50 protein-coding genes and 10 pseudogenes (1 of these 60 cut by a window edge) are annotated in these 56,209 nt (G+C 70.1%); 32 read left to right on the top strand and 28 right to left on the bottom strand.

Annotated features, from left to right (window positions below; genetic code table 11):
• Positions 1-636 precede the first annotated feature (636 nt).
• The 3 genes from R2S09_RS33030 (at position 637) to R2S09_RS33040 (ending at position 3,547) form a co-directional block, all read left to right on the top strand.
• Positions 637-1,413, top strand: coding sequence for a hypothetical protein (locus R2S09_RS33030; protein ID WP_316744991.1), 777 nt, complete (start codon positions 637-639; stop codon positions 1,411-1,413).
• Positions 1,414-1,616: 203 nt separating this feature from the next.
• Positions 1,617-2,597: a peroxidase gene (locus R2S09_RS33035; RefSeq protein WP_316744993.1), complete on the top strand. Its 981-nt coding sequence runs from the start codon at positions 1,617-1,619 to the stop codon at positions 2,595-2,597.
• Positions 2,598-2,659: 62 nt separating this feature from the next.
• Positions 2,660-3,547 carry a hypothetical protein gene (locus R2S09_RS33040; protein ID WP_316744995.1) on the top strand — a complete coding sequence of 296 codons (888 nt, stop codon included), beginning with the start codon at positions 2,660-2,662 and terminating at the stop codon, positions 3,545-3,547.
• Between the two features lie 834 nt (positions 3,548-4,381).
• Here the strand turns inward: R2S09_RS33040 and R2S09_RS33045 are convergent.
• From R2S09_RS33045 to R2S09_RS33055, 3 genes are read right to left on the bottom strand one after another with little or no spacing between them, the layout of a single operon-like run.
• Positions 4,382-4,798, bottom strand: a complete 417-nt coding sequence (locus R2S09_RS33045; protein WP_316744997.1) for an arsenate reductase ArsC — start codon at positions 4,796-4,798, stop codon at positions 4,382-4,384.
• 31 nt (positions 4,799-4,829) lie between these two features.
• Complete coding sequence (locus R2S09_RS33050) at positions 4,830-5,564, bottom strand: MIP/aquaporin family protein (RefSeq protein ID WP_316744999.1); 735 nt, start codon at positions 5,562-5,564, stop codon at positions 4,830-4,832.
• Entirely contained in the window at positions 5,561-5,935 is a 375-nt protein-coding gene (locus tag R2S09_RS33055) for a metalloregulator ArsR/SmtB family transcription factor (protein WP_316745000.1), read from the bottom strand. Before R2S09_RS33055 ends, R2S09_RS33050 begins: the two co-directional genes overlap by 4 nt.
• A gap of 104 nt (positions 5,936-6,039) precedes the next feature.
• Here R2S09_RS33055 and arsM point away from each other — a divergent pair.
• Positions 6,040-6,795: pseudogene (gene arsM / locus R2S09_RS33060) on the top strand (arsenite methyltransferase); the annotation flags it as partial.
• Between the two features lie 480 nt (positions 6,796-7,275).
• Here arsM and R2S09_RS33065 read toward each other — a convergent pair.
• From R2S09_RS33065 to R2S09_RS33110, 9 genes and pseudogenes are all read right to left on the bottom strand, one after another.
• Positions 7,276-7,599: pseudogene (locus R2S09_RS33065) on the bottom strand (class I SAM-dependent methyltransferase); the annotation flags it as partial.
• A gap of 128 nt (positions 7,600-7,727) precedes the next feature.
• Positions 7,728-7,880: an EthD family reductase gene (locus R2S09_RS33070; protein ID WP_316745001.1), complete on the bottom strand. Its 153-nt coding sequence runs from the start codon at positions 7,878-7,880 to the stop codon at positions 7,728-7,730.
• Positions 7,877-8,434, bottom strand: coding sequence for a dihydrofolate reductase family protein (locus R2S09_RS33075; protein ID WP_316745002.1), 558 nt, complete (start codon positions 8,432-8,434; stop codon positions 7,877-7,879). Before R2S09_RS33075 ends, R2S09_RS33070 begins: the two co-directional genes overlap by 4 nt.
• Before the next feature lie 62 nt (positions 8,435-8,496).
• Positions 8,497-9,435: a sigma-70 family RNA polymerase sigma factor gene (locus R2S09_RS33080; RefSeq protein WP_316745003.1), complete on the bottom strand. Its 939-nt coding sequence runs from the start codon at positions 9,433-9,435 to the stop codon at positions 8,497-8,499.
• A gap of 279 nt (positions 9,436-9,714) precedes the next feature.
• Positions 9,715-10,140 (bottom strand): annotated as a pseudogene (locus tag R2S09_RS33090) (VOC family protein); the annotation flags it as partial.
• Positions 10,137-11,219 (bottom strand): 4-oxalomesaconate tautomerase, encoded by a 1,083-nt coding sequence (locus R2S09_RS33095; RefSeq protein WP_316745005.1) that lies wholly within the window; start codon positions 11,217-11,219, stop codon positions 10,137-10,139. The pseudogene R2S09_RS33090 and the gene R2S09_RS33095, both read right to left, overlap by 4 nt.
• Positions 11,216-11,911, bottom strand: coding sequence for a 4-carboxy-4-hydroxy-2-oxoadipate aldolase/oxaloacetate decarboxylase (locus tag R2S09_RS33100; RefSeq protein WP_316745006.1), 696 nt, complete (start codon positions 11,909-11,911; stop codon positions 11,216-11,218). The genes R2S09_RS33095 and R2S09_RS33100 overlap by 4 nt, the downstream gene beginning before the upstream one ends.
• Positions 11,911-12,669, bottom strand: a complete 759-nt coding sequence (locus tag R2S09_RS33105) for a PIG-L deacetylase family protein (protein ID WP_316745007.1) — start codon at positions 12,667-12,669, stop codon at positions 11,911-11,913. The genes R2S09_RS33100 and R2S09_RS33105 overlap by 1 nt, the downstream gene beginning before the upstream one ends.
• 46 nt (positions 12,670-12,715) lie before the next feature.
• Positions 12,716-13,369, bottom strand: a complete 654-nt coding sequence (locus tag R2S09_RS33110) for a GntR family transcriptional regulator (protein WP_316745008.1) — start codon at positions 13,367-13,369, stop codon at positions 12,716-12,718.
• 149 nt (positions 13,370-13,518) lie between these two features.
• Here R2S09_RS33110 and R2S09_RS40740 point away from each other — a divergent pair.
• Positions 13,519-13,605, top strand: a pseudogene (locus R2S09_RS40740) (FAD-dependent monooxygenase); the annotation flags it as partial.
• A gap of 297 nt (positions 13,606-13,902) precedes the next feature.
• Entirely contained in the window at positions 13,903-14,427 is a 525-nt protein-coding gene (locus R2S09_RS33115; RefSeq protein ID WP_306184068.1) for a GNAT family N-acetyltransferase, read from the top strand.
• An 11-nt stretch (positions 14,428-14,438) separates the two neighbouring features.
• Here R2S09_RS33115 and R2S09_RS40745 read toward each other — a convergent pair.
• Positions 14,439-14,645, bottom strand: a pseudogene (locus tag R2S09_RS40745) (hypothetical protein); the annotation flags it as partial.
• An 855-nt stretch (positions 14,646-15,500) separates the two neighbouring features.
• Here R2S09_RS40745 and R2S09_RS33120 point away from each other — a divergent pair.
• Positions 15,501-15,845: a MerR family transcriptional regulator gene (locus R2S09_RS33120; RefSeq protein ID WP_306184067.1), complete on the top strand. Its 345-nt coding sequence runs from the start codon at positions 15,501-15,503 to the stop codon at positions 15,843-15,845.
• A gap of 237 nt (positions 15,846-16,082) precedes the next feature.
• Here the strand turns inward: R2S09_RS33120 and R2S09_RS33125 are convergent, their stop codons facing one another.
• The gene (locus tag R2S09_RS33125; RefSeq protein WP_200418088.1) at positions 16,083-17,768 is read right to left on the bottom strand and encodes a ribonuclease J; all 1,686 of its coding nucleotides are present in this window, start codon (positions 17,766-17,768) and stop codon (positions 16,083-16,085) included.
• A gap of 476 nt (positions 17,769-18,244) precedes the next feature.
• Positions 18,245-18,520 (bottom strand): hypothetical protein, encoded by a 276-nt coding sequence (locus R2S09_RS33130; RefSeq protein ID WP_316745013.1) that lies wholly within the window; start codon positions 18,518-18,520, stop codon positions 18,245-18,247.
• A 235-nt stretch (positions 18,521-18,755) separates the two neighbouring features.
• On the opposite strand from R2S09_RS33130, the gene R2S09_RS33135 reads away from it, so the two are divergent.
• From R2S09_RS33135 to R2S09_RS33155, 5 genes are all read left to right on the top strand, one after another.
• Positions 18,756-18,959 carry a cold-shock protein gene (locus tag R2S09_RS33135; RefSeq protein ID WP_014670069.1) on the top strand — a complete coding sequence of 68 codons (204 nt, stop codon included), beginning with the start codon at positions 18,756-18,758 and terminating at the stop codon, positions 18,957-18,959.
• Positions 18,960-19,743: 784 nt separating this feature from the next.
• Positions 19,744-21,195 carry an effector-associated domain 2-containing protein gene (locus R2S09_RS33140; RefSeq protein ID WP_316745018.1) on the top strand — a complete coding sequence of 484 codons (1,452 nt, stop codon included), beginning with the start codon at positions 19,744-19,746 and terminating at the stop codon, positions 21,193-21,195.
• Positions 21,196-21,240: 45 nt separating this feature from the next.
• Positions 21,241-22,239 (top strand): MoxR family ATPase, encoded by a 999-nt coding sequence (locus R2S09_RS33145; RefSeq protein ID WP_316745019.1) that lies wholly within the window; start codon positions 21,241-21,243, stop codon positions 22,237-22,239.
• Positions 22,236-25,193: an SAV_2336 N-terminal domain-related protein gene (locus tag R2S09_RS33150; RefSeq protein WP_316745021.1), complete on the top strand. Its 2,958-nt coding sequence runs from the start codon at positions 22,236-22,238 to the stop codon at positions 25,191-25,193. The genes R2S09_RS33145 and R2S09_RS33150 overlap by 4 nt, the downstream gene beginning before the upstream one ends.
• On the top strand, positions 25,190-29,725 hold the full coding sequence (locus R2S09_RS33155; protein ID WP_316745023.1) for an AAA family ATPase: 4,536 nt from the start codon (positions 25,190-25,192) through the stop codon (positions 29,723-29,725). The genes R2S09_RS33150 and R2S09_RS33155 overlap by 4 nt, the downstream gene beginning before the upstream one ends.
• A gap of 23 nt (positions 29,726-29,748) precedes the next feature.
• Here R2S09_RS33155 and R2S09_RS33160 read toward each other — a convergent pair whose 3' ends face one another.
• Positions 29,749-30,579 (bottom strand): hypothetical protein, encoded by an 831-nt coding sequence (locus R2S09_RS33160; protein WP_306184051.1) that lies wholly within the window; start codon positions 30,577-30,579, stop codon positions 29,749-29,751.
• A 571-nt stretch (positions 30,580-31,150) separates the two neighbouring features.
• A pseudogene (locus tag R2S09_RS33165) lies at positions 31,151-31,728 on the bottom strand (AAA family ATPase).
• Positions 31,729-32,734: 1,006 nt separating this feature from the next.
• On the opposite strand from R2S09_RS33165, the gene R2S09_RS33170 reads away from it, so the two are divergent.
• From R2S09_RS33170 to R2S09_RS33210, 9 genes and pseudogenes are all read left to right on the top strand, one after another.
• Entirely contained in the window at positions 32,735-33,211 is a 477-nt protein-coding gene (locus tag R2S09_RS33170) for an Asp23/Gls24 family envelope stress response protein (RefSeq protein ID WP_372337609.1), read from the top strand.
• The gene (locus R2S09_RS33175; protein ID WP_306184030.1) at positions 33,208-33,573 is read left to right on the top strand and encodes a hypothetical protein; all 366 of its coding nucleotides are present in this window, start codon (positions 33,208-33,210) and stop codon (positions 33,571-33,573) included. Before R2S09_RS33170 ends, R2S09_RS33175 begins: the two co-directional genes overlap by 4 nt.
• Positions 33,574-33,602: 29 nt before the next feature.
• A complete protein-coding gene (locus R2S09_RS33180) occupies positions 33,603-33,809 on the top strand; it encodes a hypothetical protein (protein WP_316745026.1) in 207 nt (68 codons plus the stop codon).
• Positions 33,809-34,222, top strand: coding sequence for an Asp23/Gls24 family envelope stress response protein (locus tag R2S09_RS33185; RefSeq protein ID WP_306184026.1), 414 nt, complete (start codon positions 33,809-33,811; stop codon positions 34,220-34,222). The genes R2S09_RS33180 and R2S09_RS33185 overlap by 1 nt, the downstream gene beginning before the upstream one ends.
• On the top strand, positions 34,219-34,755 hold the full coding sequence (locus R2S09_RS33190) for a DUF6286 domain-containing protein (RefSeq protein WP_316745030.1): 537 nt from the start codon (positions 34,219-34,221) through the stop codon (positions 34,753-34,755). Before R2S09_RS33185 ends, R2S09_RS33190 begins: the two co-directional genes overlap by 4 nt.
• On the top strand, positions 34,752-35,315 hold the full coding sequence (amaP, locus tag R2S09_RS33195; protein WP_316745032.1) for an alkaline shock response membrane anchor protein AmaP: 564 nt from the start codon (positions 34,752-34,754) through the stop codon (positions 35,313-35,315). Before R2S09_RS33190 ends, amaP begins: the two co-directional genes overlap by 4 nt.
• A gap of 131 nt (positions 35,316-35,446) precedes the next feature.
• Positions 35,447-36,169 carry a DUF2254 family protein gene (locus tag R2S09_RS33200; RefSeq protein ID WP_316745049.1) on the top strand — a complete coding sequence of 241 codons (723 nt, stop codon included), beginning with the start codon at positions 35,447-35,449 and terminating at the stop codon, positions 36,167-36,169.
• Positions 36,058-37,120: pseudogene (locus R2S09_RS33205) on the top strand (transposase); the annotation flags it as partial. The gene R2S09_RS33200 and the pseudogene R2S09_RS33205, both read left to right, overlap by 112 nt.
• An 11-nt stretch (positions 37,121-37,131) precedes the next feature.
• Positions 37,132-37,257 (top strand): hypothetical protein, encoded by a 126-nt coding sequence (locus R2S09_RS33210; RefSeq protein WP_316745034.1) that lies wholly within the window; start codon positions 37,132-37,134, stop codon positions 37,255-37,257.
• 627 nt (positions 37,258-37,884) lie between these two features.
• Here the strand turns inward: R2S09_RS33210 and R2S09_RS40750 are convergent.
• A complete protein-coding gene (locus R2S09_RS40750) occupies positions 37,885-38,052 on the bottom strand; it encodes a hypothetical protein (RefSeq protein WP_399145224.1) in 168 nt (55 codons plus the stop codon).
• Here R2S09_RS40750 and R2S09_RS33215 point away from each other — a divergent pair.
• Positions 38,045-38,266, top strand: coding sequence for a transposase (locus tag R2S09_RS33215; protein ID WP_316745050.1), 222 nt, complete (start codon positions 38,045-38,047; stop codon positions 38,264-38,266). The two genes, R2S09_RS40750 and R2S09_RS33215, sit on opposite strands and share 8 nt — an antisense overlap.
• Positions 38,267-38,291: 25 nt before the next feature.
• Here R2S09_RS33215 and R2S09_RS33220 read toward each other — a convergent pair whose 3' ends face one another.
• The 3 genes from R2S09_RS33220 to R2S09_RS33230 are packed head-to-tail and all read right to left on the bottom strand — an operon-like array spanning position 38,292 to position 42,440.
• Positions 38,292-40,277 (bottom strand): PfkB family carbohydrate kinase, encoded by a 1,986-nt coding sequence (locus R2S09_RS33220; RefSeq protein ID WP_316745036.1) that lies wholly within the window; start codon positions 40,275-40,277, stop codon positions 38,292-38,294.
• Positions 40,278-40,294: 17 nt separating this feature from the next.
• Positions 40,295-41,089, bottom strand: coding sequence for a fumarylacetoacetate hydrolase family protein (locus tag R2S09_RS33225; RefSeq protein WP_306184014.1), 795 nt, complete (start codon positions 41,087-41,089; stop codon positions 40,295-40,297).
• 10 nt (positions 41,090-41,099) lie between these two features.
• Positions 41,100-42,440: an MFS transporter gene (locus tag R2S09_RS33230; protein ID WP_306184012.1), complete on the bottom strand. Its 1,341-nt coding sequence runs from the start codon at positions 42,438-42,440 to the stop codon at positions 41,100-41,102.
• A gap of 298 nt (positions 42,441-42,738) precedes the next feature.
• On the opposite strand from R2S09_RS33230, the gene R2S09_RS33235 reads away from it, so the two are divergent.
• Positions 42,739-43,479 carry an IclR family transcriptional regulator gene (locus R2S09_RS33235; protein WP_306184010.1) on the top strand — a complete coding sequence of 247 codons (741 nt, stop codon included), beginning with the start codon at positions 42,739-42,741 and terminating at the stop codon, positions 43,477-43,479.
• Between the two features lie 53 nt (positions 43,480-43,532).
• Here the strand turns inward: R2S09_RS33235 and R2S09_RS40755 are convergent, their stop codons facing one another.
• The gene (locus R2S09_RS40755) at positions 43,533-43,781 is read right to left on the bottom strand and encodes a hypothetical protein (protein ID WP_372337607.1); all 249 of its coding nucleotides are present in this window, start codon (positions 43,779-43,781) and stop codon (positions 43,533-43,535) included.
• A gap of 15 nt (positions 43,782-43,796) precedes the next feature.
• On the opposite strand from R2S09_RS40755, the gene R2S09_RS33240 reads away from it, so the two are divergent.
• The 5 genes and pseudogenes from R2S09_RS33240 (at position 43,797) to R2S09_RS33260 (ending at position 46,669) form a co-directional block, all read left to right on the top strand.
• Positions 43,797-44,219, top strand: coding sequence for an IS110 family transposase (locus R2S09_RS33240; protein ID WP_316745038.1), 423 nt, complete (start codon positions 43,797-43,799; stop codon positions 44,217-44,219).
• A gap of 231 nt (positions 44,220-44,450) precedes the next feature.
• Entirely contained in the window at positions 44,451-44,729 is a 279-nt protein-coding gene (locus R2S09_RS33245) for a transposase (RefSeq protein WP_316745052.1), read from the top strand.
• Positions 44,726-45,538 carry a transposase gene (locus R2S09_RS33250; RefSeq protein ID WP_316745053.1) on the top strand — a complete coding sequence of 271 codons (813 nt, stop codon included), beginning with the start codon at positions 44,726-44,728 and terminating at the stop codon, positions 45,536-45,538. The genes R2S09_RS33245 and R2S09_RS33250 overlap by 4 nt, the downstream gene beginning before the upstream one ends.
• A gap of 304 nt (positions 45,539-45,842) precedes the next feature.
• Positions 45,843-46,214 (top strand): annotated as a pseudogene (locus R2S09_RS33255) (RNA helicase); the annotation flags it as partial.
• A gap of 212 nt (positions 46,215-46,426) precedes the next feature.
• Positions 46,427-46,669 (top strand): DUF5302 domain-containing protein, encoded by a 243-nt coding sequence (locus R2S09_RS33260; protein ID WP_306184004.1) that lies wholly within the window; start codon positions 46,427-46,429, stop codon positions 46,667-46,669.
• A gap of 673 nt (positions 46,670-47,342) precedes the next feature.
• Here the strand turns inward: R2S09_RS33260 and R2S09_RS33265 are convergent.
• The 3 genes and pseudogenes from R2S09_RS33265 to R2S09_RS33275 all read right to left on the bottom strand — a co-directional run bounded on the left by R2S09_RS33265 (position 47,343) and on the right by R2S09_RS33275 (position 49,279).
• Positions 47,343-47,831 (bottom strand): transposase, encoded by a 489-nt coding sequence (locus R2S09_RS33265; protein WP_306184003.1) that lies wholly within the window; start codon positions 47,829-47,831, stop codon positions 47,343-47,345.
• 249 nt (positions 47,832-48,080) lie between these two features.
• Positions 48,081-48,602 (bottom strand): annotated as a pseudogene (locus tag R2S09_RS33270) (IS30 family transposase); the annotation flags it as partial.
• A 317-nt stretch (positions 48,603-48,919) separates the two neighbouring features.
• On the bottom strand, positions 48,920-49,279 hold the full coding sequence (locus R2S09_RS33275; RefSeq protein WP_306184000.1) for a hypothetical protein: 360 nt from the start codon (positions 49,277-49,279) through the stop codon (positions 48,920-48,922).
• Positions 49,280-49,795: 516 nt separating this feature from the next.
• Between R2S09_RS33275 and R2S09_RS33280 the strand changes: the two genes are divergently transcribed.
• On the top strand, positions 49,796-50,134 hold the full coding sequence (locus R2S09_RS33280; protein WP_316745042.1) for a MerR family transcriptional regulator: 339 nt from the start codon (positions 49,796-49,798) through the stop codon (positions 50,132-50,134).
• A gap of 96 nt (positions 50,135-50,230) precedes the next feature.
• Here the strand turns inward: R2S09_RS33280 and R2S09_RS33285 are convergent, their stop codons facing one another.
• Positions 50,231-50,968: a hemolysin III family protein gene (locus tag R2S09_RS33285; RefSeq protein WP_399145230.1), complete on the bottom strand. Its 738-nt coding sequence runs from the start codon at positions 50,966-50,968 to the stop codon at positions 50,231-50,233.
• Between the two features lie 956 nt (positions 50,969-51,924).
• Between R2S09_RS33285 and R2S09_RS33290 the strand changes: the two genes are divergently transcribed.
• Positions 51,925-52,269, top strand: a complete 345-nt coding sequence (locus R2S09_RS33290) for a MerR family transcriptional regulator (protein ID WP_306183997.1) — start codon at positions 51,925-51,927, stop codon at positions 52,267-52,269.
• Between the two features lie 499 nt (positions 52,270-52,768).
• Positions 52,769-53,089 (top strand): annotated as a pseudogene (locus R2S09_RS33295) (RNase J family beta-CASP ribonuclease); the annotation flags it as partial.
• A gap of 457 nt (positions 53,090-53,546) precedes the next feature.
• Here the strand turns inward: R2S09_RS33295 and R2S09_RS33300 are convergent.
• Together R2S09_RS33300 and R2S09_RS33305 are read right to left on the bottom strand one after the other, a co-directional pair.
• Positions 53,547-54,665: an acyl-CoA desaturase gene (locus R2S09_RS33300; protein WP_306183996.1), complete on the bottom strand. Its 1,119-nt coding sequence runs from the start codon at positions 54,663-54,665 to the stop codon at positions 53,547-53,549.
• Between the two features lie 7 nt (positions 54,666-54,672).
• Positions 54,673-55,737 (bottom strand): ferredoxin reductase, encoded by a 1,065-nt coding sequence (locus R2S09_RS33305; protein ID WP_306183994.1) that lies wholly within the window; start codon positions 55,735-55,737, stop codon positions 54,673-54,675.
• Positions 55,738-55,824: 87 nt separating this feature from the next.
• Here R2S09_RS33305 and R2S09_RS33310 point away from each other — a divergent pair, with 87 nt between their 5' ends.
• Positions 55,825-56,209 carry the 5' end (the start) of a CdaR family transcriptional regulator gene (locus R2S09_RS33310; RefSeq protein WP_306183992.1) on the top strand. The gene runs 755 nt beyond the window's last position, so 385 of the gene's 1,140 nt are visible here — the first part of the coding sequence; the start codon lies at positions 55,825-55,827; the stop codon falls past the right edge of the window.

A 56,209-nucleotide genomic window follows, 5' to 3' on the forward strand; every position in this document is an offset into this window, starting at 1 on the left:
CGCTGGAACCGGGCCGGCCGGCCCACCGGCATCGAGGACGTCGAGACCCAGGCCGAGGCAGCCTGAAGCATCGACGAACCTCCCTGGAACCGAACGGCCGATGACCCTGTGGCGCGTCGGACTCCCGGACGGTGCCGACTTCACCGCGGCATGCGCCACCTCGCTCGGCGTGCACGCTATGACGCGGTGCGGCGTCCGGCACGGGCACCGACGTACCCCGGCTCCCCGCTCCGGAGCACCGGCGGCAAGGGCGTGGGGCATTACGAGGTCCGGCCGACCTCACGGCCCGTCGTTCGCTCCGGCTCCCGGAATTGCTTTGCCTCAGCGAACGGGACTCGCCCCTCGACAGGCCGTTGGGCCTTCGGAGCGCTGTCAGGAGGCGGCCCCCAAACCGTCGAAGGAAGCTCGCGCGCACGATTTGACGTTGCGGCAGTGGTGCCCCTGTTCGGGTTGGGGGACGCAGGTGCCGCGGTACGAGGGCGTGCGGGAGGTGGCTGATCATCGGCCCGGCCGTCGGGATGTGCCCGTCAGGCCCTTGACCGGGTGCCGCTTCGACGGAGGATGGGGGAAGAGAGCGGGTCTGCGTGGTGAAGTGTGGGCCTCTGACAACTCCGAAAGCAGGGAGTGTTTCTTCCGATGACCACACAGCCCGCACGCCCCGAGCGCAGCGGTCCCGAGACCGCCTCGGTCATGGATGTCTCGCCGTTCAAGCCTTCTCTCGTCAAAGCGGTGTTCAGGGACGTGACCTCGATGCAGGTCTCTCGGTCGGCCGCGTGGGCCGCCGCGTCGGTGACGCGGACAGTGCTGACGGAGATCATCGACGGCGCGAGGAGAGCGGCGGCGGAGGAGGCCCGGAAGAAGCTGATTCCCGGTGACCTTCTTACGGCGATAGACCGTAACGTCGAGCTCGAGGTGGGGAACAACTGGTACGACCACAGCCCGACGTTTCAAGGCCTGACCGGTGTCCTGTACGACGCCGAGGGCGTCATCGTGCCTTCTCGTAAGCGCAGCAGGTCGCGCAAACCGAGCGCTGTGGTCGGCGCCCACAGGTTCGAGGCTGGGGTGAAGAAGCTGCTGCGGAGCCAGGGGGCGACGGCCGTCCCAGCGATGGTCCGCGACCTGGACGGAATCGCGAGCGTGTTCCTGACGGACCTCGCCCGGGACGCGGCCATGGTCGTCCGCGAGGGCGGGGTCGAACGTTTCGGTACGGTCACCCTGGTGATGCCGGGCGAACCGTCCTCACCGTTCCACAAGGATTCCCTTCGGAGCCTGTCCACCCGCAGGGTGGACAGGCGGACCATCGGCAGGGACGACATCCTCGCCGCCACCACGATTCAGTTGTTCGGCGGCAACCTCAGGCAGCGAGCCCTCACCGAAGCACGCGAGGCGACACAGAACACTTCGGCCGGCTGAGCGGGTGCGACCAACGTCGCCTCCCGCACCCGCATCTGCTACCGCAGACTCGCCAACACTGTTTGAGCCCTCGCCGACCGACCCCCTGGCACGGGGCATGCCCTTGTGTCGGGGGCCGCATCCCTCGGGTCGAGTCGGGCGCGCCGTTCGCTCCCCCCGGTCGTGAACGACCGCTCGTGGAGGCCGGGTGCTGTTTCACGATCGTGGCGAACGTCAAGCCCGGCCGCGCCGACGCCATGCGGGAATACGGCCTTTCCCTGGCCAAGGCTCTGGAGGAAGACCCCCACCTTCTCGCGCCCTTGAAGTTGCACCTGACCGCCGTCCGGCGGCAGGACTGCTACGCGCTGCCCACCGAGACCGAGCACTTCGGCTATCGCGACGGCGTCAGCCATCCGGCCGTCGAGGGAAGCGGGATCGCCGGGTCGAACAAACTGGAGGCGCCGCTGAAGGCCGCGGAGTTCGTGCTCGGCTACCGGGACGAGATCGGCGGTGTGCAGACCCCGCAGCCGGAGGTGCTGGGACGCAACGGCAGCTACGCGGTCTGCCGCAAACTCCACCAGGACGTCGCCGCGTTCCGGCGTTACCTGCGGGACAGCGCCACCGGCCCCGAGGACGAGGAACTGCTCGCGGCCAAGATCATGGGGCGCTGGCGCAACGGAGCCCCCCTGGCGCTCAGCCCGCAGCACGACGACCCCGCTCTCGGCGCCGACCCGGACCGCCGCAACACCTTCCTGTACGAGCAGGACGACCCGGCGGGGTTCATCACGCCCGGCGGCTGCCACATCCGCCGGGCCAACCCCCGGGACGCCTCGGTGGCGGGAGAGGTTCGGCTCCACCGCATGATCAGACGCGGCGCGGTCTACGGCCCGCCGCTGCCCGAGGGGGTCATGGAGGACGACGGGGCCGACCGCCGGCTGATGTTCGCGTTCATCGGAGCTCACCTCGGGCGGCAGTTCGAGTTCGTCCAGTCGCAATGGATGAACGACGGCGTCTTCTCCGGCGCGAACGACGCCAAAGACCCCATCACCGGATGCCACGACGGCGGCGAACGCTTCACCATTCCCCGGCGGCCGTTGCGACGGCGCCTTGCCCCGCTGCCGCGGTTCGTCGTCACCCGCGGCGGCGAGTACTGCTCCCTGCCGGGTTTGAGCGCCCTACGCTGGCTCGGGGATCTCCAGAACTGACAGGCGGCGCGGCGCGCCGTGGCACAGCCCTCAGCGTCGGGCCGGCTGAAGGAGACTGCCTCATGGACACGCTGCACATGCTGCTCAACGCCGTCACCGTGATCTTCATCGCGGCGACCATGTTCGCCGCCGGCCTCGGGGCCACCGTCGCGGCACTGCGGTCCCTCTTCATCCGCGTCCCGCTGCTGTCGCTCGCACTGCTCGCCAACTTGGTGGTCATCCCGCTGCTCGGCTGGGGCATCGGCGCGCTGTTCGGCCTCCCCTCGGCAGCCTTCGTCGCACTCGTCCTGGTCGCCTCGTCCCCGGGTGGGCCCTTCGGGGCGAAGCTGGCCATGGTGCAGAAGGGCGATGTCGTCGCGGGCGCGGCGATGCAGGTGCTGCTCGCCGCCGTCGGAAGCCTCACCTTCGCCCCGACCGTCAACGGCATCCTCGCCGCGGCCGACATCGGCAAGGGGGTCTCACTCGACGTCGGGGTGCTGGTGCGGACCGTGGCGCTCCTGCAGCTCGTGCCGTTCGCCGTCGGCCTCTTGCTGCGTCGTTACGCCACGCCCACCGCGCGGGCATGGCACCCCACGGCGGTCGCGGTGTCGAACGTGACGTTCCTGATCGTGCTGGCGGGCATGCTGGTCGGGAACTGGCGTGATGTCGTCGCACTCCTCGGCTCGCTCACCCTCCTCGCGGGCTTTGTGCTCGCGGCCGTCGCCTTCGCCGTCGGGACACTCCTGGCCACAGGCCCGCCCGAGCGCCGCACCACCATGGGCGGCGTCGCCGCGGTACGCAATGCGGGTCCGGCCCTGGCAGCGATCGGCATCGCCTTCGGCGACCAGCCCGCCATCCTCGGCGCCCTCGCCGCACTTCTCCTCAGCGGTCTGGCCGCGTCCATCCCGATCGCCACGGTGCTCAGCGGCCGGCGAAGCGGCACCGCAGCGGCACCCGACACCATGCGCTGACCGGGCCGCTCGCAGTTCCGGGCATCCCGGTCACACCGGCGTGAGTGCCTGCTCGGTCCAGATGGTCTTGCCATCGGCCGAGTAGCGTGTCCCCCAGGCGTGAGCGAGTTGCGGACCGGAGCTTCCAGCCGACCGGGTTGACACTGGCGGACACCTGGAACCGCAAGGCGCCCCTCGGCTGGAGCGCACGAGGCTGACACTCCCCACATGGCACAGGTTGTAGAGACCGTCCGTGGGCGTCCAGGCCAGTCCAAGATGAGCGCGTAATGGCGGGTCAGGGCATTCTGGTCCGGGGCAGTCGACGCAGTTGGTGGTAGGCGTGTGAGAGCGGTGTGCGACGAGAGGCCCCGCAGGTGCGGCCCGGCGGGGCTTTTGAGTAGGTGGGATTCAGTTTCTGTCGTGGGTACCGTTGTACTCGGGTTCCTCTCTCGAGCACCCGAAGCAAGGACGCGGTGACGGCTGCGTCTTACGGCCGACGCGCGGCATCCGATGCGGGAACTCTTCGCGACCAACCAGGTCGTAGCTTTCGCCCTTGCAAAGGCCAACGCCTTTGGGGGCTTCTGCGGGATTGTCTGTTCCCTCCGACGTTGCGCGGAGCGCGTGGAGTGACCACCAGGGCATTGCGGGAGGCGACGGTCGCCGGCCTGCCTCGCGTCACCGCAGAGGACTGTGCGCCCGCTTCATCGCGCGTCCGCATCGCTCCGCCGGCCCGGTAGCGCAGCAGACAGTCGATCTGAAGGTGTCCCTGGAGGAGCGCGAAGCCGAACCGGAGGCTGCCCGGGCAGCCGGTCGGCAGCTGACCAGAGCCTTGAACCAGTGCGAGTGATCGGGCCGTCAGCCGGGCGTCACTTCCGAGATCAGCACCCGGACGCGGGCCTCGATGGCGTCGCGGATGGGGCGTACGGCCTCAACACCCTGGCCGGCCGGGTCGTCGAGCTGCCAGTCGAGGTACCGCTTGCCGGGGAAGACGGGGCAGGTGTCGCCGCACCCCATGGTGATGACGACGTCGGATGCCTGGACGGCCTCCACTGTGAGGATCTTCGGGGTCTCGGTGGAGATGTCGATGCCGACCTCGCTCATCGCTTCGACCACGGCCGCGTTGACGCTGTCCGCGGGAGCCGAGCCGGCGGAGCGGACCTCGATGCGGTCCCCCGCGAGGTGGGTGAGGAAGGCGGCGGCCATCTGGGAGCGGCCGGCGTTGTGGACGCAGACGAAGAGCACCGACGGGCGCGGCGTGGCGGAAGAGCTCATGAACGGGGGCTTTCTCGGGAGAACGGCTCGGTCAGGAGGCGGCGGGTTCCGGCTCGCCGTGCGGGACGACGACCTCATCCGGGACGGGAGCAGGGCGGCCGTAGACCACAGCGACGGCCCCCAGCCCGAGCACGGCTCCAAGCAACTGGGCCGCGACGAACGGGGCGACGGAGGCAGGGGCGATGCCGGCGAAGGTGTCGGTGAACGTCCGGCCGATGGTCACCGCCGGGTTCGCAAAGGACGTGGAGGAGGTGAACCAGTACGCGGCCCCGATGTAGGAGGCCACCGCTGCGGGGGCGAGCGCGGCGCGGCCGATCCGGCTGAGGCCGAAGACCACCAGGATCAGCCCGGCCGTCGCGACGACCTCGCCCAGCAGCAGGTGACCGGCCAACCGGTCGTTGGTGGAGAGCTTGACCAGCGGCTTGGCGAACATCGCGTCGGCCAGGGCCGCCCCGCCGATCGCGCCCGTGATCTGGGCGGGTACGTACGACGCGACGTCCCGCAGGGCCAGGCCGGCCGGATCACGACGGCCGGTGAACCAGGCGGCGAGTGTGACGACCGGGTTGAAGTGCGCGCCGGAGACCGGCCCGAGCAGCTGGATGAGCACGCCCAGGCCGAAGACCGTGGCGAGGGAGTTGGCGAGCAGCTGCACACCGACGTCGTGCGACAGCTCGGTGGCCTGGATGCCGGAGCCGACCACCACCGCCACCAGCAGCCCGGTCCCGACAGCCTCGGCGGCGACCCGGCGGGCGAGAGAGGCGCTCACGCACCGGCTCCGGCGGGCTGCGCGGTGGTCAGGAACGCGGCGAGCCGGTCCAGGACGCCGGGCAGCACCCAGTAGTAGACCCAGGTGCCGCGGCGCTCGCAGTCGATGAGTCCGGCCTGGCGCAGCAGCTTGAGGTGGTGGGAGATCGTCGGCTGGGACAGATCGAAGGCCGGGGTCAGCTCGCACACGCACACCTCGCCGCCCTCCCCGCGCGAGGCGATCATCGACATCAGGCGCAGCCGGACCGGGTCGCCCAGGGCCTTGAAGACCTTCGCCAGGTCGGCCGCCTGGCCCTCGTCCAGGGGCGCGGCGGACAGGCCCGGGCAGCAGGCGGCGTTCCGCCCGATCACCTCAAGTTCTTGTTTCGGCATGCCTCTATGTTGACGTTTTTCGATTCAAGGCGCAAGGTTGCATCAATGAACGTCAATACAGGTCGTTCCGGGCCGTGCTGCGGCCCGTCATCCGGGAGTGAGTCATGAGCGAGCAGATCACCACCGACCTGCGGGAAGCCGTCCGGCAGCGGTACGCGGCGGCGGCCGTGAGAGTCGCCGAGGGCGACGCCGCCTGTTGCGGGCCCGAGCCGGTCGAGGTCGACGAGAACTTCGGTTCCACCCTGTACGCCGCTGACGATCGCGACGCGCTGCCGGCGGCAGCCGTCGCTGTCTCCCTCGGCTGCGGCAACCCCACCGCCGTCGCCGAACTGCGCGCGAGCGAGCATGTTCTGGACCTCGGTTCCGGGGGAGGTATCGACGTCCTGTTGTCCGCCCGTCGCGTCGGCCCCACCGGCAAGGCGTACGGACTGGACATGACCGACGAGATGCTCGAACTCGCCCTGTCCAACGCCGAGAAGGCCGGCGCGACGAACGTCGAGTTCCTCAAGGGCACCATCGAGGCCATCCCGCTGCCCGCGAACACCATCGACGTCGTGATCTCCAACTGCGTGATCAACCTGTCCACGGACAAGCCCGCCGTGTTCGCCGAGACGTTCCGGGTGCTGAAGCCAGGCGGCCGTATCGGCGTCTCCGACGTCGTCGCCGACGACACCCTCACGCCCACCCAGCGGGGCGAGCGCGGTGACCATGTGGGCTGCATCGCGGGCGCGCTGTCCTTCGCCGAGTACCGGGAGGGCCTCCAGGCCGCGGGGTTCGTCGACGTCGAGATCACCCCGACGCACGCCGTCGCCGACGGTATGCACTCCGCCATCGTCCGCGCTGTCAAACCGGTGGCCGCTGACACCCTTTCCGGGGTGACGGATTCCGCCGATACCTGCTGCGGTGTGAACGCCTGCTGCACCCCGGCCGAGACGTCCGCCGACCCCGCCCTGACCGTCACCGGGGCCAAGAGCGCCTCCGGGTGCGGCTGCCGGACGGCCCACATCGGAGTCCGGCAGTCGGCCGGCTGGAGGGTATCTGGGGCAGGCTGCGGGTGACGCGCCACAGTCGGCGCGGGAGGTCGCACTCCTCGAGGGCGTGGACCTCGTCGAGCGTCCGGCCGCCGGCGAGGGCGTCGACCAGGGTGTGGTCGAAGAAGTGCACGGCGAAGCCGCCGTGTTCGAAGATGTCGTCCCTGCGGGCGGTGTCGGCGCCGGCGGGGTTCCTCCAGGTTCGAGCGAAGTCGAGAACCGGGGGAGGGCGTCGCCATGGTGCCGGACGGTGTGGACGAAGACGCCGCCGGGCTGCGGCACGCGGTGTACCTCGCCGACCAGTGCGTGGATCTCTTTCGTGGACAGAGCCATGCACAGCACCATGTGCGCGAAGGCCGCGTCCACGGACGCGTCCGGCAGTCGCAGCGGGTCCCGCACGTCGTTCACGACGGCGGTCCTCCGTTCCGCCACCCCCGGCCGCCGGGCAGCGTCACGCAGTCGCTCCAGGACCGTGGCGGAGAAGTCGGTGGCCTGGGCGGTGAAGCCCTCGCGGGCGAGGTGCAGCGCGTCCCGGCCGTGGCCGGCGCCGAATTCGAGCGCGCCCCGGGCGTCGGCGGCATGGAAGACCGCCGCCGCATGGACTGCCCGGGCAGACGCCTCGACTCCGTAGATGCCGGGACGGGCGGTGCAGGCGTCCTGTCAGTGCTCCGCTGGGTATCGGCCAGGTCCTGCCCGTCGTCCGTCACGGACGTCGTCCTCTCGTGCTGGTGAAGCGAGGTGCAGGCCGAAAGCCCGACCCGTCAATAGTCCACGGCCTCGATGTCACGGCCGACCGTGTACCGGCGCAGCCCGGGCAGCCGCCGGCCGAGTGGAATGTGGACCTCGCGGTAGTGCCGGTCGAACGCCTCGGGGTCGGTCGGCGTCCCGTAGAGGGCGAGGAAGCGAACCGTCATCGTGCCGCCCTCCGGTACTGCACGAGGACGGCGGCTCCGGACCGCTCGGCCGACAGGCACTCCAGGTCGGTGCGCGGCCCGTCGTCGGGGAAGAGCCGTCGGCCGGTGCCGAGGATCGTGGGGAAGGTCAACAGGCGGTATTCATCGATCAGGTCCTCGGCCATCAGCGTGTGTACGACGCTCAAGCTGCCGGTGATGATCACATCGCGCTCCTCGCGCTTGACGGCGTCGATGAGGCTGCCGTCGATGACCTGCGAGTTCGCCCATGCCGAAGTGTCGGTCAGCGTCCGGGAGGCGATCAGCTTCGGTGCGGCGTTCATCCGTGTGGCGAACGGGTTGTCCCGTCCGGGCCAGATGTGCGAGAACAACTGCCACGTCGTACGCCCCAGCAGCATCACCCCGTCCTCGAGCGTGCTGCCGAGCCGGAACTTGTCCCCGGCGACCGTCTCGGGGCCGTGCCGGAAGGCCCAGCCGCCGGTCGGCGTTCTACTGGAGCCGTCCGGGTCGGACACGATCCCGTCCAGGGTGATGAACTCAATGACGATGACGCTCACGACGAGTTTCCTTTCGGCTTCGGTCGATGCTCGCCGGTACCTACCGGCGACATCGGCTCCACTCATCGCGCCGGGCGAAACTCGTCGGAAGAAATCTGCCGGGGCAGGCCGAACGCCTGGAACACCTGCGGGTCGGCGAACACGACGTTGCGCCGGATCCGGCCGCCGGTGACCGTGAAGACCTGCAGTGTGTGCAGCCGATGCCTGGCGCCGGGCTCCGGCGCGTACGCGGCGAGCGCGGGCTGCCCGTTGGCGGTCAGGGACGTCATACGCCAGCCCGTCCCGCGCATCGCGAACACGCGGTCCATGAACAGGCCGTAGTCGCGGCTGCCCCGGTACCACAGCGGCACCGGCGGCATCTCCAGGACCGCGTCGTCCGTGAGCAGTTGCACGAGCGCCGGGACGTCGGCAGCTTCGAACGCCCGCACATACCGCTGAATCACCGCGCGTGCCTCGGCATCGTCCGGCTCCGTGACCTCCTCCACGCCGCCCACCTCCACGAGGGCGGCACGGGCCCGCTGCAGCGCGCTGTTGACGGCCGCGGCGGTGGTCCCCAGCTGCTCGGCGACCTCGGCGGCGCTGAACTCCAGTACCTCGCGAAGCATCAGCACGGCCCGCTGCCGCGGCGGCAGGACCTGCATCGCCGCCACCAGCGCGAGCCGCATGTCGGTCCGTACCTCTGCATCGAACCTGGCGTCGGGGAACGGCTGCAGCCAGGGAATGTCGAAGGCCGGAGTGAGCGGCGCCCCGGGATCCTCACTCGGCGCGCCCAGCCCGGACGGCAGTGGCCGACGCGACCGCCCCTCCAGCGCGGTCAGGCATGCGTTGGTCGCGATCCGGTACAGCCAGGTCCGCACGGACGCGCGCGTGCGGTCGTAGCGGTCGCGAGCCTTCCAGGCGCGCAGCATCGTCTCCTGCACCAGGTCCTCGGCCTCGTGGAACGAGCCCAGCATCCGGTAGCAGTACGCCACCAACTCACCCCGGTACGGCTCGAAGTCCACGGGCCCATCATGGCCCACCCAGGCACCTCACACTGGAGGACGCCGTGAAGTCGACGTCCTGCGACATCACATCGGGCTTCGCCCGTCCAAGCCCTCTGGCCCGGCCGCGTAGGGGTTGCCACCGAGCCGGGTCGTGCCGTCGATCAGTTCGCGCGCCGCGTCCAAGCGGCCGCTGGGGCAGGCAACTTCGCAGAGCACGTGGATCAGGACGTGTCGCACGTCAGGCAGCCCGCCAGCCCGGCCGGATCTCCACCGGCCAGGCAGCGGGCTTCTGTTCGGGCGTGGCGGCGACGAGTACGGCGTCCGCGTGCGCGATGGCCGCGCGTCGGGGGCCTGGTAGTGCTCGCTCACTCAGTACAGGGCGTGTTCGTGGCCGTCCGGGTCGGTGGTGACGTACAGCTCGCCGAGGCCGGGCTCGTCCTCGACCCACTTTCCCGCGCCGCCCGCCGCCTCGATGGTCTGCACCCGGCGCCGGAGCGCCTCCTCGTTGGAGGTGCGCAGGGCGAGGCGGCCGAGGCCCGGCTGACCGCGGGCGGTGAGGACGAGGCTGTGGTGCTCGTAGTCGTCGAAGGTCCGCAGGTAGACGGTGTCGCCGTCCTGTCCCTTGACGGTCAGGCCCAGGAAGTCGGTGAAGAAGGCGACGGAGGCGTCCAGGTCCGGAGTGAACAGTTGCGTGTGGGCGATGTCGCCGAGAGGCGAGGTCATGAGCGACCTCCTGCTGGTGGTACGGGGAAGACGGTGCCGTCGAAGATCTTGCGGGCGGTGCGGACGACGGCGGTGCGACGGGCCCGCAGGCCGCCGTCGGGGGCGCGATCGATGCTGCTCTCGATGTCAGTGAATCCGCTGGGATGCTCGATGCGGAGCCGGTCGCCCCCTTCGAGGAGGGCCGCGATGCCGTGCGCGACGCTTCCCTCGATCCGCAGCCCGGCCGCCACGCTCGCGGCGCCCAGGACGCCGATGGAGGTGTGGACGCGGGCCGGGATGAAGGTGCGGGTGGTGACGGCGCCGCCGTGGCGGGGCGGAGAGAGCAGGGTGAGCTTGGGGACGGTGGTGTCGGTGACGTCGCCGAGACCCATCAGGTGCCCGGCTGCCAGCCGTATTTCGTGGAGTCGGGCGGTCAGTTCCCGGTTGCTCTCCAGGTCCTTCGGGTCCTCCTGACCGGTGACCTTGAGGGCCTCGGCCGGGATCAGGACGGTCGGCATGCCGTTGTCGACGCACGTGACCTCGATGCCGGCGACCGTGTCGCGCACGTTCCCCGTGGGCAGCAGCTCTGCCTTGCCGGGTGGGAACTCTATGACCACGGCGGCGGCACTCCCGGGGACCCCGGAGATTTGAGTGTCGCCGCTGTAGTCGACGCGGCCGTCCGGAGTCGGGAACGTCGCCGTGGCGAAGTCACCGGAGTTCACCATGCGGATGCGCACGGACGTTTCGCCGCTCCCGGCTCGTACGAGTCCCCGCTCGACGGCGAACGGGCCGACCCCGGCGAGCAGGTTGCCGCAGTTCTGGCGGTCCGACACCTCGACTTTGTCCACGGCGACCTGGAGGAAGAGGTAGTCGACGTCGGCCTTGGGATCGGCCGACGGGGACACCACGGCGACCTTGCTCGTGAGCGGGTGGGCGCCACCCAGGCCGTCGATCTGGCGCGGGTCCGGGCTGCCCATGACCCGCAGCAACAGCTCGTCACGGATGGTCTGTTCGGTGGGCAGGTCGTCGGCCAGGAAGTAGGCGCCCTTGGAGGTGCCGCCGCGCATCAGCATGCAGCGGACCTCCGTGGGGCCGGTCACGACTCGACCTCCTCGTACGACCGGTAGGTCACCCCGAGCCGGGTGAGCGTCTCGCGCAACCCGTAACGGTCCAGGCCGAGTTGGCCCTCCAGGAAGGCGGCGCGAGCCCCGGCCTCTTTCCGCTCGCGGGCCTCGGACGCCTCGGCGGTGTCGCGGGCGCGCTCGCGCGGGACGACCACCACGCCGTCGTCGTCGGCGACGATCACGTCACCGGGGCGGATCACCTGGCCGCCGATCACGATCGGTACGTTCACGCTGCCGGCGGTCGCCTTGACCGTGCCCTGCGGGCTGACGGCGGCGGACCAGGCGGGGAAGCCCATCGCGCGCAGTTCGGCGGTGTCGCGGATGCCGGTGTTCATGACGACGCCGCGCACCCCGCGATGGGCGAGGGCTGTGGCGAACAGCTCGCCGAACAGGCCGTCCGCGCAGGGCGAGGTGGTGGTGACGACGAGGATGTCGCCCTCGCCGCACTGCTCGACCGCCGCGTGGATCATGAGGTTGTCGCCGGGCCAGCAGAGCACCGTGACGGCCGTGCCCGCGATACGGACACCTTGCTGGATCGGGCGCAGATGCGGGCCGAGGAAGCCGGTGCGGCCCATGGCCTCGCCGACGGTGGCCGTTCCGTGGCCGGCGAGCGCCTCGACGTCCTTCGTCTCGGCCTTGGGCGGGTTGGTGACGATCACGCCGGTCATCAGGCGAGCTCCTTCGCGATCTGCGGGTAGGGCCGCATGTACGCCTCGGCCATGGTCTTGTGGGCCAGGCCCAGGTTGGGGCCGGCGTTTCGCTTGAGCTGCACCCCTCGGCGTACGGCGAGATCGGTGTAGTAGTCCCACAGGTGCTGCTGTGCGCCCAGGCACTCCATGGCCTTGCGCTTGGTGTCCCAGACCTCGGTGATGTCGAGGAGGACCTCGGGCTTGAAGCCGCTCATCTCGGGCTGGTGCGGCTCGAAGTAGAAGACGGGCGGGGCACCGATGATCCCGCCCCCGCCGGGGTAGCCGATGGCCTGGGCGAGGACGCGGGCCTCCAGCGCCATGCGGTTGGCGGCCGGGTGGTCGCCGTTGTACGGGTCCTCGACCGGGTGCGTGAGCACGACGTCCGGCTGCGTCTCCCGGTAGACGGCGACGAGCCGGTCGGTCAGCTCGGGGGTGGCGACCAGCGGGTAGTCTCCGGCGTCGAAGAAGCGGACCTCGGCGCCGAGCGTCGCGGCGGCGCGCTCGGCCTCCTCGCGACGGATCGCCTTGATCTCGTCGAGCTTCTTGCCTTCCCGCCACGCCTTCGCCGACTCGCCGCGCTCGCCGAAGGTCAGGCACGCGATCGTGACCTGCTCGCCGCGGGAGGCGGCCAGGGCGATGGCGCCGCCCGCCCGCCACACGAAGTCACCGGCGTGTGCGGTGACGACGAGCGTCGATCGGGGCCGGGTGGCGGCGGGTGCGCCGTTGCCGTGGGTCATGCTGCATCTCCTTGGTGACAGGTGTGCACCCGCCCCAGGAGCGGGTTCAGTCGACGCGCAGGGCGTCGATCACGCTGCTGAGGTGGGCGCGAACGGCCTTCTCGGCCGCTTGCGGATCCCTGGCCGTGATCGCTTCGATCACGGCCAGGTGCTCACTCAGGGACTGCTGCGGACGGCCCGGCCGCAGCGCCAACTGGAAGCGGTGGCGCACCAGTTGGGCATTGAGCCGCTCCAGGAGACCGACGGCCGTGTGCTGGCCGGAGATGTCCCGGATCAGGGCGTGGAGGTCATGGTTGAGCTCGGAGTAGGTGACCGGATCTCCGTCGGCGACCGCCTTGGACATGGCCGTGCCCAGGTCGGTCAGCTCGTCGAGCTGCGCGTCGGTGGCCTCGGTCGCCGCCTTGGCCGCGCACAGCCCTTCGAGCACCATCCGGCACTCCGTGATCTCCACGGCCTCTTCCACCGTTACCACCCGCACCCGCGAACCACGGTTGCGGATCCGCTCGACCAGCCCCTCTGAGGTCAGATCGAGCAGTGCGGCGCGCATGCTGGCACGCGTGACGCCGTAGCTCTCGGCGAGCTCGTTCTCCACCAGCCGCTGGGCCGGCGCCATCTCGCCCTGCAGGATCGCCTTCCTGAGCCGCTCCCGCGCATACTGCTTGGCCTGCTCTCCGGAGCCTGGACGGGCTTCCTCCGGCATCTGCCCTCCCTGAGTGAGTGCCTGTCGACGCTAAATCTAAGTGAACAGAATCGTCAACAATTCTGTTCACACTTCTGCGGGTGACGTGAGTCACGGTGGAGGTCACCGGCGGCGCGCGGTAGCGGCCCTGATCGTCTATCCGGTGCGGCGTGCGCACCGCCTCCTGCACCTTCCGTGCCCAGTTCGCCGACCGCTGGCGCACGGGCCGCATCTTCCTGCTCGGGGACGCCGCCCACCTGACCCCGCCGTTCGTACACCTGCCTGATGCGGCTCACGAGGCCGGCCTGAAGTCGTCCTGCACAGGCCGGCCGTCGCTGCGGCAGGCCCAGGGGAAGCAGCGGTTGGCCACCCCGTTCTCCGGCTCCTCCGCAGCGGCTGGGGCGTCCCAGTCGCTGTCGGCGGGTGGCCGATGCGGTGGCAGTGACTTGGTCGATCGCGGCCTGGGCAGGCGGTTCCCGGGAGCGGTGCAGGAATCCTGCCCAAGCAGCCGACCCGCCGCACGACGGCACGCCCCGGTGCGAAATACTCTCTCGATGAGTTCACGCACTTCCCCTAGTAGCCAGCCGGTCACGATACGGCGGGCCGTCGCGCGGGATGCCAAACGGCTCACGCGGCTCGTGCGTGGTTCAGGCGCCTACGCGGGTAAGTACGCAGGAGCAGTCGCGGGCTACCGGGTCGGTCCTGATTACATCGAGGCCCACCGCACCTTTGTGGCCGTCGGCTCCGAGGAGCATGGAGGCCGGGTCCTCGGGTTCTACTCACTCGTCCTCGCTCCACCGGAGCTCGACCTGCTGTTCGTCGCCGACGAAGCGCAAGGACGGGGTATTGGACGACTGCTCGTCGCGCACATGCAGTCCGAGGCCCGTGCCGCCGGCCTCGACCGTGTCAAGGTCGTGTCGCATCTTCCCGCCGAGGACTTCTACCACCGCGTCGGTGCGGTGCGGATCGGGACCGCGCTCGCGAACCCGCCCGCCGTGCCGTGGGACCGTCCCGAATTCGAGTTTCGCATTCCTTCGGAAGAGGCGTGCGACGGAGGCGCTGGGTGCTGCCGGTCGTAGCCGGCCCCGGCGCTTCGCGCGATTCGGTGGGTGATGAGGAGAGTGCTGACGCCGCCGGAGCCCACGATCGTGACGCCGTCGAGGTCCAGCACCGTCCGGTACGAGGCGGCGCCGTGAGCAGCTGCGGCATCGAGAAGCTGAGGGGCACTGTCCCGGTCGATTCCGCCGCGGACTTCGCCACGCTGAGGCCCTCGAAGCAGGCGAGCGTGGTCGACAATCGGTTGCCTTCCGGCGGGCCGCCGATGCCTTCCATGCTCTGATCAGCGAGCTGGTCACCCAACAAGTACGTGCCCGGCCCCGTCCTTGTGCAGCTGTGTGTGGTCGTCGGGGAGGTAAGGGGCACGGGCTGGGACACTGATGCCGGCAGCCCGGCGAGCAGACCCGCAACGGGTGGGTCGGCACCGTCTGGAGATCGTTGGGCCACTCTGAACTCGGCTCGTGCGCGGCCACGTCTCGCAGGATCTCCAGTCGGAGAGCGGTCCTGATCTGGGCCTCGGCGCGGGGTCGTGGCGGTGGACGTACGCGGCTCGGGACGCCGTACAGCGTGGGCGAGCACCGGGCCGGTCCCACCGAGGACCGCTGTACGGGAAGCGGGGAACGCCATTCGAGTGAGCACTCTTCCTGATGTACCTGCGGCAGAAGCAGACGCACACCCCATGGAGAAAAACTCTCATGGCGACGGTAGACATTCCGCCGTCACAGGGTTAGCGTTGTCTTCGTACCCAGAAGTCGAAGTGGGCACAGCAGACACGAACTGCTGTGCAGGTAGACCAGAAGGACACGGCCCCAGGGGCTGTGAGCAGCACCCGCGTATCCGCGTAATCGAAAGGTAGGAGCAGAACGCCATCAGGATCGCCCGGGCGAGGAAGCAGTCCGCCCGGGTACCGCAAGGCCCCGGATTGGAAGGTGGTCCCCGGTCACGCATTCGCGATCCCCGCAGCCCCGCCCTCCCGGGCGGCACCTGCGGAAAAAGAAGGCCGGCGCAGCGCGCCGGTAGATGGTGTTGAAAGCTCGGGGCCCGGGTGCCGTACTGGCACCCGGGCCCCCCGACGCGTCCCCGAAAGAAGAGGTTTATGCCGCCTGCCGGTTCCCGTCCCGTCGGCCCTCTCGACGATGACGACTACCCCGCCTACACCATGGGCCGGGCCGCCGAGATGCTTGGCACGACCCCTGCCTTCCTCCGTGCCCTCGGTGAACACCGCTTGATCACCCCGCTGCGCTCCGATGGCGGCCATCGCCGCTACTCCCGGTACCAGCTGCGCATCGCCGCCCGCGCCCGCGAACTCGTCGACCAGGGCACCGCCATAGAGGCCGCCTGCCGCATCGTCATCCTCGAAGACCAGCTCGAAGAGGCGCAGCGCATCAACGAGCAACTGCGCGCCGAGGGCGGCAAGCCTCAGCCGAAGGCATCAACCTGATCAGAACGCCCGAACCCGAGGCATCCGATGCACTGCCGACGGACGAGGCCGCTGAGGGACCGCACCGCCGTTCCGCAGCTCAGACGGGCTCAGCGCGTCAACCGGACTCCACGGAAGAGAGAACCGCTGGATCTGGAACCGGGGCAGCTTCTGGCCGCCGCTGAGGCGGCACCGCCCGGGGAGTCCGTCGCGGGCGGGGCCGCGGCCGGAACGGGGACGGCGCTGCCGGGCCATGGCTCAGGCGTCGATGATGACGGGGATGATGAGGGGCTTGCGGCGGTGGGTGCGGAACGCCCAGTTCGCGACGGCGCGGGCGAGGAGTTGTTCGAGTTGGTGCGCGTCCCCGACGCCTTCCTCGGCCGCGGTGGCCAGGGTCTTCTCGATGACGGGGATGACCGGCTCGAAGGTGGTGTCGTCGTGCACGAAGCCGCGGGCCAGGAAGTCGGGGGCCTCGGCGAGGGCGCCGGTGTCCGCGTCGACGATCGCCACGACCGTGACCACGCCTTCGGCGGCGAGGGTGAGGCGGTCCTTGAGGGACGCTTCGGTGGCGCCGCCGACTTCCATGCCGTCCACGTAGACGTTGCCGGCGGGGACCTTGCCGGTGATGGATGCGCGTCCGTCGATCAGGTCGACGACGACGCCGTCCTCGGCGATGACGACCCGGTCGGGGTCGACACCGGTACGGATGGCGAGGTCGGCGTTGGCCCGCAGGTGGCGCCATTCGCCGTGCACGGGCATGACATTGCGGGGCTTGACGATGTTGTAGCAGTAGACGAGTTCGCCGGCGCTGGCATGCCCCGAGACGTGCACCTTGGCGTTGCCCTTGTGGACCACGTGGGCGCCCCACCGGGTGAGTCCGTTGATCACCCGGTAGATGGCGTTCTCGTTGCCGGGGATGAGGGAGCTGGCGAGCAGGACGGTGTCGCCCTTGCCGATGCGGATCATGTGGTCGCGGTTGGCCATCCGTGACAGCGCGGCCATCGGTTCGCCCTGGGACCCGGTGCACACCAGAGTGATCTTGTGGTCCGGGAGCTTCTCCAGCTCCTTCGTGCTCACGACCAGACCGGAGGGGACCTTCAGATAGCCCAGGTCACGGGCGATGCCCATGTTGCGGACCATCGACCGGCCGACGAAGGCGACCTTGCGGCCGTGCTGGTGCGCGGCGTCCAGGACCTGCTGGATGCGGTGCACGTGGCTGGCGAAGCTGGAGACGATGACCCGGCGCGGCGCGGTGCGCATCACCTGCTCGATCGCCGGGTTCAGCTCTCGCTCGGAGGTGGTGAAGCCGGGTACTTCGGCGTTGGTGGAGTCGGTGAGGAACAGGTCCACGCCCTCCTCGCCGAGGCGGGCGAAGGCGCGCAGATCGGTGATGCGGTCGTCGAGAGGGAACTGGTCCATCTTGAAGTCGCCGGTGTGCAGCACCATCCCGGCCCGGGTGCGGATCGCGACCGCGAGGCTGTCGGGGATGGAGTGGTTGACCGCCACGAACTCGCAGTCGAAGGGTCCGAGGCCGCGCCGGTCGCCCTCCCGCACCCGCACCGTGCGCGGCCGGATGCCGTGTTCCTTGAGCTTGGCCTCCAGGAACGCCAGCGTCAGCTTGGAGCCGACGACGGGAATGTCGGACCGCTCGCGCAACAGGTACGGCACGCCGCCGATGTGGTCCTCGTGGCCGTGGGTGAGTACCACGGCCACGACGTCGTCCAGCCGGTCCCGGATCGAGGTGAAGTCCGGCAGGATCACGTCCACGCCGGGCTGGGTCTCCTCGGGGAACAGCACGCCGCAGTCGACGATGAGCAGCTTGCCCGCGTGCTCGAAGACGGTCATGTTGCGGCCGATCTCACCCAGGCCGCCCAGGGCGATGACCCGCAGCCCCCCTTCGGGAAGGGGCGGGGCGGCTTTCAGCTCGGGGTGCGGATGACTCATACCCTGACGGTACCCGCAGAGCGGGACGCGTGATCCATTGCCCGTGCGATCTCCTTTTCCCGAGGAGCCGGGGCACCCCCAGTGCGTGCCCCGGCACGATCGGATCACGCCGGCGGCCGGAACGGGCAGTGGCGGCAGCGGTACCACCTTCCGTGGCCGAACCGTTTGCCCGGTGCTGAAGAAGATCTCGGACGCCCTGTCGTGTTCTCCGGCGTTCGCGGCCTCCCGGTGGGTCTCGGCCTGGTCCACTCGAAGTAGTCGAGGCGCGGGTGCCGTCGGCGCTCAGAAGCCAGTGGGCTGAGAGGGCCCCGAGGCGGCGGACCGCATCGTCGGCATCGTCGCCGAGCTCGTCACCGGCTACCGCCGTCATTGCCGGTCGCACCCCAAGCAGGTTGTGGCAGGCTCTCCGACCTGCAGCGCCGTTGGCAGGGTCGCCGCTCCGGCCCCTGCCGGAGCCCGCTGCGAGAGCGGCCGTCTCATCGAAGGCCGGCCGCGCCCGCCTGGAGCAGGCAGAGCCGACCTACCTCGCCATCGTCCGCCGCCTTGTCTTCGATCACCTTGAGCGCGAAGGCGTCGACGTGGGCGAGCTCGCCGGCTGCCGGCGCATCGCCCAGGCGACTTGATCCGCGTTCGTGTGGGGAGGGGCCGGTCACGCATGATCGGTGAGGCCCACCCGGAGAACAGTCGGCGGCGGCGAGGCCATGCCTCGCCGCCCTGTGCAGAAGAAGGGCGCGCAACTGCTTGATCACCATCGGCCGAGCCTCACGGGCGATCCAGCCCTTCGTTCCGGGCCGGATGTTGGCGCGTTTCCGCTAGCGTCTTCGTTCATGGCGTTATAGCGTTGTGATCAGCAGTCGTGGTTCCGAAGTTCCGTTCGCCCGTGATCGCCATCACGGGCGTTCTTGCTGTTCAGCGCCTCTCCGGACCAGGGCGATCACCTCCCGGTCGCGCAGGGTGCGTGCCCGGTTTCCCTCAAAGGAGACAGTCATGGCCAAGGGCACAGTGAAGTGGTTCAACAGCGAGAAGGGCTTCGGCTTCATCGAGCAGGAGGGCGGCGGCCCCGACGTCTTCGCCCACTACTCCAACATCGCCAGCCAGGGCTACCGCGAGCTGCAGGAGGGCCAGAAGGTCGAGTTCGACGTCACGCAGGGCCAGAAGGGCCCGCAGGCGGAGAACATCCGCCCCGCCTGATCGCGCGCCTCGGTAAGGGCCCGGCATCCCGGCTTCGGGACGCCGGGCCCTTACCGGCTGCCGCAGTGGTCAGCGGGCCAGAGCCTGATCGGTGTCTCGCGTGTCCCAACGAGCCATTGCCGGGAACAGTGCGCGGAACTGCCGGTACGACGGCGCCAGGCAGGTGACAGGGCAGTTCCGGACGGAGGTGGACTGCGGCGGTGCGACCGTCGACAGCGGTAACGCGGTGGCGGAGTCGGGCCGAGGACGACCTTCCGGTCCGTGGAACTCCGGCCGGTCAGGGCCGTTGTTCATCTCAGGTCGGGGAAATTCCGACGCGACGCAGCCAGGCGTCGGGTCGGGTGAGTCGACCCCGCGCCCGCGGTGATGCTCCGCAGGGCCACCTTGGAGGCGGTGCTGGAGCGGGCATCGCGGGCCGAAACGGCGCCGACGCCTGGCCCGTCAGCCTGCGGCCCGACGGCTTCCCGTCCGGCGCGCAGATGCAGGGCGTGGACGGCAGCGCGCGGTCGCCCGGCGGCCGGCAGGCGGGGTGCCGGGGACGCGGCCGGGCCGGGGGTGCGCTCGCTGAGTTCCCGGACTGCCAGACGGTGCGTGGAACTTCGGGTCCGCGCCGCGCACGTGGTGGCGGCGCGTCTGCGGCGCGGTGCCTCTCTGCGAAACCACCGAAAGGCCGCGGAGGCTGACTCCGGTCCCTACAATTGACCTTGGCTCGTCAGCGGACCACCTCAACTCCCCGGAGGCGCAGCATGGCGGAAGTCGGTACGGGCTGCGGACCTCTTTACTGATGCAGGAGCCGGATGCGCGCGGGGCGCTGGGCGAACTGGTGGAGATCCTGGTTGCCTTGGACGGACTCCGCGACGATCCCATGCGCGCGGTGATCATCGACGAACTGGGCCCGCAGATCTCGTCGCGGATTCCGCGTCACCCCGCCGTACGGCAGGAGGTCCTCGCCATCGTGCAGACGTGTCTGCGGGTTCCGGGCGGGCTCGTCACACTGGCCGACGTGCTCACGGCGTTCCACGGTGACGACCGTAAGGTGCAGCGGTTCCGGCAGCTCGTTGAGGCACTCTCCCTTCCCCTGGAGCTGCGGGAGGATGAGCGGCGCGAGCTGATGACGGTCCTCGGCTCGGTGCCGGGCAGGCCCTGGCTGGCGGCCTACCTGGAAGCGGCGGGTCGGGTCGTCGAACGCCTCCCGGACGATCTGAGCGAGGCGCTCGCCGTGCTGGAGGACCTGCCCGCGCCCCGAGGCGAGGCTCCCCGAGTCTTGCGGTTCACCCAGGCGCTGGTGGCGGGTCGCCGCATGCCGGAGCAACTGCGGGACGAGGTACACCGGTGGAACACGAGGCTCACTCGCCGGCTCGGGCTACCCGAACCGCCGCCCCTGCCGCACCGCGAACCCGGTGCGCCCCCCGACGAGGACGCCCTCCTCGTCCTCAGCCTCCAGCCGTATCTGCCCCGCGGCGAATCATGCCTGCTGTCGGCCTGGCTGGGGTACGGGCAGGACGGATGGCTCCCGCTGGTCCAGGAGGACGAGCCCCGGCCGATGTCCCAGGTCCCGCCCATGATCAGCGAATTCATGGCGGTCGTCAGGGACTACACGGGTGGCCGCCCACCCAGACGCGTCGAGTTCCTGCTTCCGAGGTCGCTGCTGGACCTGCCCGTGGACCAGTGGGTGATGGACGTTCGGCCGTCTGCGGCAGGCCCGGCGAAGTCGGCTCTCGGTGCTCACTGCGCCGTCGTCGTCCGCGATCTCGAACGCGCCACCGACCCGTTCTCCCGTGGCCTGTGGACGCGGCGCTGGGACGCCTTCCGTGAGGGTGGCACGCTGCCGGAGGACGAGGTGCTGTGGCTGGATCCGGCTCGCCGGTCAGTGGGGTACGGCCCCGCACGCGCACCGGACTCCGTGTGCGCGGTGGTCATCGAGCCCCCGGCTCCGGACAACTGGTCCCGCACCGCCACCGCGGACGCGCTCGCCACGGCACTCGACACGGGCGTTCCGGTGGTGCTCTGGGATCGCCGGACAGGGCCGGCCGACCGTGCGCCGCGGGGCGGATTCCGTCGGGTGGCGCGGGAACTGATGCATGGTGGCACATCGCAGCAACTGCCGGAACGTGTCCGGTCGTTGCGTGCGGAAGCGCTACGGTCGGCGGAAGTGGAATGGGGGCGGCACATCGCGCTCCTCTGGGACGATCCGACGTGCACCGTCGGAGCCGGAGGCGCACTGCGATGGCCGTAATGCCCGACGGCGACAGCGGCACGGCGGGTGGGAGGAGCAGACGACGTGCAGGAATGGCACATCTACCAAGGCCACGGGGTGCCCCACGACGGGATCGCGCGGCTCCCCGCGCCGCCACCGTGGCGTGACATGACCAAAGGCGGGGAGAACGACCATGACGTCGAGCGTTCCGCCCCGCGGGCCCGCGCGTACCAGTCCGACCCACACATCGTGGACGCTGTCAACGCGGCACTGCTGCTACGCCGCCCGCTGCTGGTCACCGGCAGGCCGGGCACCGGCAAGTCCACGCTCGCCCATCACGTCGCCCGTGAGCTCGGGCTCGGCCGGGTGCTCTCCTGGCCGGTCACCAGCCGAACGACCCTCAAGGACGGCCTGTACACGTACGACGCCATCGGACGCCTGCGGGAAGCCGGCCGCGTCGCCGCCGCGCACACCCGGCCCGCGAGTGAGCCGCCGCCGCACGCCGAGGAACGCTCCGACATCGGGACGTATCTGCGGCTGGGACCTCTCGGCACCGCGCTGCTGCCCTCGCGCCGTCCGCGAGTGCTGCTGGTCGACGAACTCGACAAGAGCGACATCGATCTGCCCAACGACCTGCTCCACGTCTTCGAGGAAGGCGAGTTCGTGATCCCCGAACTCGTGCGTCTGGCCAAGGAGCCCATCGTGGACGTGCTGACCGATGATCCCGGCGGCGTCGCCACCGTCGCCCGCGGGCAGGTGCGGTGCGGGGAGTTTCCGTTCGTGGTCATCACCAGCAACGGCGAGCGCGAGTTCCCCGCCGCGTTCCTGCGCCGCTGCGTCCGGCTGGAACTGCCCGAACCGGACATGGAGAAGCTCACCCGTATCGTGGAGGCGCACCTGGGCAGCGGCGCCACCGACCGTGCCCGGCACCTCATCGAGACCTTTCTGCGCAACCGCGACGAGGGGCTGCTCTCCACCGACCAGCTCCTCAACGCCATCTTCCTCTCCCGTGGCAACGGAACCGCCGAGAACCGTGAGGAACTGGTGCGGATGCTGCTCAGGCCCCTCGGACCGGGCACGTGATCAGACAACTGGCCGAGCTGCTGCGCCGTGTGGGGGAGGAGCCCGACGCCGAGCAGCTGGCGGACGCCCTGTGGCTGGCGGACCACCTGGGGCCGTCGGCCGCCCCGGCCGGGTTCGCGGGCGCCGCCGTCACCACGGCCGCGTCGGAAGGCCCGCCGGGGACGGCAGGCCGGCCGCCTTGGGATCCGGAGCCGGCGGCTCCCCGCACGGCGCCGCCGACGTATCAGGCCGGCATCGGGTCGAACTCCCCGATGGCGCTGTACCTGCCCGAGGCGCGGCCCGCACCCAGGAGCGCTGAGGGCCAACGGATACGGCTGCGGGCACCGGCCGCCCTGCCGCGGCGCGCGGCGCTCGCTCGCTCGCTGCGGCCGCTGGCCCGCCGGGTCCCGTCACGGGACGTGACAGTGCTGGACGAGGAGGCCACGGTGGAGGGCATCGTCGACACCGCCCAGTGGTCCCCCGTGCTGCGCCCCGCGCCCAGCCGCTGGCTGGACCTGGTGCTGGTCGTGGACGACTCCGTATCCATGGCGCTCTGGCGCGACACGGTCCGCGAGTTCCTGTCCGTGCTGAGCAGCGTCGGCGCCTTCAGATCCGTGCAGCACTGGGTGCTGCCGACCGAGGAGATCCCCTCCCACGGCATCGTCCTGCGGCCGCCCACCGCCCGGTCCGGCGAACGCCTCGCCGACCGCAGCCCTCTGGAGATCGTCGACCCCACGGGGCGCAGAATCGTGCTGGTGGCATCCGACTGCGTCAGCCCGTCCTGGGCCGACGGCACGCTGGGCCGGCTCCTGCGTACCTGGGGGGAGTCCAGCCCGGTCGCGCTGGTGCATCTGCTGCCACGCCGGATGTGGAAGCGCAGCGCGCTCAGTGTCCACGAGGTACGGCTCGGCTCCGACGCGCCCGGCGTACCCAACTCCGGTCTTCGCGTCACCCCCCTGGACGGCCGCCTGTCGGACAGCCACCGGCTCGCCGCGCGCGCCATGGCCGTGCCCGTGCTGGACCTCCACCCCGACTGGCTCGGGCAGTGGGCCGCACTGGTCAGCGGCGAGACCTCTGCGTGGGACACCTTGGCCACTCTGGTACCGGAGTCTCCCGCCGCGGTGGTTTCCGGTCCGCCCCCCTCGCCCCCGACCGCCCTCGTGCCTACGCCTCCCGAGGACCTGGTCCTCGCGTTCGTCCAGCATGCCAGCCCGATGGCACGGCGGCTCGCCGTGCACGTGGCGGCGGTACCGCTCAGCCTGCCCGTGATGCGGCTGGTACAGCAGGCGGTGTGCAGGGACACCCGCCCGTCCGTCCTCACCGAGGTCCTCTTCACCGGCCTGGTCACCCGCGCCGACCACGACGCCGACGATGCGGACGCCTCCGTGCACGAGGTGATGCCCGTACCGTTCGACTTCCGTCCGGGCGTCCGCGAAGTCCTGCTGGGCATGGCGCGGAACACCGAGATCCTGCACACGTTGTCCCTCGTCACGGAATGGCTGTTCGACCGCCTGGAGCGTTCCGGCACCCCCACCGCCGACTTCACGGCGCTGCTGGGCGGGGAAGCACCCGCAGTCGACGTCGCCCGCTCGGTACGCCCCTTCGCAACCGTCACCGCGCAGGCCCTGCGCCGCTTGAGCGAGCGCTACGAAGCGCTGGCGCGGCAGCTGGAGAAGCCGGCCACGGCTGAGGCGCCCGGCCTGCCCTCCGACGGCACGAGGTCTGGGGACAAGGCATCCGCCGGGACGCCCGTCGTCTCCGGGACCGTACCCCCGGCCCGAACGCTGCTGGACCGGGACGAGCTGCTGACCGAGGTGCACGCGAGCGCCTTCCGCGGGCGCGACGCAGGCTTGGTGCTGACGGCCCGCGAGGGGGGCGGCGCCACCGCCGTCGCCGTACAGTACGTGGCACTGTACGGCCATGCCTACGACCACGTGGCGTGGGTGACGGCCGGACGGCCCACCGCCGGGCCCGAACTGCCCGCCCTCCTGCGGGCCACCGGGCGGCAGCCCACCGCGACCTGGCTGCTCGTGGTCGACGGCGCCCGGCCGGAGGACCTGCCCGCGCCGCTGCCCGACGGGCCCGGCACCCTGCTGGTCACCTCTGCCGACGGCGACTGGCCGGACGGCTTCACACGGTGGCCCGTACCGCCGTTCAAACCGGCCACGAGCATTCGCTTCCTGCTCGAACGGGTGCACCATCTCGCCGCTCCGGTGGCGCTGCGGATCGCGGCCAGGCTGGACAACGTTGCGCTGGCGCTGGCGATGGCAGCCGGGCTGCTGTCCCGGCTGACCCCGGACGCTCTGCTCACCGCGCTCGGCGCCGACCCCACCCCCGGAGCGCTGCCCGCCGCCCCTCTCGACGACCCGGTGGCCGAGGTGTGCGCGCTCGCCCAGGACCACGTCGAACGGGAGTGCCCGGCCGCCACGCCGCTGCTGGAGCTGTGCGCGGTGCTCGCAGAGGGCCCGGTGCCGGCCGGGTTCTTCTCATGGGCCCTGCCACGCACGGACGGATCGGCGCTGGCCGCCCTAGTGGACGCCGCCCTGGTCACGGTGGCCGACGACGGGGCGACCCTGTTCGTGGCGTCCGCGGTGGGGCGGGTGCGCCGGGAGCGCATGAGTCCGGCGGAGGTGGCCGCGGCACAGCGGATGGCGAGGGCCGCGTTCATCGCCTGGCACGCCGCCGTCGCCCCGACGGCCCGGGACAGCGACGGCCTTCTGGGGTTGACCCGGCATCTGGAGGCCATGGGCGCTCTCGGCGACGACGACCCGGCCGTACGCGAGGCCGTACGCGACCAGGTACGTCTTCTCGCCGACCGCGGAGATACCAAGGGCGCCCTGGCCTGGGGCTCTCTGGCCCTGGAGCGGCTCAGGGCACAGGTCGGGGCGGACGGCCCCGGCACTGCCGAACTCGCCCTGCTTCTCACCCGGACGACGGCGGCCATGGCCAGGGACGAGGAACCGCACCGCCCATGACCACCGTCCCCGCCACGGGCCCGCCGCCGGATCCCGCTCCCGCCTCGCGCGAGCCGTCGGCCAGCGGGCCGGTGCGCAGCGCCCTGAGTGTCGGAGTGGGCTGGTTCGCGCCCGACGCGGACTCGGGCCTCGACGACGAAGGCCCCGACCCCCTGCTCTTCGCCGCGGAGCGGGTGGCCGCGGTGGCCTCGGCGCTGGAACTGCCCTGTTTCGGCTACCGATGCCAGAGACTGGCACCCGAGGACGGGGCGGACGGACCGACGGCCGACCAGATCGGCGACGCCGTGCACGAGCGGCTCACCACGACCGGACCGGACGGCATCCTCGTCATCCATGTCGTCAGCCACGGAGCCCTCAGGCCCACCGGTCTGTACGTGCTGGGCGCCGACAGCATCCACACCGAGCGCACCTCGGTGGGAGGCTGGCTGTCCTCGGTCGAGGACTTCCCCGGCCGGCCCTTGGTGCTGTTCCTGCTGGACCTGTGCCACTCCGGGGCTGCCGCTCGTCTGGAATGGCAGCTGCGCCGGATGCTCGACGGGTCCAACCGGGCCTGGGTGATGGCCGCTTCGGCCGAGGCGGAGATGGCCGTGGACGGCCGCTTCAGCGAGGCCGTGGCGGAGGTGCTGACCGCGCTGGCGGAGCGACGGCTGCAGTTCGATCCAGGCAGCCCGCACATCGGCTTCCACTGGTTCGCCGACGAAGTGCGCAAGCGGCTGCGGAAGATCACAGAGGTACGGGACGGCCTCGCCCAGCGCATCACCGTCAGCGCTCTGGACACCGTGGGCCCCGACCTGCCGTTCCTGCCCAATCCGAACTACCGCACGGCCGACGTGGCACCGGCGCTGCCACCGGCCGCGTCCTGGGCCTGGGGCCCGTTGCTCGACGACGTGGCCGATCCCGACCACTTCCGTCGCCACGCCCAGGGCGGCGCCGGATTCCCGGCTGGGCCCGCCGACCGGCAGGGGTTGTTCACCGGCCGCGCGGCGGAGGTCGACAAGGTGGCGCGGTGGCTCGCCGGCGGATCCGGCGCGAGCCGTACGATGGTGGTCACCGGCAGTCCGGGCGCGGGCAAGTCCGCGCTTTTGAGCGTGCTGTTGTGCGCAGTCCATCCCGAACTGAGGGACGAGACAAGGACGCTCTGGGAGCCGTTGGGCCGCGAGGTGACCGCACAGTCGGCGCCGCTGCCCGTCCACGCCCGCCAGCGCACCCTCGCCGAGGTGGTGGAGTCCCTGATACGCCGCACAAGTGCGTACAGTCCGCGGTGGGTGGCAGACTCCTCGGAGAGCCCGGACACCGATCCCCGCCGCTTGATCGAGGCGCTCAGCCGCAGCGCCGACCCGCCGCCCATCGTGGTGTTCGACGCGCTCGACGAGGCACGCGACCCGGTGGAACTGGCACGCGACCTGATCCAGCCGCTGACCACCCTGGACCGGCCCGACGGGCTGCCGCTGTGCCGGGTGCTGTTCGCGGCACGCGAGGAGGAGCCCTGTCTGTCCCTGATCGCCGACGCCCGCGACACCGGTGACCTGGTCGACCTCGACAAGGTCGCGCACGAGGTGCTGGAGACGGACCTGAAGGCGTACATCGAACGTCTCCTGGGGCCGGAACGGGGCATGCAGGCGCGGGAGTTCGCTGCCGCCACCGCGCAGGTCCTGGCAGACCCGGAGCACCCACCCGCTGCGGGGGCTCACCTCATCGCCGCCCTCTACACTTCCTACGCCCTCCAGGAAGGCGTGGCCGGCGCTCTGGAGGACAGCCAGGCGGCGCGTCGGCTGGGCGAACAGGTGCCCCGGGACCTGCCGGGTCTGCTGGAACTCCGGTTCGCCAGTGCCCACGCCCATCATCTGCTGCGCCCGGTCCTCACGGCGCTCGCCTTCGCCCAGGGCGACGGCATGCCGGTCGGGCTCGTGGCCGCGGTCGCCGCTGCCTTCGACACCCTTGGCGAGGGAACCGCGACGCTTGAGGTCGACGGCACCGGCGGGTCCGGCGGAGCCGGTACCGACCGGGCTCCTGAAGACCGGAGCACGGAAGTGGTACGCCTGCTCGACGAACTCCGTGCCTTCCTCCGCGTCGTACCCGGCGAACGCGGCACCGCCCTGTACCGCCTGCTGCACCAGAGCATCGCGGACGAGTTGCGCGGCCGGGCCACGCCCGGCAGCCGATCGGCACCAGGCGCGACGGCCGACCAAGCGGTGTATGCGGCGCTCCTGGACACCCTGCGGGGACCGGATGCCGCGCCGGGCCCGCACTGGGCCGGACTCGACGACTACCTGCGCCGCCACCTGGCCCAGCACGCCATCGACGCGGGCCGCTTCGACGTCCTGTGCGCCGACCCCGGCTTCCTGGTCCACGCCGACCCCGACCGGCTCGACCCCGAGTTGGGCCACGTCGCCTCGGAATCGGCGCGCAGCGCCGCCACGGTCTACCGCACCAGCGCTCACGTCCACCGCCGGACATCCGACGAGGGCCGTCGGCACATCCTGGCCATCGACGCCGTTCGGCATGGCGCCCGCACCCTCGCCGACCGGCTGGCGCGGCCGGCCCCCGGCCAGGGCACGCCTATGGCGTGGCCGCCGCAGTGGGCCACCGCCAGCAGGATCAGCGCGGACCACGCCTTCACCCTCCCCCTGCCCGGGGACAGGGTGACGGCACTCGCCGCCCCCGTGACCGGCCCGTCCGACGTGGTGACCGGTACCCGTGGCGGGCTGCTGCGGGTATGGGACGCCCGGCACGGCCGGGTGCGCGGCGCCGTCGACCTCGGACGGGGGGAGATCCGGGCACTGGCCTGCACGGAACTCGCCGGTCGGCCCGCCGTGCTGGTCGTGGCGGCCGACGGAGTACCGCAGGTGCTGACCCTGCCTGCCCTGGAGCAGCTGCGGTCGGCAGCCCCTCTGTTTCCCGGCGCGCACGGTGTGCGGGCCCTCGCCTGCGTGGACGTCGTGGGGCGCACCATGGCCGTGACAGCGGACGCGGACGGACGCCTGCAGCTGTGGGACCTGCGGGGTGAACTGCCCGCTGAGGAACTGCGCACCGGTCTGGGCCGCACCACCGCCCTCGTATGCCTGCCCCGCGAAGACGGTCCGCTGGTGGCGGTGGCCGACGACGAGGGCACGGTCCGCTTCTGCACACCCCTCGGTGAGGCGGCCGGGCCGGACCTGCGCCACCCGTGCCGGATGACCGCCCTCGCACTCGCCGCCGTAGGAGACCGTCCCTGCCTGGCGACCGGCGGCGATGACGGTCATGTACGCCTCTGGGACGCCGACTCGCACGCGCTGTTGGCGACGTCGGTCACCGCGCACGACGGCCCGGTCTACGCCCTCTCCCATGTGGACGGCTCGCTGGAGGGACCACCGGTGCCCGGCGGCGCCGGGGGCTCGCGGCCGCGGCTGCTGAGCGGGAGCAGTGACGGCACGATCCGGATCTGGGATCCCACACATGGCACCGAACTGGGACGGTTCGTCGGGCACATGGGAGCGGTGACCGCCCTCGCCCGGCCCCCGTCCGCACCGTCCCAGCCACCCGTCCTGGTCTCGGTAGGCCTGGACCCGGCGCTGCGGGTCTGGCACGTGCCTCCCGACCGGCCGCGCACGGCCCCCGAGCCCGGCCACACCTCCTGGGTCACCGCCCTCGCCCACTGCGAACTCGACGGGCGCACCCTGCTGGTCTCGGCCGGCGCCGACGGCCTGCTGCACCGCTGGGACCTGGAACAGGGCACCCCGTACGGGGCGCCCGTCGCGACCGGGCCCGCCGACGCGACGGCGGAACGGCCCGCCTCCGTGTATGACGTGGCCGTCGTCGACCTGCGGGGACGCCAGCTGGTGGTCACCGCGGGCGCCGACGGACGGCCGCGCGCCTGGGACCTGCGGGAAGGTGTCCCATACGGGGCCGAGTTCACCCCCGGAACGACGACGGTCCAAGCGCTGGCGGCCACATTCCTCGATCGGCGACCGGTCTTGGTGTCCGCGGGCACCGACGGCCTGCTGCACCTGTGGGACGTGGAGAGCGGCTCCCGCCGGGGCCTGCCGCTCGCCGGACACCTCGGCGGGGTCAACGCTCTGTCCTGCCTGGATCTGGACGACCAACCCGCCGTGCTGTCCTGCGGCGACGACGGGACTCTCCGCCTGTGGGACCTGGCGACCGGGCTGCCGCTCGCCGCGCCCGTGCAGGCGCATCAGGGCTGGGCCACCGCGCTGGCCTGCACCGTGACGAACGACGGCGTTCCGGTCGCCGTCACCGGTGGCCAGGACGGCACCGTAAGGCTGTGGGACCTGTCGCGTGCTCGGCAGGTGCGGCCGTATGGGGACACCTTGCCCGTCGTCGGCGGGGTGAACGCGGTCGCGTTCGGCGCCGGGCCGGACGGTCCGATCGTGGTTGCCGCAGACGACGGCGCCGTCCGCATCTGGAACCCGTTCAGGGAGGGCGCCGTCATCGGCCTGGGGGTGCCCGGCGCGGTGCAGTCCCTGCTGGTGTGCGGCGACCGGATGGTGCTGGGATGCGAATGGGAGATCGTCGTCCTGCGCCGCGCCGACTGACTCTCCAGCCCTTCAAAGGGGGATCAGCGCAGGCGGGCCAGCTCGGCAGCCACTTCGGGCACTGCCAGATAGCGCGTCGCCTTGTGTGAGGCGACCACGCCCAGGCTCACTTCGTGGTGGGCGTCGATGCCGGGGAAGGAGGCGGGCAGGTCGCGCGGAATCGCCACGACGTCCCCGATGTCGGCGATATTCACCCACCGTCGCACGCCCGGCGGTCGCTGTCCGGTTCGCTCCTCGTTGCCGGGCCCCAGGGAGAGCCTGTCACGCACCGCCCCCGGCAGTCCCAGCGGGGAGCCCAGCGTGATCAGCACATCCAGATCCACGGGGCGGTGCCACAGCGTCTCGTAGGCGACCACACTGCCCAGCGAATGTGCGATGACCACCCGCGGGCGGCGGCGCTCCAGCACTCCGCTGAGCTGGTCCCGCACCGCCGCACGCCGCTTCGAGGCGGGGTCGTCGAGATAGGTGTCCGCCTCCCCGCAGAACAGCACGACCACCCTCCTGGCCAGGTCACCGTGGCGACGGGCGATCCACTCGGCGATCTGACGCACCGGCAACCCGGCCCGGCCCATGAGTACCTCATCGGGAGCGCCGAGCGCCGCTGCCCAGTCAGCGAGCATCTGCTGCCCCGTCGCCCCGAGGAGTTCCGGGTCCTCGGCTGTCGTCCCCTGTGCCGTCCCCAGGTGCAGCAGATGCGCGTAGTAGGCCGCGTCAAGACCCCCTCGCTCATATGAGACGCCCTCGTAGTCCGCGCCCAAAGCCGCACCCCACTCGGCGGCCAGTGCCCGCGCGGCCCCCTCGGCGTCGCCGGCCCGAGCCAGATAGCGGTAGCAGCGGATACCGTGAATGCCCACGATCATCGATCCCCCCCAGGGACGGTCGAACGGCCTCGTGGTCCGAGCGTAGGGCAGCAGCCGCCCGACAGGTGAGGGAACGCCCCGGCCCGGCCGCACCCACGACATCACCGCCGCCCGCCGCGATCAGGTTCTGGCCCTCCTGCGTGCCGCCGGCCTCGGCGCCCTGGCCGACCTGGGAAAACCGGCCCTGGACATGCCCGTCGACGACTGTTCCACGGCCCCCGTCGAAGACCCCGTCCCATATGCCGTCCAGAGACCAGAACCGTGTCGAGTACTTCGGCCCCGCCCCCAGCGGATCTCTCGCGCGCACTGGCGCTGACGCGACACCGTGGCTCCTCGCAGGAGCGGGACTGTTCCGCGTCGCTGGCGGTGGCGCGGCCCTGTAGCGCCCGCCGACGCGGCATTGACATCCCTGACGAACACGGCTCCGACGAGTGCTGACACACCTGCCCTGCTGAACCTGGCCACCAGAATCCGCACCCGCACCTTCGGGCTTTGGAATGCGTGGAAAGTCCGTGAACCCCCAGCGCCGAACCCGATTGAAGGCGGCCCCGCACCGGGATCGGCCTCAGCGGTCGATCGCCGGCACCTGGTCAAGTCCGGTCTCGCGCATGATGCGCTCCACGGTCTCGCTCAAGGCGCTGCCGGCGTCGATGACGGTTTCGATCCCGCTGGGCAGCAGGTCCCGCTCGCGATACCAGTCACGCAGGTGCTGGTCGGTGACCTGGGCCAGGTACGTCGGATCCGGCTTCGTTGCATGCCGGACGAACGTCTCTTCAAGAGGCACGTCCAGGTAGTAGCAACGAGAGATGCCACGGTGGTCGCGAACGAGGTCCTCAAGCATGGTGCCGTAACGGTCGGCGTACAGGATCCCTTCGACGACGGTGTGAAATCCGGCGTCCAGCGCATAGCGAGCTGTCATGCTGATCAAGCCGATGTTGGCAGCGCCGGGCCGGTCGCGCTCGCGCAGCACGATGCGCCGCAAGTTGTCCTGGCCGACCAGCGCCAGGTTGCGGCCGAACCGCTCACGTAGGCCGGCCGCGGTGGACGACTTCCCGGAGGCGCTGTTCCCGCGCAGCACGATCAGCCCCGGGTCTCCTCAGTTCCCACCCTCACGACGGGCACGATACTGTCCGCCGCTGACACCAGCGGTCATCTCGTACCGGGCGGCACGGGCCCCGTTCGTGCCTCGCCAGGCTGCCGCGGTGATCGAGTCCTCCTCGCTGCCATCAGCTCCACCTCCCGTCAGAAGACCGGGTCGGTTCCAAGGAGCACCGGCCTGAAGTTCCAATCATCCGATGCCTCGGGCGATATGCCGCCCGAGAAGTCTTCAACCTGGTCAGGACGGGTATCCAGCGCCCCGCGTTATAGGGGCGTCGGTGATACGGCGAGGCCCCGCCGGGATCCGTCCTGACGGAACCTCCGCGTGGAGCCGTGAGGAACGAAGCCGCATCGGAGCGCTCCTGTGCGGCTTCGCGGTGAGTCCGATGTCCGTGGTTTTGTACAGAGTTGCCAGGTTTGATGCTGAGCCCGTGGCACACACCCGACGTGTCCCCCCGACTCTTCACGGATCTGTCCCGCGCAGAATAGGAACGCCTTGTCGAGGTCATTCCGTCAGGCGGCCGCCCTTGCGGGGAGGGGATCAGTCATGACATGCCGGGGGCAGAGGCACTTGCTGACTGACACAGGGCGGGTCCACTGTCTGCATACGGGTGCCCCAGCCTCGCCCCCTGTTCGCCAAAAGGACTGATCATGGGGTTCGCTCCGGGTCGCCAGGCGATCCGGGAGTCGGGGTTGTGCCGACCGCTTTGAGCGTGCGAAGGACTGGTGCCGTCTCCATGGTGTGGATCGCCTTGACCGCCCCAGGCCGTGGGTGAGGTAGCGGTACAGGGCGGCGGTGTCCCGGCACAGGGCCTGCGCCACGATTGATCGGCCCACCGATCGCCGACGAGCACGAGTACCCGCGAGGTGGACCCGACGCCTTACCTCAGAGCGGTTCACGGGCAGGCTCCCCCCGTGCGTGGCGCGGACGGGTCAGCGGATCAACTTCATCTGCCGAGTGGCGTCCTGACCGGAGGAAGTCGTGGTGCAAAGGCCGTCATCTCGTGACATAAAGGGAGAGAAGATCTCTCTTTATCTAGGAGTCCAGGCAATGAGCACTTCATCGACAGAGTCGACGTCGAGGACAGGGCCGTCCGGAAACCGGTTCGGTGACGGGCGCGGGGACCTGGTGACGGAACACGGTAAGACGACCATCGCCGATGCGGTGGTGCAGAAGATCGCCGGCATAGCCGCACGCGAGGTCGACGGTGTCTACAACCTGGGCACCGGTGGATCGCGGGCTGTGGGAGCCGTCCGTGAGCGCATTCCCGGGTCGCGCGGTCCCAGCGTCACCCAGGGAGTGGCCGTGGAAGTCGGAGAGACCCAGGCAGCGGTTGACGTCGTGATCGTCTGTGAGTACGGCGTCTCGATCATCGACCTGGCGAACGGCGTACGGCGCAACATCATCAAGTCCATCGAGGGCATGACCGGCCTTGAGGTGGTGGAGGTCAACATCGCGGTCGACGACGTCCATCTGCCCGAGTCCGAGGAAGAAGAAGGCGTATCAACGGGCCCCCGGGTGCAGTGAACGAGCCGCCTGTCCGCAATGACAGCGACGCTGCCGTCGAGAGCTGCGGCATGACCGGGAACGGCCGCGAGTTCGACCCAGGGCGGATCGCCGATGCGGTCGCTGGCTGCGGACTGGTCAGCCGGGTGACTGCCGGGCCGTTCGGTGCGTCTGCCTACCTGCCTGGAGGGCGAGTACCCGGCATTGAAGTGTCCGGCAGGACGGTTCGAGTGCACGTCGTCGCCTGGTATGGCCACTCGATCCCGGAAATCGTTGCTCAGGTGAGGGACGCCGTCGTCGCTGCGGCGCCGGGCGCCATGGTCGACGTGGTCGTCGAGGATCTTGACCTCGACGCCCCCCCGACGGGCGAATCCGCTCGTTGAACCCCCAGGATCTTCTTTCGAGGTGTGCTGTGTACCCGTCCCCCACTGCTCTCGGTCTGGCCTTCGGCGTGGCACTGGGCTTCGCCGGCGCCTTCGGCGGCGTCATCCCCTTCTTCGTTGTTCTGTGCCTTGGGCTGATCGGCCTGTTCGTCGGCTGGATCGCCGAGGGCGGGTTCGATCTGAAGGCGTCCCGCGACGCCTACCGCGCCGGTACCCACCGGTCGAGGAGTCGCTGATGAGCGGCAGCAGCACCGGTTCCGCCGTCAACGCGGAGCTCGACCGGCCCGCGCTGAGTGAGGGCCCCGGGCGCACGGTCGTCGCCGAACGGGTGGTGGAGAAGATCGCCGCGCTGGCAGTACGGGAGGCCGGCCGCGTCGGGGGCGTCGCTCCGCGCCTGCTCGGGATGCCTCTCGGCCGTGAGGGCATGGAGCGCACGTCCCACGTGACCGCCTGGGTCGGTGGACAGGCGACGTCCTTGTCCGTCACGGTCTCCCTGGCCTGGCCGTGCCCAGCCCGCGCTACCACCCGGCGGCTGCGTCAGCACATCATCGAAAGGGTGGAGTACCTGACCGGCCTGCGTGTGGACCATGTCGACATCGACGTCACCCACCTCCCGTCGCCGTCTCACCCCACCCGGAGAGTGCGATGAGGCGTGTCCCCCGCAGGGTTCTCGTCGCCCTGATCTCCCTGATCATCGCCGCAGCCGGCGCGGCGCTGGCCATCGACGTGGTGGCGGTCGGCACGGGCAACTCCCCGGTGGTCTGGCCGCAACGTGCCATCACGACCGAGCTCGAGAGTAACCAGTGGGGTGAGCGACCCATCATGGCGGTGGCAGCCGCTACCGCTGTGACCGGGATGTTCCTTCTGTGGGCTGCCCTGTCGCGCGGTCATCGCCGGGCCGTCCGCGTGGACAGCGCGAACGACTGCACCTGCGCCCTCCTGACCAGGCGGGGTTTGCGTCGCAGTGTCGATGGGACGGTCGGCCAAGTGGACGGAGTCGACCACCACCGCGTGAGGCTGCGCGGCCGCCGGGTGAAAGTGAAGGTCACCACCCCCCTGCGCGAACGACAGGACCTGCGGGAACGCATCGCGGACGCCACTCGTGAGCGGCTGGAGGCGATCCGCCCCGCCCCTTCGTACAAGGTCACCGTGAAGGTACGGACCGCCAGGGGGAAGCCATGATCCGGCACCTCGACAGGGCCAACCGCGTCGCACTCGCCGTGATCGGCTTGGGTCTGCTGGCCGGGGGTGTTCTGTCGTTCCTGTATGGCTTGGGGGTGCTGGGTTCGGCAGGCCCCTCAGCGCCTCTGCTCACCGCCCCGGAACGCCACTACGCCGCCACGTCACCGTGGGTGTGGCCGCTGATCGGCTTCATCGGCGCGCTCGTCGCCGTCCTCGGCCTGCTGGCCGCGATGGCTCAGCTGCGGCCGGATGACGTGCGCAGCCTGCCTCTCGAGGCGGACCGCAGCAAGGGCGCCACTACACTCAGCGCCGATGCCGTCACCGGAGCACTGGAGGACGAGATCGAGTCTTACCACGGTGTCCGTCAGGCCCACGCCCGGCTGACGCACAGTGCCCGCTATCCGCACCTCAAGGTGAGGGTGACCCTCACAGCGGACGCGGATGTGCGCACGACACTGGAGAGGATCGAGTCGGGAGCACTCCCGCATCTGCGGGACTTCCTCGAACAGCCGCAACTACCCGCCCGAGTCAGGCTCCACGTCGGCACGATGAGTCGGTGATCTGGGACCGTCCCGCCGTGAAGACCCGGGTAGCTGCCCTGTCAGCGCCTCCTGTGGCGGCAACAAATCGGCATGTGACGCCGGCCCTGCTGCTGACGGCGTTCACCTATGCGCTCACCGTTCTGCGCACGGTGCGTACCGGTGACGTCTCCGGACCGAAGTTCGTGGCTCAGCTGTCGGTCAGTGTGGCCTTCGTCCTTGCGCCGGCGAGCGTCATGTGTCTCGTCGTGTTTCTCTCCCACCTGGTGCGCGAACTGCGGGCGGAGGTCATGCTGATCGCCGTCCACCAGGAGGCGAAGCGCACCATCGACAGGGTCCTCGGCAACGAGGAAGCCGACCGGGACCGCCCGGCGGAGCCGCCCCAGCCGTCCGAGCACGCCGCGCCACTGCTCGCTTCCCGGTCCGGCTTCCTCGCGGCCGTGGACGAGGACGCCCTGCTGCGGGCAGCCATCGATGCGGACGCCGTCGTCCTCGTCGATCGCCTGCCCGGCAGTTCCCTGGTCGCCGGAACACCCTGTGGCAGTGTCTGGTCGGGCGAACGCGTCCCGCTGCGCCCGGATACTCGGGACGGGCTGCTGCAACGCGCTGCGGAAGCGATCGTGACGGGACACGAACGCACCGACGAACAGGACGTGGCCTTCGCTCTCCGTCAGTTCACGGATGTCGCTCTGAAGGCGCTGTCGCCTGGCCTGAATGACCCGACCACGGCCGTCCATGCCCTGTCGCACTCCTCGGCTCTGCTGCCGGCCACAGGCTGGCCACCGCGAGACTACCCGAGGGCGTGGATGGCGTCGCCAAACTCCACGAGCTCGTCGCGAAGCATGGCGGTGAGGACCTCGAACCCGCTGACGTGATCGTCGGGATCGAGACCGACCGCGGCCCGTGGGTGCAGGGCGCACGCGCTGGCCGGCATGATCCGCATCGACCGCGACCAGCTCCGTCCGGTGGCCGGGGACAGCGAGCAGGCCCAGGCCGTCGAGGTCGTCGCCCGCGCCCATCAGACCCTCATCTGGGAACGGACCCGCACCTTCCAACGGCTGCGCAACACGCCGCGCGAGTACTTCCCCGCCGCACTCGACGCCTACACCGACCTGGCCCTCACCAGTACGGACGCGCTGGAACTGCTGATCAAGGCACCCACCCCGGCCGCGGCGGCGAAGCTGACCCGTTCACAGATCACCGCAGTGCTGACCCGGCACCGCCGGCACAACCGTGCCGCGAAGGCGGCCACGATCCAGACTGCGCTGCGCGAGCGGCACCTGGGCCTGCCCGAGTCGGTCGCAGCCGCTTACGCGGCCACCGCCACCGCCCACGCGAAGCTGCTGATCGCGCTGAACGAGCAGATAGCCGAGCTGGAAAGACAGGTGAAGGCGCATTTTCTTGCACACCCGGACGCTGAGATCTACCTCTCGATGCCCGGCATCGCGGAGATCACCGGCGCCCGGGTGCTCGCCGGGTTCGGAGACGACCCCACCCGTTGTACCTCTGCCAAAGCGCGCAAGAACTACGCCGGCACCAGCCCTATCACTCGGGCCTCCGGCAAGAGCCACACGGTCCAGGCCCGCTTCGTGCCTAACAACCGGCTCGCCGACGCTTTGCAGACCCAGACGTCCTCCGCCCTGCGGGCCTCACCCGGCGCCCGCCACTACTACGACAAGCAACGCGCCCGCGAGGCCGGCTGCAACCCCGCCCTCCGACAGGTCGGCAACCGCCTCGTCGGCATCCTCCACGGCTGCCTCAAGACCCGAACCCTCTACGACGAAGCGACCGCATGGTCGCACCACGCCCACCCCCACGCCACTTGACACGAAAGAACATGGGATGTCTGACCACGTACCTGAAACGCCTGCGGGTCACCGTGGCGGAGCAGTCCTTCCCGACAGAGGAGCAGGCCCGGCTGGACCGTCTGGCGCGGCAGGCCGAGCAGTCGATGCGGCCGTGAGGACGCTGGTTCGGTGGCCTTCCGCCCCATCTGGTGTGGCGTGTGACCGCCGCCCTCAGGCTTTCGAACACCAGGCGTCGGGACAGGCGACGGGTCTACTTCGCCGCCGCACCAGCTGTTTCCTTGCCCGACGCGTGGCCACAGCGAGTGCTTGACCGGCCAATGATGCTGGGGCGTCTCGCATGGGCCGACGGGACGAATCGCGGCCGACTCGACAAGCGCGGTGAGAAAGGGGGTGCTCCCTGGCCCATGAGCTACCAGCACATGAGTCGTTCGACAAGCAACCACCGGACTGCCAGAAGGAAGCCAGGTGGGGAGGAAGCAGCGGCACGACGGTGCCAAAAGGACGCCCACCGAGCGGTCGGCGGTCTTCGGCCGAGCTCTGCGGCTCTGCGTCGCGGTCGCTGCTTTCGCGACGGCTGCAGGGGAGGCGCGCCGAGACGCACAACCCTCCAGGAGCTACCGCCGACGTGGGCAGCAGCTACCGCCGACGTGGGCAGCCTGGCCATCCGATACGCCCATATCGCCGAGTCGGACGACGGAACATGGGCCAAGGGCTGTGATGCACCGGCACACCTGTGGATCCTGATTCAGGGCGAGCGGACCGACAGCGTGGTGGCTGCCTCGTCACCGGCGGCGGACTCCACGGAGATCGTCGACGCGCACGGCAAGAGCCAGTGTGGCCAGCAGGAAGACCTCGTTGAGGCTGTGGGCCAGTAAGCGGGCGGCTTCGGACAGCAGCGCGGGACAGTGCGCGAACGGCCCGCCGACCGCCTTGGCGGCCGCGATGAGCACGTTCGCCCCCGGCGCGCTGGACAGCGAGGCGTCGTTCGCCGCGCTGTGCGGTGTCAGCCCTGTCGAGCGCTCCTCGGGACGCAGGCAGTTCCGTCTGCCGTCGAGGCTGTTGCAGAACGCGCACGACGCCCACCCGGCGCGAGCCGCCGATGGGCGCAGCCCGGGGCGCCCGTCGGCACAGGGCCCGGGGATGACCAGCTCGGCATCAAGATAGCCGTCGTAACCCGGTAACCCGATTCTCATGCGCTCGTCGTAACGACGTTGAGGAGCGGGCGGCCGGCGGCGAACCGTCGCAGCTGCTCGGCGACGAAGCGCTCGGCGCGTGGGTAGAAGGTGGCCGATCCGCCGCCGGCATGGGGCGTGATCAACACGTTCTCGCAGTCCCACAACGGGTCGTCGGACGGCAGTGGTTCGGGGTCTGTGACGTCAAGGGCCGCACGCAGCCTGCCCGTTGTGGTCTCCGCCCGCAGCGCCGCGGAGTCGAGGGTCCGGCCGCGGCCGACGTTGACCACGAGCGCGTCGTCGGGGAGCAGCGCCAGCAGCTCGTCGTCCATCAGGCGGATGGTGGCCTGGGACTCCGGCAGCGTGAGGATCACGATGTCGGCGTGGGGCAGCAGCTCGGGCAGTTCGGCGACGCCGTGCACGCCTTCGGCGGGACGGCGGCGGCTCGCCACGCGGACGACCTCGGCCTCGCAGGCGAGCAGTCGCTGCTCGATCGCCGCCCCGATCGAGCCGTATCCGACGATTACCACACGGGTATCGGCCAGTGACCGGGTGAAGTACGGCGCCCAGTGGTGCGCATCCTGGTCGCGGACCCTGCGGGGCAGGTCCCGTTGAGCGGCCAGGACGAGAGCCAGTGCGTGTTCGGCGACGCTCGCGTCATGCAGGCCCCGGCCGTTGGACAGGACGACGCCCGGCGTGATGAACGGAAGCAGCTTCTCCACCCCGGCGCTGAGGCTCTGCACGGCGCGCAGGCCGGTCATACGGGGGATCAGATCCCGCGGCGCGTTGCCCTTCGCGTAGGGCATGACATAGAACGCGACGTCGGAGAGGTCCTCGGGCGGGGCCTGCTCACCGTCGTAGATGTCCACCTTCAGGTTGGACGGCCAGCCGCCCATGAGCTCGCCGATCTGCGGCCAGGGCACCAAGGCCCTCATCGTCTCCTCCGCGTTGGCGGCCTGCTCTCGTGGCGCGGTGCGGTCCTGTCGAGCGGCAGGTTCAGTGGTGCGGTCGCTTTCGATCCGCTCGGGGCCTTGGTGGCCGGCAGCCCTCTGCTCGGTGAGGAACGCGTCGAGGGCGTGCTCGGTGGGCATGCCGTCCATGTCGCCCGGGCTCGTCGTGGCGAAGGCTCCCACCGCGGCGGCGCGCTCCAGGCGGGCGGGGAGGGGCAGGCCGTTCAGGGCACCGCTGATGAGTCCGGCAGCGAATCCGTCGCCCGCTCCCACGGTGTCGACGACCGTGACCTTGAACGCGGGCACCCACCACTCCTCGTCCCGGGTGAACAGCGCGGCGCCGTCGGCTCCGAGTTTGACGGCGACCAGCGAGACGCCCCGCTCGAGATAGAAGTCCGCGATTCCTCGGGGAGTGGTGCGCCCGGTGAGCAGCTCACCTTCCGCAAGCCCCGGGAGCACCCAGTCGGACCGTATCGCGAGGTTGTTCAGGACCTCGACCATCTTCTCGCGGTCGGACCACAGCGACGGGCGCAGATTGGGGTCGAAGGAGATGGTCGCGCCGGAGGCCCCGGCGACCTCGAGGGAGTGCTCGGCGAAGGCGCCTGCCTGTGCGGAAAGGGCCGGGAAGATGCCGGTCATGTGCAGGTGGCGGGCGGAGGTCAGCCGGGCGTCGGCCTCAGGGCTCGGCTGCAGGCGGCTGCCGGCCGAGTCACGGCGGTAGTAGACGACCAGCGGGTCGCCTTGTCCGTCGGTCCTGCTCTTCAGCTGGAACCCCGTGGGGGCCTCAGGGTCGGCGACGACCGCACCCACCTCCACGTTCTCCGCGGCGATCTGGGAGACAGCGTACTTTCCGAGGGGGTCGTCTCCGACACGGCCGAGCCAGCCGACGCGGTGACCGAGACGGGACAGGGCGACGGCGACATTCACTTCGGCGCCGGCGAGGGCCCGACGGTAGTGCGTGACGGACGCGAGCTGTCCGGGTTCCTCGGCCACGAACATGGCCATGGCCTCGCCGAAGGTGACGACGTCGAGGTGGGGGGTCTGGGGTGTCACTGGGTGTCCTTACAAAATTACCGAGTGCGCTCGGGAGTGCGGGGGGCTGCCGGGGCCGCGACCACCGGGTTGGTGAGTACGCCCAGGCCGGGAGCGCTGATCGCGACCGTCTCGCCCGCCGCCACCGGCCCGTAGGTTCCGGGGGCACCGGCGAGGACGACGTCCCCGGGGTGGAGGGTGAGGAAGGAGGTGAGGTAGGCGAGGATCTCGCTCACGCCCCGGGCGAGCCGGGCGGTCGAGCCGACGGGCAGCGATCGGCCGCCGATGCTGACCGCGAGGTCCACGGCGCCGGCATCCAGGTCGGTCTCGATCCACGGCCCGAGCGGCGTGAAGCCGTCGTAGCCCTTGGCCTGGAGCGGATCACCGGCCTGCAGGTCGCGAGCGGTCACGTCGTTGCCGAGGGTGTAGCCGAGCACGGCGTCCAGGGCATCGCCGACTGCCAGGTTCCGGGCGGTGCGGCCGATGACGACGGCGAGCTCTCCCTCCGCGTCCACCCGGCCCACGTGCCCGGGCAGCGGTATCGGGTCGCCGGGGCCGATCACCGACCCGGGTGGCTTGAGGAAGGCGTTGGGCGGGAAGCGGCGGTCGTCCGGTTCGCCGTTGCGCGCCATTCCTATGACGAGCCGGGGCTCGGTCGGGGCCAGCAGCCGTACGGAGTCCAGCGGGAGGGTGCGTCCGGTGAGTCGTGGCGTCTTTCCCTTGAAGGGGTCGGACACTTGGTGCAGGACGTCGCCTTCGACCAGGCCGTGGCCGGCCACCGGCTCCTCGCCGGTGGCCGTTCCGCGCTGCGGGCGGAATCTTACGATGCGCATGTACGGGCCTTCACGCGGCCGAGCGGACGGGCGCGGTGGCCGTGGACGCGGTACCACTGGCCCGGACGAACGGCATGATCAGGGCGGACAGCAGCAGTGCCACGGCGAGTACGAGGAACGAGGCTCCCTTGGTACCGGTCGCGCTGTCGACCCAGCCGACCAGGTAGCTGCCGAGGAACCCGCCGAGGGCGCCGAAGGAGTTGATGAGCGCCACCGAGGGGCCGGCCACACTACGCGGCAGGAGTTCCGAGATGTTGGCGAAGTACGGTCCGTAGGGTGCGTACATCGCGCCGCCCGCGATGACCAGCAGCACGAAGGACAGCCAGAAGTGTGACGCTCCCAGCAGGTACGAGCCGTAGAACGCGGCCGCGCCCAGGGCCAGCCAGGGCCAGACGAAGCGGTTGCGGCTCTCGGCGCGGTCGGAGAAACGCGAGTTGACGATCATCAGGATCACGGCGAGCGCGTAGGGCGCGGCGGAGATCAGGCCGGTCGCGCCGATCCCGGCACCGGACCCGGCCTTGACGATCGACGGCAGCCAGAAGACGAACCCGTACACGCCCAGGCTCCACAGCAGGTACTGAACGCTCAACATGACCACGTTGCGCGAGCGGAACGCCTCCACGTAGCTGTTGACCGGGGTGATGTGCTGCTGCTCGGCTTCCAGCGCGGCTGTGACGGCACTCTTCTCCGCCGGGTCCAGCCAGGTGGAGCGCTCGGGGCTGTCGGCCACCTTGGCGCGAAAGACGAAGGCCCAGGCGATGGCGGGCAGGCCCTCGATGAGGAACATGCCGCGCCAGGAGGTGAGGTCGATCAGGTAGCCCGACACCGCGGTGAGCCACAGCACAGTGACCGGGTTGCCGAGGATGAGCACGCTGTTGGCGCGACCTCGTTCGCGCTTGGTGAACCAGCGGCTGAGCAGGATCACCATGGCGGGCAGGACGGCGCCTTCGACCAGGCCGAGCAGGAACCGGACCACGATCAGCGCGGTGGCCGACGTGAGGGCCGCCTGCACCGAGGCGAGGGTGCCCCAGGCAATGAGGCTCCAGAAGATCAGCGTGTTGACGCTTCGCCGCTCCGCGTAGAGGGCGCCCGGGATCTGGAAAAGGAAGTAGCCGAGGAAAAACGAGGCTCCGACCAGGGAGGCAAGGCCGCTGCTCAGGCCGAGGTCGGACTTCAGGCCACCAGCGACCGCGATGGAGAAGTTCGACCGGTCGAGGTAGGCGAGGCTGTACGTGATGAACACGATCGGCAGCAGATGTCTCCAGCGCTGTCGTCCAAGCTCGGACGGAGCGGGTCTGCTGACGGAGGCGGCGTCGTGCCGGACGGCTGCGCCTGACTGCGGCTCGGTCATGGGGATGTCCTTGAGGGGGAGTGTAAAAGCGACACTGCTTTTCCCGTATAGTGGAAAAGACTTCCACGATGCGGCGATCAGTGAGTCTCCGCTCCGGACCGCGCCGCGTCAAGGGTCTGCACTGATCCCTTCGTCACGCGACCGTCACGTCGCGGTGCCCGACCGGTTACCGTGCTGTCCGGCGCCTGTGAGGGGCGTGGAAGCGTGGGGTCGGAGAGGGCTCAGAGAGAGGGAGAGGGTCGAGGCAGTGACATCGCATCGGGCGCCGGCGGCAGCCGCCGACAGAACCGGCTCGGACATGGTGGGCAAAGCACTTCGCCTGCTCGGCCTGCTCTCCGAACACCCACACGGGACAAGCCTGTCAGAACTTGCCCAGACCGCAGGATACCCGGTCAGTACCACCCACCGGCTGCTCAAGTCGCTCCAGCGCGAGGGCTTCGTCCGCAGTGACGACGGCAGCAGGCGGTACAGTCTCGGACTCCGGCTCTTCGAGCTGGGCCAGCGGGTCTCGCACGGCCGGGGGTTCGCCGGTGTGGCCCTGCCGGTCATGCAGCGCGTCACGGCCGCGACGCGCGAGCCCACGCTGATGTCGGTGCTGGACGGGCACGATCAGTTGTACGTGCACTATGTCGAGGGCCCCCAGCAGGTCCAGATCACCGGTGAGCCGGGCAACCGCGGCCCCCTGCACTGCACCGCCATGGGCAAGTGCCTCGTGGCCTTCCAGTCGCCGGAAGAGAGCCGGAAACTCGTCAGCGAGCTGGAACTGCCCAGGTTCACCCCGAACACGATCACCCACGAGGACGCGTTCGCCGAGGAGATCGCACGGGTACGCCAACTCGGTTACGCCGTCGCCGACGAAGAGCACGAGCTCGGCATCCGCGCCGTGGGTGTGCCGGTGATCGGGGTCGACGGCATCACCATCGCGGCCCTGTCCACCGCGGCCCCGGCCTACCGGATGACCATGGAACGGCTGCGTGAGTTCGTACCCCTGCTCCAGGACGCGGCCCGAGAGCTGGCTGCCGTCCTGCCCCCTCGCTGAGCCGAACGCCCTTGGCCTCCTCCGCCGAGAACAGCCGGGCGGCAGCAGGCCAGTCAGCGTGACTCCGTGCCTGGCTTCACTTCGCGTGGTGGGCACGGTGCTGGGCGTGCGTGCCCGGTGACCGGCGAGTTCGCGTCGGAGTGCATGCTGACGAAGTTCCTGGGGTCGTAGTTCGACCCGCCGAGCCGCGCGCAGAGCAGGTGCGCGCGGTTGTACCCCTTGTCCCTTTCCCAGCCAGGTGGATCCCCGTGCGGATCCATGGGGTTGGCGCCCAACATGTCCTTGCCGAGTGTGGCGTGCATGGCTCCGGGACGGCCGTGTTCGTCAAGGCCGTAGCGGACCCGTTCGCCAACTTGACCCGGCTCGTGGAACGCCACGCCCCGCAGCCGCTCACTGTGGTGGGCGTCGGTCCGGACACGGCCGTCACTTTGCTGATCACGATGGGGGACCACCCGGAACGCCTGGGCACTGAGGCGTCCTTCGCCGCGCTGTGCGGGGTCAGCCCTGTCGAGCGTTCCCCGGGCAGTCGGCAGTACCGTCGCCTCAACCGTGGCGGCGACCGGCAGGCCGACGCCGCCCTGCACCGGATCGTGCAGACTCGCCTGCGCTTCGACCCGGGCACCCAGAACTACTACGAACGTCGCATCAAGGAGGGCAAGACCCGACGCGAAATCGTTCGATGCCTCAAACGCTACGCTGCCCGGGAGGTCTTCCACCTGGTCATGCCCACACAGCCATAACCCCCGTCATAGGGGCTGTGACCGAGGTGTCCTGCTGTCACAGTGCCGGCCGCTGGTCGGGGATGGTGCGTTGTCGGTGCCGGGCCGGCGGGGTGTGTCCCGATAGGGGCCTGTCGATTGTTGTGGCGTCCTCACGATTCTGACCGTCTGACGCGGCCCGGTACCGGCAACGCGACGTGACATCGGACCGGAGGGAGAGGAACGGGCATGTCCAGTTCGACCGTGCCCGGTATGTCGACCGCTCCCAAGACCCGTCGTCGTCGCCCCGCGGGGGAGGTGGTTCTGGGAGTGGATACGCACCGGGATGCCCACGTAGCCTCGGTGCTCTCCGTGACCGGGGCAGTCCTTGCCACCGACGAGTTCCCGGCCACCGCGGCGGGATATCGAGCTCTGCTGAAGTGGGCCAGGAAGTCGGGAGCCCTGCGGCGGGCGGGCGTGGAAGGGACCGGCTCCTACGGGGCTCCCTGTTCCGCTATCTGCTGGCGCAGGGTGTGGACGTGTTCGACATGAACTGGATGGGCCGGGCGGATCGTCGGCGGCGCGGTAAATCGGATCCGCTCGATGCCCAGAATGCGGCGCGAGCCGTGCTGAGTGGGCGGACGCGTGCCCGGGCCAAAACAGGTGAGGGGCCGGTGCAGATCGGCAGGATGTATAGGCTCACGAAGGCGTCGGCCGTCAAAGCCCGCACCCAGGCCATCAACCAACTCAAGGCCGTACTCGTCACCGCGGACCCCGTCTTGCGGGAGGAACTGACCGAACTGGGCAACGCCGAACTCTTCCGTGCCTGCGCACAGTTCACCGATGCGCGTGGTCACGAAGAGGCCGGTAGGGAGTCGGTGGTGCAGGTCACCCGAGTCACGCTGGGCCTGCTGGCTCACCGGATCGGCCAGCTCTCCGAGGAGATCCGGGACGTGAACGCTCGTCTTGCCCGGCTCGTGGAACGGCATGCCCCGCAGCTGCTCGACGTGGTGGGGATCGGCCCGGACACGGCGGTCACGTTGCTGATCACGGTGGGGGACAGCCCGGAACGGCTGGACAGCGAGGCTTCGTTCGCCGCGCTGTGCGGTGTCAGCCCTGTCGAGCGTTCGGGACGCCGGCAGTTCCGTCGCCTCAACCGCGGCGGCGACCGTCAGGCCAACGTGGCGCTGCACCGCATCGTGTTCACCCGCCTGCGAGTCGACCCGCGCACCCAGGACTACTACGAGCGCCGCATCAAGGAGGGCAAGACCCGACGCGAAATCGTCCGCTGCCTCAAACGCTACGCGGCCCGGGAGGTCTTCCGCCTGGTCAGACAGCTGCAGTCAGGGCCCCGCTCATAGGGGCTGTGTGAGAGCGCCGGTGAGAGCTCGTTCGACGGCAAGCTCCTACAGGCGCGGCCGGCGGGGGCTTCCGGGCGGGTGTGCTGCAGCTCCGGCGTCGGCACCGCTGCCCCCCGGGTTCTCCTCCCTGCGCCCTCGCGTCGAGTGCTCGGCAAATCCGGCCGGGGCCCTCGGCGACCAACAGTCATAGCCTTCGCCCCTGCAAGGTCGAACGCTGCGGGAGGCGTCTGAGGCGATGCCTGCCCCCGCCGAGGGGCGCACGGGCTTCTCGTCCGCGGGCTGTTCATGGTCGCGGAAGCTGCGACAGGACTATATGCACCGGGCGGGCCGCACCGCGCGGGCCGGTGGGCCCGGCAGCGTGGTCACGCTCGTGCTGGCGGGCCGGCGCCGGGAGACGAGCCGCATGCTGGCCGGGGCCGGCATCGAGCCGACCGTCACCAAGGTGTGCTCGGGCGAGGCGGAGCTGAGCCGGATCACCGGCGCCAAGACTCCCTCCGGGATCCCGCTCGACGGCGGGCCCGCCGTCCCCCGGCCCAAGAACAGCAACGCTCCCTTCCGCGGCCTCGGCACCCGCAAGGGCACCTCCCGCGGCGCCGGCGGCAAGTCGCGAAAGGCCGGCGAGGCCCGCAAGCTCGCCGAGGCCCGCAAGGCCGCCCTCGTGCGTCGCAACGGCTGAGAGCCGTTGCCCCGGCGGCGAATCTCCTGCCCACGGGATCGGCAACCCTCGGCCCGGCCCGAAGCCGTCATGTGCGCCTCACCTACGAAGTCAACGCCTTTGGCCGCGGAAGGGATACCCGCCGAAACGGAGCAGAATGACGTCGCCGGCGCCTCGCACTGCGCCCAGCATGACAAGCTGTGCTTGCCCACCCCCGAACCCAGGAGGTCACCATGACCGCAGAGCCCGTACCTACGGAAGGTTCGGAGCCGGCTGTCCCGGAGACGTCCCCTCTGGAGCCGGACAGCGACGGCAACTACGACCTCAAGCGCAAGTTCCGCGAAGCCCTGGCGCGCAAGCGCGGTGCGCAGGCGGACGCCGCTGATATTGCCGCCAAGTCCGATGCGTCGAAGGTGCGTTCGGCGCATGGCCCGGCTGCGAGCCAGCGGTCGTTCAGGCGCAAGAGCGGCGGCTGAGTCGACGAGTCCCGCGATCTGGCCGCTTCACCGGCGCTCGCGCTATCCACTCGCGCGTCCCGTGCAGTGGCCGGCGACGTGCGCATGCCCGTGCGCGCGTCGCGGGCGGGGCTTGGCCGGCGGACTCGCCTGGGGGAATGGCCCAGACGCGGTTGGATCGGTCGGTGGCGCGCCGAACTGGAATTCCGGGATGAGGGCACTGTCTTGTCCGAGGGTGCGCGGCCGGTGTTGCGCGCCTTGCGTGCCCCTGTACCGCTGTGAAAAACGACTGCGGCTGTCGTCAGTTCCTCGCCGTCCGGGCCTGAGGCTCGTACGGCGGGCCACAGCACCGTCTCTTCCACGAAGGCATGGCTGAAGACCAGCTGCACCGCCTGCTTCAGAACGCGTTCCCGCTGGTGAAGGTCGTCGAGGGTCAGGTACTGATCCGTCAGCCGCCGTTTCCTCGTGCTCACGGCGTTGCCGCACCAGGATGCTGCTGTTTCCACCGAGCTGATCGACGGTCTGGTCCTTGACGGTCTTCGATATGGCCGCTCCCGTGCGTGCGCCCGAGACGGGCCGTGACGCTTGCCGGCGCCACCCTGATCTCCACGCCCGCCCGCACCATCCCTTGGGGGAGCAGCCCTTACGCTGGGCGCGCCCCCAAAACTTCCCGAAACGTTGCGCTCCGGCTGGGTCAATATCTGTGCCCGTGGTGGGTGTATGCCTTGAGCTGGTTGATCACCATGGTGCGGCGTCGGACGAGGTCGGCCCGTGAGTCGACCAGCACGCGCAGCTCGCGGACGCGGTCGTCGATGCGGTGACGGTCCAGGCCGGGGGTGGCGATCGCGGCGTGGGCGACTGCGGCGGCGTCGACGGGGTCGGACTTCGAGCCGGTGGCGGCGTGGAGCTTGCGGTGGGCCGACATCAGCCGGGTGGGGACCCAGACCACCTCGTGGCCGGTCAGCAGCAAGCCGTCGGCCAAGCGGCGGGCGAAGCCGCGGCCGTCCTCGATGGCCCAGGTGACAGAGGTGCCGTCGGCAATCGTGCGGATCCACTTGAGCAGGACCCCGATCAGGTTCGCGTCGTTCTTGACGGTCAACGGCCTGGTCAGCCGCCTGCCGTCAGCGTTGACGGCCACTGCGACGTGGACGTGCTTGTGCGGGTCGATCCCCACTGTCACCATCGAGTTGTCCTCTTGTCTGCTGTCGCGGATGACGGGACAGACGCGAGGGCCCTGGCCAGGGGACAGACCTATTGCGAGTTGACGGCTCAGCAGGCTTCTATCACGTCACTCCCGGCCAGGGCTCTCGCCCTGTGGACCGCCGTGGACATCTCAACGGAAAGCCTTCCGGCACGTGTTCTCCGAGTCACCCGACGATCCCGCCGAACCTCTCCCGTCGAAGAAGCCCGGCCCGCCAAGGCTGCACCAATAGGTGTTCTCGTTCGAGCCGCGCTGCCAGGGGCTGGCCGGGTCGCAGACGTAGACCGGGATGTCCGGGGTGACGGTGAAGGCGCGGTGGGAGGCCATCTCGATGCCCTGGTGCCAGGTCAGGGACCGCATCAGGTGAGGCGGGAGGGTCTGGACGGTCTCGGTGAGCGCGTTGCGGACAGCGGCGGCGCCGTGATCGCGTGGGAGGTGCACGAGCATCAGGTAGCGGGTGCTGCGTTCGACCAGGGTGCCGATGACGGAGCCGTTGTTCTTGCCGACGATCAGGTCGCCTTCCCGGTGGCCGGGGACAGCCCAGTCGGCGGCCTCGGCGGGCCGTTCGCTGATCATGACCATGGGGTGCACGAACCGCGATCGGCGGGCCGCCGAGTGCCGGTGCGGGCGGCGCATCGCGCGTCCGGTCCGCAGGGCCCGGGTCAGCTCGCGCCTCAGTTCCCCGCGGCCTCGGACGTAAAGCGCCTGGTAGACCGTCTCGTGGACCACGTGCATCTCCGGCTGGTCGGGGAAGCGTGCCCGTAGAGGGCAGCCCCGTGTCCACGACGGGCGGGGCTGCCCTGTACCTCGCGGATGCCTGCCGGCCGTAGAGCCGACGCTTGCCGGTGCGGCGGTTGATGCCGATGATCCGGCAGGCTTCCGTGTTCCCTATTCCAAGATCCACGAGCCGAAGGTGTTCCTCCCGCTCAGGGTCCGACCTCCTGGGCCCCTGAGGCCGCAGATCTTTCCGGATCTCGAAGTCCATCGCACCCCTTGAACTGGGGTGTTGCGACGACCACTAGAACGGAAGCGTGCCGGTGGGGCCCCACTGTGTGCCGTGGGCCGGTGAGTCAGTGGTCGGAGTAGCTGAAGTCGCCCACGGTCCAGGCACTGACGTCTTCGATCGCGACGCGGTACATCCCGCCTGTCTCCGGGATCCCCACCGTACCCTGCAGGATCCGGGCGACGTGGAAATGCAGATGCCTGGGCGGTCCGTCCTTCCTCGCGGGGGTGTCGAAGACGGCGGAGAACTCGCCCAGGTCGGCGGAGTCCGTCAGCACCTCAGACACCCTCTGCCTCCACATGGCTTCCGGAGCCAGCCGACCGGTGATGACAGCACCACTGGTGACCACGGTCAGGGACATCTGATTGCTCCGCCCGGACTCCACAAGGGCAGCTATCGCAACGAGCAGCTCGTCAAGCTTCGGCATGGGACCGGATTCTATGCACCGGCCCGCCCGGGCGGCTTGGACGAAGGCGCAACCGGGCGAGACGGGCGCATACGGCTCCCCTGGTGCGGCACTACAGGTCGGGGGTGCGCATGTGCGGCGGCTGCGAGCCAGGGGCGTGCTTCGAGGCATTGGTCGGCTGCCGTTCGGCTGCCGCAGGTCTTCGATGAACGCTTGAGCGGTATCGCGTGCGTCGGCAACGGCCGCGTGGAACGGGCAGCTGTGGCGTTGACGGACATCGTGTTCATCAGGGTCACCCTCGTCTGCGGAACGTTCATGCCCGGCCCTTGCCTACCCGACCCTGCGCCCCGCCCGCCGACCCACCCGAGCCACCGTGCACGCCGGAGGGGGCTGAGAATCGCGGTCGACGCGCCGGTCGGCGCCGCCACGGGAAGCTCCGCAGGCGGCTCTGGTCTCATCCGTGCGTCGGACCTGCGCTGCGGACGGTCCCCAATAGCAGATCGGCTCAGCGGGAGACCCGTTCCACAGAGAGGTGAGATGACAGCAGACGAGTCGCTAAGCCGTCTCGACGACGACGACTACCCTGCCTACACGATGGGCCGGGCCGCCGAGTTGCTCGGTACCACTCCCGGCTTTCTCCGCGCCATCGGCGAAGCGCGACTGATCACACCACTGCGCTCCGACGGCGGACACCGCCGCTACTCCCGCTACCAGCTGCGCATCGCGGCCCGCGCGCGTGAGCTCGTCGACCAGGGCACCCCGATCGAGGCCGCATGCCGGATCATCATCCTCGAAGACCAGCTCGAAGAAGCCCAGCGCATCAACGCCGAGTACCGCCGCGCCGGCGGATCGTCCAGTCCATCGGCCGCAGCCTGAGGTGAGCGGGCCCGCTGGTATCGGCGGGCTGTCACACCCGCGCGTGGCCGGGCTGCGGCGCGCAGAGATGATCCTCGTGTCCGAACGGCTCCCCCGTCAGTAGACGGCGAGGGAGATGGCGATGTAGTGCGCGGTGAAGGCCGCCACGGTCAAGGCGTGGAACACCTCGTGGAAGCCGAACCAGCGGGGCGAGGGGTCGGGGCGGTGGACGGCGTAGACCACCGCACCCGCGCTGTAGAGGAGACCGCCGGTCACAGTCAGGGTGACCACGGCCGCACCGCCGGCGTGCAGGAAGTCGGGCAGGTAACGCACCGGTGCCCACCCCAGGGCCAGGTAGCAGGGGGTGTACAGCCAGCGGGAAGCGTTGACCCACAGCACGCGGAAGGCGATACCGGTCAGCGCGCCCGTCCACACGATCCACAGCAGCAGGTTTCGCCGGTCGGGAGGGAGGAGGAGCACGGCCAGAGGGGTGCTGGTCCCGGCGGTGATCAGGAAGATGTTGGCGTGATCGAGGCGACGCAGGACGGCCTCGCCCATCGGCCCCCAGGTGCCGAGGTGGTAGACGGCGCTCGTCCCGAACAGCAGCCAGGCGGTGACGGAGTACACGGTGCAGGCCAGGGCCGCCTGCTGGGTCCGAGCCAGGCAGACGAGGACGATGCCGGCGCTCACCGAGGCAGGGACCATCGCGGCATGGAGCCAGCCACGCAGCTTCGGCTTGACCGGCTCGACCAGGTCGGCCGCCCACTCGACCAGGTCGGCAACCGGGTGAAACTCCTCCCCGGCATTGCCATGATGTGATCCGCCGGAGAGACCGGCTACGGCGTCCCCAGACACAACTTCCCGTCCTGTCCCGTTCTTCTGGGCATCATCGGCAACCATCCGATCATGCTAAGAGCCTGCCCGTGGCAGCGTCCGTCGAGGTCGGTCTCGCCACCAACTGCGCCTGCGGTGGCCGCCACAGGAAGTCACGCCGGGCGGGGGGCCGGTGGTGCGGATGCGTGTCATGCCGTTTCGGGGGTATTCGTGCGTCTTGACCCGGGTTGCTCAGGATGGGGGCGGCGATGTGGGCCCAGTGGTGCACGAAAACGAGGACCAGCCGCTGGCCCGCCGCCCGATACTGTTTGACGCGCGTACCTCGGCGGCCCGGGGGCGGCGGCAGCCCTCAACTCAGGGCCATGATCAATCTCAGCGCCGACGGCTGTACCGATGTAAAGGCCGGTCTCCCCGGCGGTCATGCGCTGTCGCCCCACCCTGGATCGGTTTTGTGCCTCCAGGCTCAGCATGTGGTCGCCGAGCCAGGAAGCAACCCAGGGGCAGCGCTCTTCCGAGTGTCTCTACGGAAGAACCAGACACTGACCATGGAGAAAACCTGTCGTGACGACAGTAGACATTGGCCCGCCGCAGGGTTACTGTCTTTGTCGTACCCAGGAAGTCGAAGTGGGCACGGCAGACACGAACTGCCATGCCGGCAGGTCAAGCAGGACACGGCCCAAGAGGGTCGTGAGCAGTACCCGCGGTATCCAGCAGTATCACCGAGTAACCGAAGGTAAGGAGCGAGACGCCATCAGGATCGCCCGGGCGAGGAAGCAGTCCGCCCGGGTACCGCAGGCCCCGGATTGGAAGGTGGTCCCCGGTCACGCATCCGCGATCCCCGCAGTCCGTCCTCCCAGGCGGACCCTGCGGACATACAAGGCCGGCGCAGTTCGCCGGTAGATGGTGTTGAAAGCTCGGGGCCCGGGTGCCAGTACGGCGCCCGGGCCCCCCGACGCGTCCCCCGGAAGAAGAGGTCTATGCCCCCTGGCAGTTCCCGCGCCGTCACCCCTCTCGATGACGACGACTACCCCGCCTACACCATGGGCCGGGCCGCCGACATGCTCGGCACCACCCCCGCCTTCCTGCGCGCCCTCGGCGAACACCGCCTGATCACACCTCTGCGCTCCGAAGGCGGCCACCGCCGCTACTCCCGCTACCAGCTGCGCATCGCCGCCCGTGCCCGCGAACTCGTCGACCAGGGCACCCCCATCGAAGCTGCCTGCCGCATCATCGTCCTCGAAGACCAACTCGAAGAAGCGCAGCGCATCAACGAGCAAATGCGCACACAAGGCCCCGAGCCGCAGTCGGAGACCTCAGCCTGACCGGACGCCGGCACGAAGACACGCTCCCGGCCCGCCACCGACCGGACCCCGCCATCGGCCCCTGAAACGAGCACCCCTGACCACCACGGGGCAAGGACCCCGGCGATCACCACGCTGGGGTCCTTCTCTGTCCAAGACGGTTCCACCAGTCCCGGGCCGGAGCCCTGCCAGCACGCCGGTTGCCCATCGGCGGCCCGCCAGGCCCAGTGAGGCACACGCCTGCCGTGTCGACGTCCGTGCCGTGCCGTCCCGCGCGCCTGGCACGATGGTTCTCATGCAGCCGCTGCCGGCTCCCTACCCCGCCGACCTCATGCCCGACGCGACGGGCATGGCGGCCTTCAAAGCGGCGTACCGGCAGGCCAAGGAGCAGGACGCCGTCTTCGTCGCCATCGAGTCTCTGGGCGAGCAGTGGACGGTGAAGGCCGACATGATCACCGCCCCGCAGCACGCCGTCGCCGACTCGGTGTACGACGCCATCCGCGCCGCGGTCATCCAGACAGTCGGCGGCGCCACCGAAGCGTCCCTCAAGGACCGCCTCACCCTCGCCGCCGAAGGCGTGGTCACGGTGGTGGCGATCGTCGACGCGGACACCGGCGCCCTCGCCGAGGCCCCCGACTTCCTGGCCCGCGGCTTCGTCCATGACGACACCACCTTCGAGCCGGTCATCCCCGTCATCGAGAAGACCCTGGCCACCGCGGCCGAGGAAGGCGTCGGGGACGCGCGCCAACTCGAACAACTCCTCGCCCGCGCCGTGGCGAACTGGGCGTTCCGCACCCACCGCCGCAAGCCCCTCATCATCCCCGTCATCATCGACGCCTGAGTCACACCCGGGCCGGAGTCCGGGGGCGGACGCCGATGTGCACGAGGTGAAACCCGGCGACGAGTCGGTCCTGATGTCCAGCCTCATCACCGGCCCACCGGGTCGGCCCGGGCGGCCCGGTGGCGTGCGCTGCGCCGGGCATCCTGCAGCACCTCCAGCAGCTGACCTGCCGCCCGAGCAGCAACATGACGGCCACGGGCATCAGAAACGCGGACAGCCCGGTGTACCGGCCAAAGGAGGAGAGAAAGTCCGTCAGACATGACGCTCATTTGACGCTCCGGCCGCCTCACAGCCCGCGCCCAAGGCAGGAAAACCCCATGTGACCCGCAGGTTCTCCTCCCGTCCACACACCTTGTGACGTGTTTCCGATGACGCATCACGTGGAGTGCGTAGCGATTCTGGAGCCTGCGGACAAGGGCGCCTGACCTCGGGTTCGTGAGCCAGGCGCTGGTAACAATCAGGCGGCGACGAGCTCCTGCACACGGTCCGGCGTCTTGACCTCGGGCTTCTTGTTCGGCAGCGAGAGCCGGAAGACCTTGCGCCACGCGGAGAACACCTGCTTGGGCAGCGGTCCGGTGACGTACTCCAACTCGTACTTCTCGAACAGCGCCCGCACCTTCACCGCGACCTCGGCGTACCGGTTGCTCGGCAGGTCCGGGAACAGGTGGTGCTCGATCTGGTGCGACAGGTTGCCCGTCATGAAGTGCATGGCCCTGCTGCCGCTGATGTTCGCCGAGCCCATCATCTGGCGCAGGTACCACTGGCCGCGCGTCTCGCCCTTGATCGACCGGCGCTCGAAGACCTGCACGCCCTCGGGGAAGTGCCCGCACATGATCACGGAGTGGGACCAGATGTTGCGGACCAGGTTCGCGGTGAACGTGGCGGCGAGCGTGGGGAGGAGCGACGGGCCCGACAGCAGCGGGTGGATCACGTAGTCCTTGAGCACCTGCTTGCGGATCTTGCGGCCCACGGCCTTGGCCCGCGCGCGGAACTCCGGGTTCTTGCGGCGCCGCTTGTTCAGGTTCTTGCCGAGCTCCAGGTCGTAAGCTGCGATGCCGTACTCGAAGAAGCAGGCGTTGATGAAGTTCCACAGCGGCTGGCCGAGGTGGAACGGGTGCCACTCCTGGTCCTCGTCGACGCGCATGATGCCGTAGCCGAGGTCGTTGTCCTTGCCGATCACGTTGGTGTACGTGTGGTGCAGCTCGTTGTGCGAGTGCTTCCACTGGTCGGCCGGCGAGACGTGATCCCATTCCCAGGTGGTGGAGTGGATCTTCGGGTCCCGCATCCAGTCCCACTGGCCGTGCAGGATGTTGTGGCCGATCTCCATGTTGTCCATGATCTTCGCCACGGACAGACCGGCGGTGCCGAGCAGCCACGCCGGCGGGAAGATCGAGAACAGCAGCACGCCCCTGCTGACCAGCTCGAGCTTGCGCTGCGCCGAGATGACCCTACGGATGTAGGCGGCGTCTTTCTCGCCGCGTCCGGCGATCACTTCGTCGCGGATCGCGTCCAGCTCGTGGCCGAGCTCCTCGATCTGCTCCGCCGTCAGATGGGCGGTGGGGTCGATGGCGGTCACGGTGCTCCTACCGTTCGATGTCGCAAGGGCCCGCCGCGGCGGACACACAGGTCTGGATGAGGACACCCGGCTCGGCCTCGGTGATCTCGCCGGTACGCAGGTCGCGGACGGCGCCCGCCTTGAGCGGCGTGACGCAGCCGAAGCAGATGCCCATGCGGCACCCGGACGGCATGAGCACGCCGGCCTCCTCGCCGACGTCCAGCAACGGCGTAGCGCCGTCCGCGTCGACGGTCTTGCCGGTGGCGCGGAACGTGACCTCGCCGCCGCCGCATCCGTCGCCGGCGACGACGATGCCGGGGCGGAAGCGTTCGGTGTGCAGGCGCTCTTGGACGCCGTTCCCGCTCCAGTGCTCTTCGGCGGCGTCGAGCAGGCCCGCGGGCCCGCAAGCCCAGGTCTCGCGCTCGGCCCAGTCGGGCACGAGTTCGTCGAGACGGGCGATGTCGAGCATGCCGTCCGTGTCGGTGTGCACCTCGATGAGCCGCAGCTTCTTGTCCGCGACCAGATCGTGCAGTTCGTTGCGGAAGATCACGTCCTGCGGCCGTGGCGCGCAGTGGACCATGACGACGTCGTCGAACTCGATGTCGCGCAGCATGCCCATCACGGGCGTGATGCCGCTGCCGGCCGTCAGGTAGAGCACCTTGGCGGGCTTGGCCTGCGGCAGCACGAAGTCACCGGTCGCCTGGTCGAGCTGGATCAACGTGCCCGATTTCGCCCTGCGGACCAGGTGGTTGCTGACCTTGCCGTCCGGGATCGCCTTCACGGTGATCGTGACGCGGCCGTCCTGGCGGTTCGTCGGCGAGGTGATGGAGTAGGCACGCCACAGGCGCACCCCGTCGACGTCGACCCCGATCCGCACGTACTGACCGGCTATGTGGCCGCGCCAGCCCCGTCCCGGCCTGATCACCACAGTCGCGGCGTCATCCGTCTCGGGGTGCACGGCCTCGATGCGCCCCCGCAGGTCAGCGCCCGCACGCAGTGGGCTGACCAGGTCGAGGTAGTCCGACGGCAGCAGCGGCGTCGTGACCATCTCCAGCAGTTTCCACGCCCTTCTGCGAAGGGCTGCACTCGTCATGACTCCAGCTTGCTGCGTCTCAGGGCGTAAAGTCCTGACCGTAGGACGTGAATCTGGTGGGTGGAATTGTTCGCAGGGAATAAAAACGTGAGTCGTGTAACCCAGAGGGCCAGCGAACTGGCCCTGGATGAGACGACGGTCACCGCACTTCGGGCCGCGCTGAAGACCACCGCCGACGAGGTCGTCCAGGCGATCATCGACGAGGTCCCGCCCTACGCCAACGCCCTTTCGGGCAGCATGGGCGGCACCATCCGCCGAGCCGTTCGCACCGCCCTCGGGCACTACCTGGACCTCGCGAGCGGGAACGCCACGGGCGGCGACGGCGGTGACGCGGCCTACGAGTTGGGCCGCGGCGAGGTGCGCGACGGCCGTTCGATGGACGCCCTGCTCAGCGCCTACCGCGTCGGTGCCCGCGTGGCCTGGCGATGCCTGGCAGCGGGCGCCGTGTCCGCAGGTCTGCCCGCCGCCGAGG

The sequence above is a fragment of the Streptomyces sp. MK7 genome (assembly GCF_032658145.1).
Classification (GTDB): domain Bacteria; phylum Actinomycetota; class Actinomycetes; order Streptomycetales; family Streptomycetaceae; genus Streptomyces; species Streptomyces spiralis.

Bases quoted from the DNA above. Each gene is read 5' to 3' on its own strand.
- R2S09_RS33030 (WP_316744991.1), top strand. From the start codon at position 637: ATGACCACACAGCCCGCACGCCCCGAGCGCAGCGGTCCCGAGACCGCC.
- R2S09_RS33040 (WP_316744995.1), top strand. From the start codon at position 2,660: ATGGACACGCTGCACATGCTGCTCAACGCCGTCACCGTGATCTTCATC.
- R2S09_RS33045 (WP_316744997.1), bottom strand. From the start codon at position 4,798: ATGAGCTCTTCCGCCACGCCGCGCCCGTCGGTGCTCTTCGTCTGCGTC.
- R2S09_RS33055 (WP_316745000.1), bottom strand. From the start codon at position 5,935: ATGCCGAAACAAGAACTTGAGGTGATCGGGCGGAACGCCGCCTGCTGC.
- R2S09_RS33070 (WP_316745001.1), bottom strand. From the start codon at position 7,880: ATGACGGTTCGCTTCCTCGCCCTCTACGGGACGCCGACCGACCCCGAG.
- R2S09_RS33100 (WP_316745006.1), bottom strand. From the start codon at position 11,911: ATGACCGGCGTGATCGTCACCAACCCGCCCAAGGCCGAGACGAAGGAC.
- R2S09_RS33105 (WP_316745007.1), bottom strand. From the start codon at position 12,669: ATGACCCACGGCAACGGCGCACCCGCCGCCACCCGGCCCCGATCGACG.
- R2S09_RS33110 (WP_316745008.1), bottom strand. From the start codon at position 13,369: ATGCCGGAGGAAGCCCGTCCAGGCTCCGGAGAGCAGGCCAAGCAGTAT.
- R2S09_RS33115 (WP_306184068.1), top strand. From the start codon at position 13,903: ATGAGTTCACGCACTTCCCCTAGTAGCCAGCCGGTCACGATACGGCGG.
- R2S09_RS33120 (WP_306184067.1), top strand. From the start codon at position 15,501: ATGCCGCCTGCCGGTTCCCGTCCCGTCGGCCCTCTCGACGATGACGAC.
- R2S09_RS33125 (WP_200418088.1), bottom strand. From the start codon at position 17,768: ATGAGTCATCCGCACCCCGAGCTGAAAGCCGCCCCGCCCCTTCCCGAA.
- R2S09_RS33130 (WP_316745013.1), bottom strand. From the start codon at position 18,520: ATGGTGATCAAGCAGTTGCGCGCCCTTCTTCTGCACAGGGCGGCGAGG.
- R2S09_RS33135 (WP_014670069.1), top strand. From the start codon at position 18,756: ATGGCCAAGGGCACAGTGAAGTGGTTCAACAGCGAGAAGGGCTTCGGC.
- R2S09_RS33140 (WP_316745018.1), top strand. From the start codon at position 19,744: ATGCAGGAGCCGGATGCGCGCGGGGCGCTGGGCGAACTGGTGGAGATC.
- R2S09_RS33155 (WP_316745023.1), top strand. From the start codon at position 25,190: ATGACCACCGTCCCCGCCACGGGCCCGCCGCCGGATCCCGCTCCCGCC.
- R2S09_RS33170 (WP_372337609.1), top strand. From the start codon at position 32,735: ATGAGCACTTCATCGACAGAGTCGACGTCGAGGACAGGGCCGTCCGGA.
- R2S09_RS33185 (WP_306184026.1), top strand. From the start codon at position 33,809: ATGAGCGGCAGCAGCACCGGTTCCGCCGTCAACGCGGAGCTCGACCGG.
- R2S09_RS33190 (WP_316745030.1), top strand. From the start codon at position 34,219: ATGAGGCGTGTCCCCCGCAGGGTTCTCGTCGCCCTGATCTCCCTGATC.
- amaP (WP_316745032.1), top strand. From the start codon at position 34,752: ATGATCCGGCACCTCGACAGGGCCAACCGCGTCGCACTCGCCGTGATC.
- R2S09_RS33210 (WP_316745034.1), top strand. From the start codon at position 37,132: ATGGGATGTCTGACCACGTACCTGAAACGCCTGCGGGTCACCGTGGCG.
- R2S09_RS33215 (WP_316745050.1), top strand. From the start codon at position 38,045: ATGAGCACGTTCGCCCCCGGCGCGCTGGACAGCGAGGCGTCGTTCGCC.
- R2S09_RS33225 (WP_306184014.1), bottom strand. From the start codon at position 41,089: ATGCGCATCGTAAGATTCCGCCCGCAGCGCGGAACGGCCACCGGCGAG.
- R2S09_RS33230 (WP_306184012.1), bottom strand. From the start codon at position 42,440: ATGACCGAGCCGCAGTCAGGCGCAGCCGTCCGGCACGACGCCGCCTCC.
- R2S09_RS33235 (WP_306184010.1), top strand. From the start codon at position 42,739: ATGGTGGGCAAAGCACTTCGCCTGCTCGGCCTGCTCTCCGAACACCCA.
- R2S09_RS40755 (WP_372337607.1), bottom strand. From the start codon at position 43,781: ATGCACGCCACACTCGGCAAGGACATGTTGGGCGCCAACCCCATGGAT.
- R2S09_RS33245 (WP_316745052.1), top strand. From the start codon at position 44,451: ATGTCGACCGCTCCCAAGACCCGTCGTCGTCGCCCCGCGGGGGAGGTG.
- R2S09_RS33250 (WP_316745053.1), top strand. From the start codon at position 44,726: ATGAACTGGATGGGCCGGGCGGATCGTCGGCGGCGCGGTAAATCGGAT.
- R2S09_RS33260 (WP_306184004.1), top strand. From the start codon at position 46,427: ATGACCGCAGAGCCCGTACCTACGGAAGGTTCGGAGCCGGCTGTCCCG.
- R2S09_RS33265 (WP_306184003.1), bottom strand. From the start codon at position 47,831: ATGGTGACAGTGGGGATCGACCCGCACAAGCACGTCCACGTCGCAGTG.
- R2S09_RS33275 (WP_306184000.1), bottom strand. From the start codon at position 49,279: ATGCCGAAGCTTGACGAGCTGCTCGTTGCGATAGCTGCCCTTGTGGAG.
- R2S09_RS33280 (WP_316745042.1), top strand. From the start codon at position 49,796: ATGACAGCAGACGAGTCGCTAAGCCGTCTCGACGACGACGACTACCCT.
- R2S09_RS33290 (WP_306183997.1), top strand. From the start codon at position 51,925: ATGCCCCCTGGCAGTTCCCGCGCCGTCACCCCTCTCGATGACGACGAC.
- R2S09_RS33305 (WP_306183994.1), bottom strand. From the start codon at position 55,737: ATGACGAGTGCAGCCCTTCGCAGAAGGGCGTGGAAACTGCTGGAGATG.